Origin of the sequence: Thiomicrorhabdus sp. zzn3 (assembly GCF_029767755.1) — a bacterium.
In the GTDB taxonomy this organism is placed as follows: domain Bacteria; phylum Pseudomonadota; class Gammaproteobacteria; order Thiomicrospirales; family Thiomicrospiraceae; genus Thiomicrorhabdus.
In genome coordinates, this window is the sequence record NZ_JARUQS010000001.1 from 1,556,470 (window position 1) to 1,614,140 (window position 57,671).

At 50.9% G+C, this 57,671-nt stretch carries 43 protein-coding genes and 1 other RNA gene (2 of these 44 only partly in view); 14 read left to right on the forward strand and 30 right to left on the reverse strand.

Annotated elements, in window-relative coordinates; all coding sequences use genetic code 11:
* From QCB44_RS07250 to rnpB, 18 genes are all read right to left on the reverse strand, one after another.
* A protein-coding gene (locus QCB44_RS07250) for a methyl-accepting chemotaxis protein (protein WP_279409013.1) crosses the window boundary here: on the reverse strand, window positions 1–747 show its start. It extends 1,728 nt beyond the left edge of the window; the window shows 747 of its 2,475 coding nt (coding positions 1–747); the start codon lies at window positions 745–747; the stop codon falls past the left edge of the window.
* A 99-nt stretch (window positions 748–846) separates the two neighbouring features.
* Window positions 847–1,335 (reverse strand): type 3 dihydrofolate reductase, encoded by a 489-nt coding sequence (folA, locus tag QCB44_RS07255; protein ID WP_279409015.1) that lies wholly within the window; start codon window positions 1,333–1,335, stop codon window positions 847–849.
* On the reverse strand, window positions 1,332–2,165 hold the full coding sequence (locus tag QCB44_RS07260; protein ID WP_279409017.1) for a thymidylate synthase: 834 nt from the start codon (window positions 2,163–2,165) through the stop codon (window positions 1,332–1,334). Before QCB44_RS07260 ends, folA begins: the two co-directional genes overlap by 4 nt.
* Window positions 2,166–2,195: 30 nt before the next feature.
* On the reverse strand, window positions 2,196–3,011 hold the full coding sequence (gene lgt / locus QCB44_RS07265; protein ID WP_279409018.1) for a prolipoprotein diacylglyceryl transferase: 816 nt from the start codon (window positions 3,009–3,011) through the stop codon (window positions 2,196–2,198).
* 134 nt (window positions 3,012–3,145) lie between these two features.
* Complete coding sequence (locus tag QCB44_RS07270; RefSeq protein WP_279409020.1) at window positions 3,146–5,176, reverse strand: methyl-accepting chemotaxis protein; 2,031 nt, start codon at window positions 5,174–5,176, stop codon at window positions 3,146–3,148.
* A gap of 221 nt (window positions 5,177–5,397) precedes the next feature.
* Window positions 5,398–6,207, reverse strand: a complete 810-nt coding sequence (locus tag QCB44_RS07275) for an SDR family NAD(P)-dependent oxidoreductase (RefSeq protein ID WP_279409021.1) — start codon at window positions 6,205–6,207, stop codon at window positions 5,398–5,400.
* A gap of 32 nt (window positions 6,208–6,239) precedes the next feature.
* Window positions 6,240–7,373 (reverse strand): undecaprenyldiphospho-muramoylpentapeptide beta-N-acetylglucosaminyltransferase, encoded by a 1,134-nt coding sequence (murG, locus tag QCB44_RS07280; protein WP_279409023.1) that lies wholly within the window; start codon window positions 7,371–7,373, stop codon window positions 6,240–6,242.
* Between the two features lie 14 nt (window positions 7,374–7,387).
* Window positions 7,388–8,581: a putative lipid II flippase FtsW gene (gene ftsW / locus QCB44_RS07285; protein ID WP_279409026.1), complete on the reverse strand. Its 1,194-nt coding sequence runs from the start codon at window positions 8,579–8,581 to the stop codon at window positions 7,388–7,390.
* Window positions 8,575–9,936, reverse strand: coding sequence for a UDP-N-acetylmuramoyl-L-alanine--D-glutamate ligase (gene murD, locus QCB44_RS07290; protein ID WP_279409028.1), 1,362 nt, complete (start codon window positions 9,934–9,936; stop codon window positions 8,575–8,577). The genes ftsW and murD overlap by 7 nt, the downstream gene beginning before the upstream one ends.
* Window positions 9,937–9,994: 58 nt before the next feature.
* Window positions 9,995–11,077 (reverse strand): phospho-N-acetylmuramoyl-pentapeptide-transferase, encoded by a 1,083-nt coding sequence (gene mraY, locus QCB44_RS07295; RefSeq protein WP_279409029.1) that lies wholly within the window; start codon window positions 11,075–11,077, stop codon window positions 9,995–9,997.
* Window positions 11,078–11,133: 56 nt separating this feature from the next.
* Window positions 11,134–12,693 carry a UDP-N-acetylmuramoyl-tripeptide--D-alanyl-D-alanine ligase gene (gene murF / locus QCB44_RS07300; protein WP_279409031.1) on the reverse strand — a complete coding sequence of 520 codons (1,560 nt, stop codon included), beginning with the start codon at window positions 12,691–12,693 and terminating at the stop codon, window positions 11,134–11,136.
* Window positions 12,690–14,294, reverse strand: coding sequence for a UDP-N-acetylmuramoyl-L-alanyl-D-glutamate--2,6-diaminopimelate ligase (locus tag QCB44_RS07305; RefSeq protein ID WP_279409032.1), 1,605 nt, complete (start codon window positions 14,292–14,294; stop codon window positions 12,690–12,692). Before QCB44_RS07305 ends, murF begins: the two co-directional genes overlap by 4 nt.
* On the reverse strand, window positions 14,294–16,234 hold the full coding sequence (locus QCB44_RS07310; protein WP_279409033.1) for a penicillin-binding protein 2: 1,941 nt from the start codon (window positions 16,232–16,234) through the stop codon (window positions 14,294–14,296). Before QCB44_RS07310 ends, QCB44_RS07305 begins: the two co-directional genes overlap by 1 nt.
* Window positions 16,234–16,578, reverse strand: coding sequence for a cell division protein FtsL (ftsL, locus tag QCB44_RS07315; RefSeq protein WP_279409035.1), 345 nt, complete (start codon window positions 16,576–16,578; stop codon window positions 16,234–16,236). The genes QCB44_RS07310 and ftsL overlap by 1 nt, the downstream gene beginning before the upstream one ends.
* Before the next feature lie 63 nt (window positions 16,579–16,641).
* Window positions 16,642–17,877 carry a cell division protein FtsZ gene (gene ftsZ, locus QCB44_RS07320; protein ID WP_279409037.1) on the reverse strand — a complete coding sequence of 412 codons (1,236 nt, stop codon included), beginning with the start codon at window positions 17,875–17,877 and terminating at the stop codon, window positions 16,642–16,644.
* A 79-nt stretch (window positions 17,878–17,956) separates the two neighbouring features.
* On the reverse strand, window positions 17,957–18,892 hold the full coding sequence (gene rsmH / locus QCB44_RS07325) for a 16S rRNA (cytosine(1402)-N(4))-methyltransferase RsmH (RefSeq protein WP_279409039.1): 936 nt from the start codon (window positions 18,890–18,892) through the stop codon (window positions 17,957–17,959).
* A gap of 19 nt (window positions 18,893–18,911) precedes the next feature.
* Complete coding sequence (mraZ, locus tag QCB44_RS07330) at window positions 18,912–19,370, reverse strand: division/cell wall cluster transcriptional repressor MraZ (RefSeq protein WP_279409041.1); 459 nt, start codon at window positions 19,368–19,370, stop codon at window positions 18,912–18,914.
* Window positions 19,371–19,850: 480 nt separating this feature from the next.
* Window positions 19,851–20,239: RNase P RNA component class A (rnpB, locus tag QCB44_RS07335), an RNA gene on the reverse strand.
* A 208-nt stretch (window positions 20,240–20,447) separates the two neighbouring features.
* Here rnpB and QCB44_RS07340 point away from each other — a divergent pair.
* Complete coding sequence (locus tag QCB44_RS07340; RefSeq protein WP_279409043.1) at window positions 20,448–20,660, forward strand: putative motility protein; 213 nt, start codon at window positions 20,448–20,450, stop codon at window positions 20,658–20,660.
* A gap of 18 nt (window positions 20,661–20,678) precedes the next feature.
* Here the strand turns inward: QCB44_RS07340 and QCB44_RS07345 are convergent, their stop codons facing one another.
* The gene (locus QCB44_RS07345; RefSeq protein WP_279409046.1) at window positions 20,679–21,935 is read right to left on the reverse strand and encodes a D-alanyl-D-alanine carboxypeptidase; all 1,257 of its coding nucleotides are present in this window, start codon (window positions 21,933–21,935) and stop codon (window positions 20,679–20,681) included.
* 192 nt (window positions 21,936–22,127) lie between these two features.
* On the opposite strand from QCB44_RS07345, the gene QCB44_RS07350 reads away from it, so the two are divergent.
* Entirely contained in the window at window positions 22,128–22,985 is an 858-nt protein-coding gene (locus tag QCB44_RS07350) for a class I SAM-dependent methyltransferase (protein ID WP_279409047.1), read from the forward strand.
* Window positions 22,986–23,044: 59 nt separating this feature from the next.
* Here the strand turns inward: QCB44_RS07350 and recQ are convergent, their stop codons facing one another.
* A complete protein-coding gene (gene recQ / locus QCB44_RS07355) occupies window positions 23,045–24,892 on the reverse strand; it encodes a DNA helicase RecQ (protein ID WP_279409050.1) in 1,848 nt (615 codons plus the stop codon).
* Window positions 24,893–25,059: 167 nt separating this feature from the next.
* Between recQ and QCB44_RS07360 the strand changes: the two genes are divergently transcribed.
* A complete protein-coding gene (locus tag QCB44_RS07360) occupies window positions 25,060–25,506 on the forward strand; it encodes a hypothetical protein (RefSeq protein ID WP_279409051.1) in 447 nt (148 codons plus the stop codon).
* 22 nt (window positions 25,507–25,528) lie between these two features.
* On the opposite strand, the gene QCB44_RS07365 is transcribed toward QCB44_RS07360, so the two are convergent.
* Window positions 25,529–26,437: a LysR family transcriptional regulator gene (locus QCB44_RS07365; RefSeq protein WP_279409053.1), complete on the reverse strand. Its 909-nt coding sequence runs from the start codon at window positions 26,435–26,437 to the stop codon at window positions 25,529–25,531.
* A gap of 138 nt (window positions 26,438–26,575) precedes the next feature.
* On the opposite strand from QCB44_RS07365, the gene QCB44_RS07370 reads away from it, so the two are divergent.
* On the forward strand, window positions 26,576–27,427 hold the full coding sequence (locus QCB44_RS07370; protein ID WP_279409054.1) for a pirin family protein: 852 nt from the start codon (window positions 26,576–26,578) through the stop codon (window positions 27,425–27,427).
* Between the two features lie 124 nt (window positions 27,428–27,551).
* On the opposite strand, the gene rsmI is transcribed toward QCB44_RS07370, so the two are convergent.
* Window positions 27,552–28,415, reverse strand: a complete 864-nt coding sequence (rsmI, locus tag QCB44_RS07375; protein WP_279409057.1) for a 16S rRNA (cytidine(1402)-2'-O)-methyltransferase — start codon at window positions 28,413–28,415, stop codon at window positions 27,552–27,554.
* A gap of 151 nt (window positions 28,416–28,566) precedes the next feature.
* Here rsmI and QCB44_RS07380 point away from each other — a divergent pair, with 151 nt between their 5' ends.
* Genes QCB44_RS07380 through QCB44_RS07390 form a run of 3 tightly spaced genes read left to right on the forward strand, consistent with a single transcriptional unit; the run spans window position 28,567 to window position 31,141 of the window.
* A complete protein-coding gene (locus tag QCB44_RS07380) occupies window positions 28,567–30,300 on the forward strand; it encodes a penicillin-binding protein activator (RefSeq protein ID WP_279409059.1) in 1,734 nt (577 codons plus the stop codon).
* Window positions 30,297–30,689: a YraN family protein gene (locus QCB44_RS07385; protein ID WP_279409061.1), complete on the forward strand. Its 393-nt coding sequence runs from the start codon at window positions 30,297–30,299 to the stop codon at window positions 30,687–30,689. The genes QCB44_RS07380 and QCB44_RS07385 overlap by 4 nt, the downstream gene beginning before the upstream one ends.
* An 11-nt stretch (window positions 30,690–30,700) precedes the next feature.
* Window positions 30,701–31,141 (forward strand): DedA family protein, encoded by a 441-nt coding sequence (locus tag QCB44_RS07390; protein ID WP_279409062.1) that lies wholly within the window; start codon window positions 30,701–30,703, stop codon window positions 31,139–31,141.
* Window positions 31,142–31,308: 167 nt separating this feature from the next.
* On the opposite strand, the gene ppsA is transcribed toward QCB44_RS07390, so the two are convergent.
* A complete protein-coding gene (ppsA, locus tag QCB44_RS07395) occupies window positions 31,309–33,801 on the reverse strand; it encodes a phosphoenolpyruvate synthase (protein ID WP_279409064.1) in 2,493 nt (830 codons plus the stop codon).
* Window positions 33,802–33,953: 152 nt separating this feature from the next.
* Complete coding sequence (locus tag QCB44_RS07400; RefSeq protein ID WP_279409067.1) at window positions 33,954–34,637, reverse strand: class I SAM-dependent methyltransferase; 684 nt, start codon at window positions 34,635–34,637, stop codon at window positions 33,954–33,956.
* Between the two features lie 219 nt (window positions 34,638–34,856).
* Between QCB44_RS07400 and QCB44_RS07405 the strand changes: the two genes are divergently transcribed.
* Window positions 34,857–35,720, forward strand: a complete 864-nt coding sequence (locus tag QCB44_RS07405; RefSeq protein WP_279409069.1) for a PhnD/SsuA/transferrin family substrate-binding protein — start codon at window positions 34,857–34,859, stop codon at window positions 35,718–35,720.
* On the forward strand, window positions 35,717–38,866 hold the full coding sequence (locus QCB44_RS07410) for an EAL domain-containing protein (protein WP_279409070.1): 3,150 nt from the start codon (window positions 35,717–35,719) through the stop codon (window positions 38,864–38,866). The genes QCB44_RS07405 and QCB44_RS07410 overlap by 4 nt, the downstream gene beginning before the upstream one ends.
* Window positions 38,867–38,919: 53 nt before the next feature.
* Here QCB44_RS07410 and QCB44_RS07415 read toward each other — a convergent pair whose 3' ends face one another.
* The 3 genes from QCB44_RS07415 to QCB44_RS07425 all read right to left on the reverse strand — a co-directional run bounded on the left by QCB44_RS07415 (window position 38,920) and on the right by QCB44_RS07425 (window position 46,310).
* Window positions 38,920–42,495, reverse strand: a complete 3,576-nt coding sequence (locus QCB44_RS07415) for a UvrD-helicase domain-containing protein (RefSeq protein WP_279409071.1) — start codon at window positions 42,493–42,495, stop codon at window positions 38,920–38,922.
* A complete protein-coding gene (locus QCB44_RS07420; protein WP_279409072.1) occupies window positions 42,492–45,275 on the reverse strand; it encodes a PD-(D/E)XK nuclease family protein in 2,784 nt (927 codons plus the stop codon). The genes QCB44_RS07415 and QCB44_RS07420 overlap by 4 nt, the downstream gene beginning before the upstream one ends.
* 186 nt (window positions 45,276–45,461) lie before the next feature.
* A complete protein-coding gene (locus tag QCB44_RS07425) occupies window positions 45,462–46,310 on the reverse strand; it encodes a SprT family zinc-dependent metalloprotease (RefSeq protein ID WP_279409073.1) in 849 nt (282 codons plus the stop codon).
* Between the two features lie 138 nt (window positions 46,311–46,448).
* On the opposite strand from QCB44_RS07425, the gene QCB44_RS07430 reads away from it, so the two are divergent.
* From QCB44_RS07430 to QCB44_RS07450, 5 genes are all read left to right on the forward strand, one after another.
* Window positions 46,449–47,429, forward strand: a complete 981-nt coding sequence (locus QCB44_RS07430) for an RluA family pseudouridine synthase (protein ID WP_279409075.1) — start codon at window positions 46,449–46,451, stop codon at window positions 47,427–47,429.
* Between the two features lie 10 nt (window positions 47,430–47,439).
* Entirely contained in the window at window positions 47,440–47,889 is a 450-nt protein-coding gene (locus QCB44_RS07435) for an HIRAN domain-containing protein (protein WP_279409077.1), read from the forward strand.
* Window positions 47,890–47,993: 104 nt separating this feature from the next.
* The gene (locus QCB44_RS07440) at window positions 47,994–48,896 is read left to right on the forward strand and encodes a 3'-5' exonuclease (RefSeq protein ID WP_279409079.1); all 903 of its coding nucleotides are present in this window, start codon (window positions 47,994–47,996) and stop codon (window positions 48,894–48,896) included.
* 94 nt (window positions 48,897–48,990) lie between these two features.
* On the forward strand, window positions 48,991–49,563 hold the full coding sequence (locus QCB44_RS07445; protein ID WP_279409081.1) for a histidine phosphatase family protein: 573 nt from the start codon (window positions 48,991–48,993) through the stop codon (window positions 49,561–49,563).
* Window positions 49,564–49,761: 198 nt separating this feature from the next.
* The gene (locus tag QCB44_RS07450) at window positions 49,762–52,947 is read left to right on the forward strand and encodes an HD domain-containing phosphohydrolase (RefSeq protein WP_279409083.1); all 3,186 of its coding nucleotides are present in this window, start codon (window positions 49,762–49,764) and stop codon (window positions 52,945–52,947) included.
* A 57-nt stretch (window positions 52,948–53,004) separates the two neighbouring features.
* On the opposite strand, the gene QCB44_RS07455 is transcribed toward QCB44_RS07450, so the two are convergent.
* From QCB44_RS07455 to QCB44_RS07465, 3 genes are all read right to left on the reverse strand, one after another.
* On the reverse strand, window positions 53,005–55,200 hold the full coding sequence (locus QCB44_RS07455; RefSeq protein WP_279409084.1) for a methyl-accepting chemotaxis protein: 2,196 nt from the start codon (window positions 55,198–55,200) through the stop codon (window positions 53,005–53,007).
* A gap of 132 nt (window positions 55,201–55,332) precedes the next feature.
* Window positions 55,333–57,087 (reverse strand): gamma-glutamyltransferase, encoded by a 1,755-nt coding sequence (gene ggt, locus QCB44_RS07460; protein ID WP_279409085.1) that lies wholly within the window; start codon window positions 57,085–57,087, stop codon window positions 55,333–55,335.
* 150 nt (window positions 57,088–57,237) lie between these two features.
* Window positions 57,238–57,671, reverse strand: the 3' end of a protein-coding gene (locus QCB44_RS07465; RefSeq protein WP_279409086.1) for a pyruvate kinase. 1,438 nt of this gene lie beyond the right edge of the window; only the last 434 of its 1,872 coding nucleotides appear in the window; its start codon lies off the right edge, out of view; the stop codon is at window positions 57,238–57,240.

Sequence of the window (57,671 nt, forward strand, 5' to 3'; positions counted from 1 at the left end):
ATTAATTTGCTCCGAGACTTGCGCTAATTCATCTTTGCCACGCACTTGAATTCGGTGGCTGAGATCCCCTGTACTGCCAATACTTTCCACCGCGGAGCACATCGCTTTAATGGGCTTCAAGAAGCTACGCGCAACAATCCAGCCGATCAAACTGAAAAGCACGACACTGATGGCTAACCATGACCAGATTAAGAGCTCACCCTGCTTCTGCCCCTTATAGAGAGACTCTACCGCTTGATTGGTCTGCTCTACCTCATAATTACGAAAACGCTCAACGATTTCGAGGAAGTTTTCATACTTAGATTTGAATTCCGTCGTCAAAATCACCACGGCTTCTTCCGCAAACCCTTCTTCGATCGCCATCATAAAACTGGAAAAAGAGGTATTTGCACTCGCCACATTGGTCATTAGCGCCTCTTTAAGCTCAGTTTCCTGTTCATCTAATGACAATTCATCCAAACGTTGAAAAATGGCGCTAATTTCTTCACGCGTTCGATTAAGCTCCTGTTTGATCTCAGCTTGTTTCTCCTCTTCTTCAAACAGAACCATATCACGCTGCAGAATGGCGCGCTCTTCGGAAAGGCTTTTCAAGTTATTCAGTAGTGAGGTTTTAACACCATTGACCTTGATAATTTGGTCCATAGTGCGGTTGGTTTCATTGATGAGATATTGGGTGACAAGATTACTGGCAAGTAAAAAGAAAATGGCACCGGCGATTCCGATAATCATCCGAGCTTTAATGGTCATAGGTATCCTCTGTATTTCTATTTTTTATTTTTATGAAAATTAGCGCCTGAATGGGCATTCTAGTGAAAACAGAGGCTAAGGATAATCAATTTTTTTTAGTCAGGCTTTATCTAAGGTTATGAACTCGAAAGGGTAAGCATGACGATCATCCGAATCGTGCTGTTCTCGTTCTGACACCACCCAGTTAAACTGGGTCCAATCCGGGAAAAACGTATCGCCTTCAAGGTCTGTGTCAATCACTGTCAAATAAAGGCGATCGGCTTTAGAGAGCATCTCGGAATACAGTTGGCCGCCCCCCATAATAATGACTTCTTCGAACGCATCCAACATCGCTAATGCCTGGTCAACAGAAGGGAAAACCTGAACGCCGTCTGGCTGGTAATCGCTGTTTCGGCTAATCACAATATTGGGGCGCCCCGGCAAGGGTTTCGAACCAATCGATTCAAAGGTCTTGCGCCCCATAATGACCGGTTTACCAAGGGTTTTCGCTTTAAAAAACTTTAAATCATCTGGCAGATGCCAAGGCATTTGGTTATCTCGTCCGATCACTCGGTTTTTGGTGGTCGCCGCAATCATCGAGATTCTCATACCGAGACCTCAGCTTTGATATGCGGATGCGCTTCATAATCCACAATTTCAAAATCTTCAAAACGATAATCAAAAATAGAATCTGGCTTACGTTTAATCACCAGTTTCGGCAGCGGATAGGGTTCACGCTGCAACTGGATTTTCGCTTGTTCCATGGTGTTGTTATACAGATGGACATCCCCTCCCGTCCATACAAAGTCACCCACTTCATAGCCGGTCTGTTGCGCCACCATATGCAACAGCAAGGCATAGCTGGCAATATTGAACGGAACCCCCAGGAAGGTATCGGCGCTGCGCTGATAAAGCTGGCAAGAAACCCGGCCATTGGCGACATAAAACTGGAAAAAGGCGTGGCAAGCGGCCAAGGCCATTTTGCCATTATGCACATTCTCTTGCGGGGAAACCGATTCGTCGGGCAAATCAGCGGGATTCCATGCCGATACAATCATACGTCGACTGTCAGGATTGGTTTTTAAGGTTTCAACCACCTCAGCAATCTGATTGATTGTCTCACCTTGCGGAGTTTGCCAAGCGACCCACTGTTTCCCATACAGAGGCCCTAAATCACCCTCTTCTGTCGCCCATTCATCCCAGATTCGCACACCGTTTTCTTTCAGATAGCGAATATTGGTGTCTCCGGACAAAAACCACAACAGCTCATGAATGATCGAGCGCAAATGCAATTTTTTAGTGGTCACCAGAGGAAAGCCGTCTTGCAGATTGAAGCGCATTTGATAACCAAACACCGACCTGGTGCCGGTTCCGGTGCGATCTCCTTTATCGGTTCCCTGTTCGATAATATGCTCAAGAAGTTCTAAATACTGTTTCATACATTCACACTTTATTGGTCTTTATCATGATTAAGCTTTATGCGGTGCGACTGAAGCCGTCGCGGCACGGCGATAAGACCAAATAACCAGGCCTGCTCCAATTAGAATCATCGGCGCAGAAAGCACTTGTCCCATCGTTAACCAACCCCATGCAAGATACCCCAGCTGCACATCCGGCATCCGATAAAATTCAACGATAAAACGGAAAACACCATAACCGATTAAGAACACACCGGCAACCGAACCAGCGGGCCGCGCTTTACGGCTGAAAAGCGCCAAAATAATAAATAAGACCAGCCCCTCCAACAGGGCTTCCAGCAATTGCGTCGGATATTTTGTCACCACCTGTTGTAACTCCGGATCATACACCGCCATCCCCAGCGGAGAATCGGTGACTTTCCCCCACAATTCGCTATTAATGAAATTACCAATGCGCCCGGTCAACAGGCCTATTGGAATAAGCGGCGCAACGAAGTCACTGACTTGCAACAACGAAAGACCAATTTTTCGACCGTACAGCCACATGGCGATCGTCACGCCAATTAAGCCGCCGTGAAATGACATGCCGCCATGCCAGACTTGAAAAATCGCCATCGGATCTTGTAGATAAACGGCCAAATCATAAAACAGGACATAACCAAGTCTTCCGCCAAGAATGACCCCTAACGCGATATAGAATAGCAAATCACCAACGCGCTCGGAATTCCAAGGCGGGCGACTACGGGCACGATAAACCCCATATGCCCAGCCTAATAAAAAGGCAAAGAGATACATCAACCCATACCAGTGAATTTTAAAAAAACCCAAATCTAGGGCAACAGGGTCAATTTGAGGGTAGTGCCACATAAGAACCTCGGTTTAAGAAAGTCAGAGAATCATAACAAAAAAAAGGCCTGCAAAGGCAGGCCTGTTGAAAACTTCATGATACTTTTCTTCACATGGCGACTACCGGCTCTAGGCGCAAGTCTTGAAAATCATGGTTAAATTTTGAATTGTTTCAGCAGACTTTCGAGCTTATCAGCCAAGTCTTGCATTCTATGCCCCGCCGATTCAGTATTCTCAGCGCCTTTAGCCGCTTTTTCTGTGACCTCGTAAATCTGCTTGATATTACGGTTTATTTCTTGAGCCAGTTCACTTTGTGAATGCGCCGCATTGAACATCTGTTCACTCATTTTGTTAATGTCGTCCATCAACACCATGACAGGACTCAAGGCGCGCTCTGAGGTATAAACTGCATCGCAACTGGCTTTGGTTGCTTCTTGGCTCTGCTCAACCATATCCACGGTTGAAAGCGTCGCTTGACGAATTTTGTCGATGATGCGCTCAATCTGCAAGGTCGATTCTTGAGTGCGTTGAGCCAAGCCTCGGACCTCATCCGCCACCACAGCAAAACCGCGTCCATGCTCACCGGCGCGCGCCGCTTCGATGGCCGCATTTAAAGAAAGCAGATTGGTCTGTTCGGCAATCTCGCGAATGACATTGACCACCGTCCCTATTTGCTCGCTGTCATCACGCAGCTGAGACACCGCCTCAGTCATGGCCTGCATACCATCCGAGAGTTTTTGAATCTCTTTGGCTGTACCGGTGACCAAGTCCCCGCCCTCTTTCACTCTGGATGACGCCTGCTGTGTGGCTCTCGAAGTATTATGCGAATGATCTTCTACACTCTTCGCTTTCGTAGTCATATCCACCATGGCATCCGAAAGTTGACGGGAAGAAGCGAGTTGCTGTTGAGTTCCCGACTTGGTTTCATGAGTAATTTCCAACAAGCCTTTTGAGGAGACCTCCAACTGTTCAACCGTTTGCGACACCTCTTTCAGCATAATTTGAATGGTTTCAATAAACTGGTTGAAGTAGCGTGACAGATCCGCCAACTCATCTTTTCCCTTAACCGGCAGTCGCAACGTTAAATCGCCATCCTCTTCGGCAATCGCTTTCATCGCGCCGCTGGCTTGTTGGATCGGTTCAACCACAGCACGCGTCACACTGCGTGATACCAGCATCCCCATAATCTGACCGACAATGGAAACCGACAGCACAAAGATAATATTGTAGATGCTCGATTCCATCACCGACTCACTGACTTGCACCATCTCATTGTTTGCGGCTTTGGAAATGGAGATCAACTCTCTGTCCAGTTTTTTGAATAAAGGCTCGATCTCATTTTTCATCAGCCACGTATCCATACGCCACTTTTCACTTTGATGGATACTCTTTAACTGCATGAAATGTTCGCGATAGGATTGATAGATATTCCAAACTTTGCTTAAACCTTCCTCTTCTTCCAAGGTCAGTTCCACTTTGTCCTGCTGCATCATTTGCTGAATGAGCTGTTCAACCTGATCAAGATAGGCTTCGGTGGTCTCAGCCATGTTGTCCGTACGGAAAGCCACATAACCGCGCACATTGGAAATCACATTCAACCAGTTTTTCTGCAAATTCAACAGACTGGTCACCATGCCTTTTCGCTCAGACTCCAAAGAAGAAATTTCGGAGTCGATCATCAGATTAATTTCATGCTGCATATTACTCGCAGGACCGGCCAGATGGTCGTCTACATATTGGAAAGCCGGGAAATTCTTACTGCGGTGCTCTTGCAGATCGACCAATTGCTCAACCAGGTTCGGCAACAACTCCAAATTACCCTGAACCGAACGGTATTGAATTAACAGTTCTGATTGCGCTTCCCCATTTCCAGACATCAATTCAATGCTTTTTTTCACACGCTCACCGACATTGGCGTAACCTTGCTGATAGGCTTCCAACAGAGCCGCATCATGCGTAGAAAGGTAAACGCTTAGGGCGTTCATACTCTTTTCGAGTTCCAACGCCAGCTCGGACGCTTCAATCGCTACCGGTTGTTTTTCATTCACCACCTCAGAAACACTCTGGCGAACCAGATAAAGATTCACCACGGCTTGCAGAGTGATAATCGCGAGAACCGTCCAGATAACGCCAAATCCAAAGCGCATTTTCTGTTTGATGGTCAATTTTTCTAGAAAGGCTTGCATAGTTACTTCACTTGACATTTATTTGACAATAGACATTTACCTAACCCGGATAAAGCAAAGTAAATGCCAACCTGTCATACGACTTGCACTCAAAAACACAATCTAAGGAAAATCAAAGGCGCGCTCCCCTTTAGACAACAGGGTTAACGGACAAAAAAGTGGGGCTTGAAATCGCTGGCCACATTGATTAAACATAAAAAGCGGCAAAAAAAACCGCTTTTTTACTCACGTCCAGGATAATTGCCGCGTGCAATTAACCCTCCATCCATCGTTAAGATTGATCCGGTCATCCAGTTACAGGCATCAGACAGCAGAAACGCCGTCGCCTCCCCCATCTCTTCGGTGGTGCCATAGCGTCCTAAGGGCATTTGATCGTGCCATTTTTGCTGCATTTTCGCTTCGGACAAAATGGTTTGTGTCCGTTCAACCGGGACGACTCCGGGCGCTAATCCGTTGACTCTGATACCATGACGTCCCCACTCCACCGCTTGAACTTTTGTCATCGCATCCAAGCCGGCTTTAGAGGCCGCATAAGCGGAAAACCACTCACAAGTTGCCTGCCCGTGAATGCTGGTATTATTGACGATCGCACCGCTCTGCCCAGCGGAGATACAGGCCTGGGCAAAGGCCGTGCTCAACTGATATGGGGCCTGCAAATTCACTTTCAAGGTGTCAGAAAACTGTTCACCGAAAGGATCGTTAAGAGCGGTGGTTTTGGTGACAATACCGGCATTATTGACTAAAGCGTCCAAGCCTTCATAAATCGACCAGGCCTGTTTAAAAAAGGATTCCAGTCGATCGAGTTGTCGGAAGTCACACCGCAGCATTTGTGCTTGGCCATCATAGTCGCGCAAACTCTGCATCGTCCGCTCAATCCCTTCGGCATTGCGATTATAGTGCAACACCAAACGCGCGCCCTCTCGAGCCAAGACACGAGCCATGCCGGCACCGATCCCGCTGGAAGCACCGGTAATTAAAACTCGCTTGCCTTTAAGCCCTTTATAACCATTTTCACCGATAAGTGTCTGCATAAGGTCCTCTTACTATGGCTTAAATGACGCGCTTAACGCATCAATTTCAGTAACAGCGCCACAATTTTTTCCGTTGCCTGTTTGGGAGCGCCCGCACGGATCTTCCGAGAAGCTTCGGCACGTCTATGGGAATCACTACACCAGGCGATCAGCGCCTCCGATAAGCGTTCTGGAGTCAATTCTGACTGCTGAATGACTTCGCCCCCCTGCAAAACGACCAGGGCCTGCGCATTGGCAGTCTGATGATCATCTACCGCATGCGGATAAGGCACCATGATTGCCGGGCGTGCCGTAGCCATCAGTTCACTGACCGTCAGAGCTCCTGAGCGGCATAGCAGCATGTCCGCCCAACCATACGCCTGCTGCATATCTTCAATAAAGGGAACCACCCTGATCCGACTCTGTTCCAAACCGGCCTGCTGAGAATAGGCTTGCTGCGCCGTTTCCAAGGTTTTAACGCCGGTTTGGTGCCAAACATCAGGGCGTATTTCCGGCGGCATTAGAGCCAAAGCTTTCGGCAAGGTTTCATTCAAAGCCAGAGCGCCGCGACTCCCCCCCAGAACCAAAAGACGACACGGTTGCGAGGCTTCATTTTCATTAGCCGTGATAACGTCGAGGGTTTCCAACCCGCTGCGTACCGGATTCCCTAATGTCTCCACCTTAGCGTCTGACCAAACCTGCTGTGGAAAAGCGGTAATGACTTTGGTGGCCAAAGGCGCCAACCACTTATTGGTCATCCCCGGAATCGCATTCTGTTCGTGGATCACCAAGGTAATCCCCAGTGATTTCGCGGCCAAACCGCCTGGACCGCAGACAAAACCGCCCATCCCTAAAACCAGATTCGGACGTTGCCCTCGCAGGATTTTAAACGCTTGCCACCAGGCTCGGGTGACATTAAACGGTGCTTTGAACCAGCCTAACAATCCATTGCCGCGTAAGCCCTTAATCGAAATCGCGTTAAACGCCAAGCCCGCTTTCTCAACCCAATCGGCCTCCATGCCGCCAGCGGTACCCAGCCAGCTGACATCGACACCTTGATCCTGCAAGGCATGAGCAATGGCAATCCCCGGAAAGACATGCCCACCGGTCCCACCGGCCATAATCACCACTTTTAAGGGTTTCTGCGACGCTTGTTGTGACATGTTTTGCAGGGATGCTTGCTGCAAATCGACCTCCATCTTTATTCTGCACGGGGTTCTGAACGGGGTTGCTTATCGGCCACCTTGCCACTGCCTTCGGGAATCCCGCTACGTGTTTCAAAATCCACCCGAAATACCAATGTAATCGCAATGATCAATAACAGCATACTGCTGCCACCATAACTCATAAACGGCAGGGTCAAGCCCTTAGTCGGAAAGGCCCCCAAATTGACGCCCATATTAATCATCGCCTGCAAAATAATCCAGATACCGATCCCGTAAGCGACCATGCCCCCAAAGAACTTATCGCTCTCCAGCGCTTTACGCCCAATACGAAACAACCGTTGCAGCAACAACAAATACAACACGACCAACAGCAAAATGCCGATAAATCCGAACTCTTCACCGTATATCGAAAACAGGAAGTCGGTGTGTGCATCCGGCAAATACAGCAGTTTTTGCACGCTGCCGCCCAGCCCCACCCCGGCCCACTCGCCTCGCCCTAAAGCGATCAAAGCCTGAGTCAACTGGTAGCCGCTTCCAAAAGGGTCCTGCCATGGATCCAGGAAACTGCTCACCCGTGCCATACGGTAAGGTGAGATCACCACTAACACCGCTAACAGGGAAGCCATCGGCAAAACCGTCAAGACAAAATAACGCCACGGAGCACCGGCAATCAGCAACATACCGGTAATCACCACCGCAATCACAAAGGTACTGCCGTAGTCCGGTTCCATTAACAGTAGAACCGCCATTACCCCAAAGGGTAACGCCAAACGGATCACAGCCTCAAAACTCTCTTTTACCGCAGAGGCATGACGATTGAGATACCCGGCCATAAACACCACTATGACCAGTTTCATAAATTCAGAAGGTTGGAAATTCATGACGAGCAACGGTAGCCAGCGTTTACTGCCGTTGATTTCGCGACCGAAAATCAGCACTAACACCAGTAAAAACAGGGCCAACAGAAACAGCTTACCGCGGTTTTTTTCCCAAAAGGAGAGCGGAATTTGAAAGACAATATAAGCGGCCACCAGTCCCAGTCCCAAAGAAATGAACTGCCGCAAAACATAATGGGTACTGTCGTCAAAGCGTTTTTCGCTGATGGCAATCGAGCTGGAAGCGACCATCATCAATCCTATCATGACCAGGGTAACTACCAGCCCCAATAACCAGTAATCTACCGGCCACTGCTGACTGCGTTCACGCCAATATGCCCATTGGCTCAGCATGCGGTTCCCTGCTCCTGATCACAAATCCAATCGCCTACATAACGTTCGAACGCCTCCCCGCGTTCCACATAGTTGGCAAACTGGTCAAAACTGGCACACGCCGGTGAAAACAACACGATGTCACCACTCTGCGCCTTCCGCCCGGCGAGCTTAACCGCTTCACAGAGCGTTTCCACCTTCTCCAGAGCCTCGTGCGGCAGTACCGCAGCAATTTTATCCTGATCGCGACCGAACAGAATGACGTCACGGCAGTACTGGTGTACCGCCGGTTGCAGAGGACTGAAATCGGCATCTTTCCCCACACCACCGGCAATCAGAATCACTTTGCCGCCTTGATGCTTGGCCTGCTCCCCCGTGCTTTCGATCGCTGTCAGGGTAGCGCCGACATTCGTCCCTTTAGAATCGTTAATCCACTCGACGTGATTAAAACGCACCACCAGTTGGGTGCGGTGCGGCAGGCCTGTAAACTCAGCCAGTATTTTTTGAAAGCAGGTCTCAGGCACCTTAAACGGTTGGCACAACGCCATCATCGCCAAAGCATTTAACAGGTGGTGCTTGCCCTGCAGTGCCATATCGGATACTTTCACCAACTTGCGTTGCCCCTGAACCAACCAGGCCTGCCCGTTGAGGTTTTCCAGAACATAATCATTCTCAGTATGATTGAAACTCGGATTGATTCCAAAATGGACAACCGGACAGTGATGAATCATTCCGACCTCACTGAAACTCTCCGGCAATACCGCTAACTCGGTATTTTCAAAAACTTTGGTCTTGGCCTGAATATAATCTTCCAGCCCGTCATAACGATCCATATGGTCTTCGGAAATATTTAACACGGCCGAGGAAATGGTTTGCAGCGAATAGGTGGTTTCCAACTGAAAGCTCGACAGTTCCAATACATACACATCGTAATCGTTTTCGTCCATCAACAGATCCAGTGCCGGTTCGCCCAAATTGCCGCCCATGGCGACTTGATAACCTGCTTCCTGCAAAGCCAAGCCCGTCATAGTCGTAACCGAACTCTTGCCGTTGGAGCCGGTAATACCGATCACCGGCACACTGACGGAACGGGCAAACAATTCGATATCGCCAATCACCTGTTTGCCGATTTTTAGCAAATTCGCTACCCAAGGCTCGGACTGGGCAATCCCGGGACTCAATACAACCGTATCAAACTGACTGATCCAGGAAGTAGGCAGGTGCCCGGTAGCAAACTCCACCTGAGGAAATTGTGCAGCTAACGCCGAAACATCCAGCTCTTCACGGGTATCGTATGCAAAGCAAGACTCTCCATGAGCCTTAAAATATCTTAAAACCGATTGACCGGTAATGCCTAAGCCTGCCACTAAATACATTTTGTTCTATGTTCCTGTTCCAACAGCCTACTGTTAATATACTTGTTTTATTTTTTGCCTAGCGAATCTTCAGACTCGCTAAGCCAATCAATACCAAAATAATCGTAATAATCCAGAAGCGCACAATCACCTGGGATTCATGCCACCCCTTCTGCTCAAAATGATGATGTAGCGGTGCCATTAAAAAGATACGTTTGCCACGTAGCTTAAAAGAGCCCACCTGCAGGATCACAGAAAGGGTTTCTGCAACAAAGATTCCGCCCATTACAAACAGCACCAACTCCTGCTTAACGGCAATGGCCATACCGCCCAGTGCCGCACCGATGGCCAGCGAACCCACATCCCCCATAAACACTTGAGCCGGATGGGCATTAAACCACAGAAAACCGAGCCCGGCGCCGACCAGTGCCGAAGCCAGAATGGTCATTTCCCCCACCCCGGGAATGTACGGAATATTCAAATAGTCGGCAAAATAGACGTGACCGGAAAGATAGGCAAACACTCCCAAGGCCGCAGAGATCATCACCGTGGGCATAATCGCCAGACCGTCCAAACCGTCGGTCAAATTCACGGCATTAGAGGTCCCGACAATCACCAGATAACTCAAAAGCAAGGTCCAAGCCCCTAGTTCAATCACCGTATCTTTCATATACGGGATCAGCAACTGGGTTTCTGCCGGCACGCTTGCCAGGGAAAAAAGCGCGTAAGCGGTCGCAAAACCGATGATCGACTGCCATAAATACTTGGTGCGCGCACGCATACCGTTTGGATCTTTGTACACGACCTTCTTATAATCATCGATAAAGCCAATAACACCAAATCCGAGCATGGACAAGGTCACCACCGCTAAATAATGGTTGGTGAGATCGCCCCATAGAATCACCGATAGAGAAATCGAAAACAGAATCAGGGTTCCGCCCATGGTGGGAGTTCCTGATTTCACTAAATGCGTCTGTGGACCGTCCAGGCGAATGCTTTGCCCGACCTTTAAACGCGTCAACCAGCGGATCATGGCCGGACCGACCAGGAACGAGATCACCAATGCGGTGAGGACACTCATAATTGCACGCATGGTGATGTAACTGAAGACACCAAAACCGGAAATATATTGCTGTAGGTATTCGGTTAAATAAATTAACATGCGTTCAATGTTCCCTTTTAGTGTCCACTTAGTGTTGTTTCATTTACTCTAAAAATTCAACAGGCCTGGTTGAACTCACCCTTCGTCAGCCGTTCAACCACCTTTTCCATATGTGCGCTGCGCGATCCTTTGACCAACACGTGGTCGATTTGGGCCAGCGCTAAAGCGCGCTGTACCGCGTCTGCCAAGGCGTCGTGATCATCAAACCATTGTCCCATTTCGCCGAAGACACTCGGCATGGTTTGCGCCGCCTCTCCGTAAACATAAAGGCGATCGACGCCTCTCTCACGGGCATAGGCTGCAATCTCCTCATGCGCGTCAGTCACCGAATCCCCTAATTCCGCCATCGCCCCAAGACAAAGTGCGGTTTTCCCCGGCAGAGCAGATAAGGCCTCAATCGCAGCACGCACCGACTGCGGATTGGCGTTATAGCTGTCATCAATCAGCCACCCCCCATTTGCCAAACGGGTGCGTTGCAGGCGTCCGCCGACGCCACTGAAATTCACCAGACCCGGCATAATCTCCGCCCAGCTCAACCCGGCCGCCAAGGCCGCCGCGGTACACCCAGCGGCATTGACGGCATTATGTCTGCCCAGCATCGGCATTGTAACGGTTTGCCGCTCACCTTTCACCGACAAATCGAATTCAATCTGTTCACCGTTGCTGGAAAAACCTTGCACCTGAATATCAGCAGGATTTTGCTCGCCAAACGTCAGGTAGTTTTCCACGCCCAAATCACTTAAGGAGGCCTGCCACTGTTCAAACCCCACCGAATCGGCGTTTAAAATGGCCCAACCGTTGCCGTGGTATCGATTCAGGCCGATAAACAGCTCACCCTTGGTGTCAATCACCCCCTGCAAGGAACCAAACCCTTCCAAATGCGCACCCGAAGCGTTGGTCAGAAGCGCCACATCCGGCTCCACCAGCTGGGTCAAATAAGCGATCTCACCGCAATGGTTGGCGCCCATTTCAATCACGGCAAACTGATGTTGCGGCCGCAACTCCAGCAATGTTCGCGGCACACCGTAATCGTTATTTAAATTGCCTTGCGTGGCCAACGTAAGGCCGACGTTCGAAAAAATGGATTGCAGCAGGGCCTTGCAGGTCGTTTTACCATTACTGCCGGTAATTCCCACGACGGTGTTAACCGGCATCTGCCGTCGGTGCCAACGGGCAAAGACCCCCAGTGCTAATCGCGTATCTTCAACCAGCACCCCGGGAACAATGGTCTCGACCGGTTGCGACACCAATACCGCCGCCGCACCTTGACGGATCGCCTCTTCGATAAATTCATGTCCGTCAAAACGTTCGCCTACCAAAGCGACATATAACGCGCCGGGTTCAAGCGTTCGAGTATCGGTACTGACGCTGGTAAAGGGCGTTGACGACTCCGAGAGCGGTCCTATGAGATCGCCATCCACCGCTTGGGCCAGCTCCTCCAACAGCCAAAAAAAAGGATCGTGACGTTCATTAATGGGATTTTGAAGCTGCTGTTCCAATTCTGCTATTCCTTGTATGGGCCACAATGAAGATTTCACCAGTTGCTGCTGTAAGCAATCTACTAATTCCTGCGGGGCTAACTCACTGTCCGCTTGAGTCTTGTTCGAACCGCTCATACACGCTCTTTCTGAGCCGCAAACCAATTCAGCACCGTTTGTTGGTCACTGAATGGATATTTCTGATCACCGATTTGCTGATAGGCCTCATGGCCCTTTCCAGCGACAACAACCAAGTCCTTGGGCTTGGCCTGCTGCAACACCCACTCAATCGCCACTTTGCGGTCTTCAATCACCTTTACCTTATGCGGTGCTTTAAAGCCTGCCAGCGTATCGGTAAAAATCTGCTGAGGGTCTTCGTGTCTAGGATTGTCGCTCGTGAGCACCACCCGGTCAGCCATGGCTTCGGCACTTTGAGCCATAAGCGGACGTTTACCGCGATCCCGGTCGCCACCACAGCCAAACACGACCCATAGCGCTCCCCCTCCAGGGGAGGCCTGCTCAGTTGAATGAACTTGCGTCTCTACGGTGTGCGTTTTTACCGACTGCAACACCTTATACAGCGCATCGGCCGTATGGGCAAAGTCCACAATCACGGTTGGCTGAGCATGCACCACCTCCATACGGCCATTGACCGCCTTCAGGTTAGGCAAGCTATGGCAGCAAGCCGCCCAATCAAATCCGCATGCGAGCAAAATGCTACTTGCACACAGGACATTCTCTAAGGAAAATCGGCCCATCAGATAAATTTGGGTATCGCATTCAGCCTGCGCATAATGCAAAGCCAATCGAATGCCTGACGCAACCAAGTCATATTGGGTACACAGAAGCTCACCTGGCCGGCACTCTATGCCGGCTGACGAATGGGTATCTATACCGTACACCAATGCATTTACGGATGTCTTCGCCAACTCACGACCCAGTGCATCGTCACGATTCAGCACCTGAACCCGGCTGCTGTAATCCGTAAACAGCTTTGCTTTTGCTAGACGATAGTGGGTTTCGCTGGGGTGAAAATCCAAATGATCTCGAGTGACTTGAGTCAAAGCGACGCATTCGAAGCGCACCTGCTCGATTCGTCCCAACTCTAAGGCATGCGAGGAGACTTCCATCACCACCCAGTTGGCTCCCATGTCAGCGAATTGATGCAGCAAGCGGTGCACACTGACCACATCGGGCGTCGTATTCGCACTTGGCTCCAAGCCCCCATATTTGTCTGATTGAAGCAGCCCGTTTCCCAAAGTACCTATGAGCGCCGGCCTTTGCCCCAAGGCCAACAGCAGTTGCGCCACATAATGTGCAGTCGAGGTTTTGCCGTTGGTTCCGGTAATACCGATGACCTTAATCCGCTGACTGGGGCTGTCGTAAAACCAATCTGCCAGCGAGGCCAATTGAGTGGATAATTCTGAGGTTACATGCAATTCGGGAGGCGATTCGGCAGAAGCCAACCAGGCCTGTTCGGTTTGAGTTAAAGCACGATCACTGATGACGAGTTTAGCGCCGGCTTGAAGCGCCTGAGGCAAATAATCGAGGCCATGCCCTTGTGCGCCCTGTATCGCCAAAAAGGCACTCTGCTGCGTCAGCTGCCGGGAATCCAAGGCCAGATCGGATATCCCGTCCTCATCGGACACCTCGCCAGAGATCTCCAGTACTTCACCTTCCAAAAAGGCAATGATCTGGCAAATGCTCTTTAGCGCGCTTTTCGCATTTAGTTCGGTCATTAACGCTCTTCCATATTCTGATCATGAGGGACATTCCTCAGACGCAAAGCATGCTGCATGACTTCTTTAAACACCGGCGCGGCCACCGACCCACCGTAATAGACTCCGCGACTGGGTTCGTTAATGGCCACCACCATCACCATATCAGGGTCGGAGACCGGGACCACGCCGGCAAACAGCGAAACATATTCATTCTGCTCATACCCGCCCTGCTTGGTTTTGTGCACCGTTCCCGTTTTGCCGGCCACGCGATAGCCTGGAATCTGCGCTTTAGGCGCCGTCCCGCCCGGTGCGACCACTTTCTCCATCATTCTCAATGTGGCTTCCGTGGCTTGCGCACCCACTACCCGGGTTTTCTCAGGCGGTTGATCCAGTTTAAACAGGCTCAGTGGCATCATTTCGCCTTGGTTGGCAAACAATAGATAAGCGTGTGCCAGATTCAGCAGATTAATATTAAACCCGTAACCGTAGGACGCGGACACCTGATCCAATGGCTGCCATTGGGCGACGGGTTTTAAATAACCACTCGCCTCCCCTGGTAGATAGAGTCCGCTGTCACGGCTGAATCCCACCGCTTTCCAAAGCTCCCATTCCTGCTCTGCCGACATCTTCAATGCAATTTTTGACGCACCAACGTTGCTCGACTTTTGAATCACCTCTTCCGGAGTTAACACGCCATGGTTATGCGTATCGGTAATCCGGTATCCTTGCACGCGGATCGCACCTGGAGACGTATCGATCTTTTCATCTAAGGTAATCGCCCCCACATCCAGTGCCTTGGCGACAATAAACGGTTTCACGGTTGAACCCGGCTCGATCAGATCGGTAATGACCCGATTGCGGATGGCGCGGCCCTTCAGCTGTGTTCGATCATTCGGGTTATATCCCGGCAGACTCACCATCGCCAGAACCTCACCGGTTTTCGCATCGAGCACTACGGCACTTGCGGATTCTGCCTGATGTTCGATCATCACTGATTTGAGTGCGCGGTAAGCAAAAAACTGAATCTGTTTATCAATACTCAGGGTAATATCCGACCCCGGCTTGGCGGGTCTGACATCCTTGACAAAATCAATCACCCGTCCGGCCCGGTCTTTAATCACCTGTTTCTGTCCGGCCTTGCCCTTCAGCCAGTCATTATAAGCCAACTCCAGTCCCTCTTGCCCCTGATCGTCGATATTGGTAAAACCAATCAGATGGCCAGCAATCTCACCCGCAGGATAGTAGCGTTTATACTCATCCTGGATATACACCCCATACAAATCCAACGCTTCTATCTGCTGGGCAACATAAGGCTCCAAGGATCGCTGCAAATAAACAAAACGGCGTTCTGACGCACGCTCGATTTTACGTTTAACCTTATCCCGGGAGGTATTCAACAACTTTGCCAGTTTCGCATAAGCCTGCTGAACCCCATTGAGCTGCTCCATATCCACCCAGATGGATGGCGACTGTGAGTTGACCGTTATGGTTTGCGCACTGCGTCCGTCTTCTCGCTTGGGGTGGAAGCTTAAATCAACTTTTTTAAGGTAAATACCCGGCAATTCAAGCTCTTCAATCGCCTTAACGACCTGCGGATCAGGCTCCTGGCGGATAAAACTTAAACGTTTATGCTGCTGGGCGTGCGCCAAGGTCATTAACTCAGTTTCACTGATACCTAGCACCCGAAGAAATTGCGCATAGTTTTGCTGGTAACCGTAAAACACCTTGGCATCAACCCAGACAGAGGCCATGGGGGTGCTCAAAGCAAGCAGATCGCCGTTGCGGTCATAAATCACCCCCCTAGGAGCCGGAATATCCAGAGTACGTACTTGGCGCTTGCTCCCCTCCTCCTGCAAAAAAGAGGATTGCAACACCTGAACATAAAAGGCCCTGGACAATACCGCCACAAACCCGACAATAATGAGTGCAAATACGACTCTATCCCGGCGAAATTTCATTAAGGTTCCGCTTGCTCCAATGGTTTTGGAATATACAGAGTTTGTAAATTACCGTTATCCTGACTCATATTCAGTGTCATTTTCAGCTTGCTATGGGCAATATGCTCAATCCTTGCCGGTGCACTCAGATGGGTTTTTTCGAGCATCAAGCGTCCCCACTCCTCTTTGGCTTTAATCGTCTCTTGCAAAGCCAAATAGTAGCGTGTTTCGGTATGACGAATCTGGTGCTGAACCTGAATAATGGCCAATAGAGTCAACATCAACATGACCACTAAGACCAAAAGAAAAAACCCACGCCACTTAAAGGAGAATAAGTGGGTGGGTCTAGGGAATCTTCTTAACATCAGTGACTACACTGTCATTGACCGCCTGTTAAACTCGGACAAGTTTAAACAGGCCTGGTCAGTTTAGTCGGCCTGACGACGCAAAAAAGCCGGGATATCCAAGTAGTTTGAATTCGGCAAACCACCTGTGACTCCGCCGTTTGCAACCATCTTAGGACGTTCAACCTCAGGCTCTTTTGGCGCCTCTACAGCCGCTTCCATTTTAACCGTGTGTTTCAAGGGCTGAGATTCCGCTACCGGCGTTTTCTGCTCAGCTTGAACTGTCGTTTCAGCACTCTCTTTGTTCGCTTGAACCGCGGTCAAGTTCGGCTTGACCATTTCCGGTTTTTTCGCCACTTCGCCTGCTTCTTCCAACCCGGTCGCCACAACAGTCACACGGATCTCATCCTGCATGGTTTCGTCAATGGACGTCCCGATGATCACTTTCGCATCACTGGCCGCAACCTGATCGATGACATCACCAACCTCATTGAATTCACCCAGAGTAAAGTCCAAACCACTGGTAATATTGACCAACAATCCACGGGCACCTGAAACCGAAATATCTTCCAACAGCGGGTTTGCAATCGCTTTTTCTGCTGCTTTGACTGCACGGTCTTCACCGGTTGCGTGGCCGACCCCCATCATGGCCATGCCGCGCTCAGTCATCACGGTACGCAAATCTTCAAAGTCAACGTTGATCATACCTGGACGCGTGACCAGCTCGGAAATCCCCTGAACAGCACCGTGCAGCACTTCATTGGCATAATCGAAGGCTTTGGCCAATACAAAATCACGCCCCAATACTTTTAATAGTTTGTCATTAGGGACAGTAATCAGAGAATCAACATGCTCAGCCAACGCCTCAATGCCTGAGTCCGCAATTTTTTGACGACGTTCAAAGCTGAATGGACGGCTGACCACGCCCACTGTCAAAATCCCCATTTCACGCGCGGCTTGCGCCACAATCGGAGCGGAACCGGTACCGGTACCACCGCCCATCCCTGCGGTAATGAAAACCATGTCAGCATCTCGAAGCTGCTCTTTCACCTGATCGATATCTTCGCGTGCGGCTTCTGCACCACGTTCTGGATCTGCACCGGCTCCCAACCCTCCGGCACCCAGTTGAATTCGGGTGGAAACGGAAGAGTTTGCCAAAGCTTGCGCATCCGTGTTAGCACACATAAACTCAACGCCTTCGACATTTGAGCGCACCATATAATCGACAGCGTTACCGCCGCCGCCTCCGAGGCCGATGACTTTAATCACAGGCATGCCAGGTGTCCGGACTGGCGTAGTTTCTTTACCAACAAATTTCATGACGACGATTCCCCTTAATCAGCATGATAAGTACAACTCGTTTCTTGCACCGAATAAACGACACAAACCTTTTAAATTCTTATTTCAATCGCTCGGCAATCCGCAAGACCGCGCTGCGCGAGCGACTGTTTAACCGACACTCCTCCTCCGTTGGAAAGATCGGCTTACCAATTTTTTTCAAAACCGGTTCAATTACCTCCAACTGTATCGGTGAATCCGGAAACAGGTCGCGAATCGTCGACTGATCCCGGATAAATTGTTTGACGATGCGATCCTCCAACGAGTGAAAGCTGATCACCGCCAAACGTCCTTCCGGCGCCAGAATTTCCACGGCGGCCTGAAGCACATTCTTCAATACATCCAGCTCGCGATTCACCGCAATTCGAATCGCCTGAAACGTTCGCGTAGCCGGGTGTTTATTTTTTTCGGTTTTGGGAGCGACCTTTTTGACCACCTCTGCCAGGTCCAAAGTAGTGTGTAGCTGATCTTTTTCACTGGCCTCTTTAATGACTCGGGCAATACGTCCGGCGAATCGCTCTTCACCATACTGTTTCAACACCTTGGCGAGGGTTTTCTCATCCACCTGTTTCAACCACTCTTTGGCGCTTACCCCCTCTTCGGGGTTCATGCGCATATCCAATGGTCCCGAGCGCATAAAACTGAATCCGCGTTCCGCCTCATCCAATTGCGGAGAGGAGACGCCCAAATCGAGCAACAGGCCGTCAACCTTTCCAAGCAGGCCGCGCGCTTCGCAGTATTCCTGAACTTTTTCGAAGCTGCCGTGCTGAATTTCAAATCTCGGATCGTCAAAATGCGTTTTAGCGTACTCCACTGCCTGCGGATCTTGATCAATTCCGATCAAACGTCCTTGAGGGCCAAGCTTTTGCAAAATAACGCGACTGTGTCCGCCTCGTCCGAAAGTGCCATCTATATAAATGCCATCCGGCTTAATGTTGAGCGCCTCAATCGATTCATTGAGCAACACCGAATAGTGAATCGACTGACTCTCTTCCATAAGCTATCCGTTTTCCAGATTACAAACTCAAATTCGCCAGTGACTCGGACACTTCGCCTGACAGTGCGCTATCCAACATCTCTGGTCGACTGGCATCCCAGGCCTCCTGCGACCAGAGTTCAAACTTATTCCCCTGCCCGAGTAAAATTGCCGACTTCTCTAACTGGGCATGCTCTCGCAGCAGGCTTGGCAGCAAAACTCGACCCTGCGCATCCATCTCCATCTCAGAAGCGTGCCCCAACAGCAAACGCTGATAAAGTCGTGCCTGAGGATCGACATTGGGGAGTGACATCAATTTACGCTCAATCACTTCCCACTCATCCAGGGTATAAATCAACAAACAGGGGCTATGCAGATCAATGGTGGCAACCAGTTGATTGTCGCTGGCTTCTGAAATCGACTCACGATAACGCTTAGGGACCGCCAAACGCCCCTTAGCGTCAATATTGATTGAGTTGATTCCACGAAAGAACAGCATTTTAAAAACCCACTTTTCACCACCTTTCCCCACTTAACGCCACTATATTGATCTTGCTCACCACTGTCAACCCCTTGCAAGCGTAGCTTTTAAGAAATTTCCATTACAGGACAACAACTTAGCGACACACCCAGATAACCAAATACGCATATTAGCAACTGGTAATAACACCTATATTTCAACTGGTTACAACACTAAAACAAAGTTATTTTTTAACTAAATGCCACAAGAACTTGTATAAAAAACAAAAGAAAAGCACAAAACCAGAAGAAAGAATGCAGTACCACATATAGTGTAATTAAAAAAATAAAGCACAATATAGATGCAAAAAAATGCGGAGAAACACTTATCAAACGAAAATGTGGGGCAAAATCCCTAAAATTTTAAAAAAATGAATTTTTGAGCAACATTTTGGCAAAAAAGAAAAAAACACTCAGGGAAATTTAAAATAAAAACGAAGAGAAAAAGTCGGGAGAAAAAAGCAAAAGCGGATCTATAAGCCGGGTTCTGTACTTCCTGAAGTTCAGAAAGTGACAATCATTCATCTGGGAAAAGCATCACTGCCCTCCTCAAGCGATCTACCCGAAAACCTGCGCGAGCCACGCAGCGCACTGGCGAACCAGCGACCTGTTTTCCTATTTGATCTTGCACCGGATGGGGTTTACCATGCCGTTTTTGTTACCAAAAACGCGGTGCGCTCTTACCACACCATTTCAACCTTACCTGTACGCGCGAACGCGCCATCGGCGGTATATTTTCTGCTGCACTTTCCGTCGGCTCACGCCGCCCAGCCGTTAGCTGGCATCCCGCTCTGCGGTGCCCGGACTTTCCTCCGAAGGCAAGCCTTCCGCGATTGTCCGATCCGCTTTTGCGTGGGCGTACAATACTGCAAAGACCGAAAAAAGTCCATTATTGTTATATACTTCTACAGCCGGTTTAGAAAAATGGGGAGACCCCTGACATCACCTTTTCACTCACAAAAGCCAAAAAGTGACTAAAGCATTCAAAAAGCCGGCCGATATCAGGATATAGTAGAAATACCTTCACTTCTCGCTAAATAATCATTAAGGTATACCAATGGAAATCTCAGCAAATGCCGCCGTATCAGCTGCGGTCATGCAACAACAGGCCAATACCCAAGAACAAGTTCAGGTGGGAATGTTAAAAAAAGCGATTGATACGCAAACCAACAATGCTTTAAGCTTAATCACCGCCCTACCTCAACCGGTTGCGACAGCGAACAGCACCCCCGTTGGCAGTTTAGGTCAGAACATCAGTACTTACGCCTAACTTAACAATCATCAAGCGCTAGCGCAAAGCCTGACTCAATTCTGCAGCGATGCGGTTGCGGAAATGATAATAAGGAATCGGCTCGTTCATCATCACGGCAAACGGCAGCCATTCCTGCTCCCTTTCAATGTAACCCGCCAGGGTACTCACACCGATCAGTGAACCGGACTTGGCGTAGACATACATTTCCACTTCTGGCAGCAGATGCCTCCAAGGGCGAAACGCCTCGAGCACCTCAACCAGATATTGCGGACTCAAACGGTTATTCCGGGAAAGGCCGGCGCCATCTTCCAAATAGGCGTCCCGCCAACCGAAACGGCCACTCAATTCTTTCGCAAAAAACTGCACCACTTTGTCTTCATCGGCAGGCGGGCCGTAACGCTCCGCAGCAAGCATCAGAACCAACTGATTGGCAATGAAATTAGTCGAGTACTTCATCATCGGCTCAACCACCTGAGCCAGGGTATGGCTATTGTAATGACGATAAATCAGGCCATCAGCATTCCTATGCCTTTGCCAACGCACCCCCTCACCTATATCAACCCCTTGCCCTCGCAGAAACGCCGCCAACAGCTCGGCAAAATAGCGTTGTGCCGTTTTTGGGTCCGCACCGGTATTCACCCTCTGCGGCTGATCCATTAACGACCGTCCTAATTGCTCGGCCAGTGGCGTCAACGGGGTTTGCGGTTCCGCCGACACCACCCGGCCACTCTTTTTTTGCAAAAACACCGTATTAAAATTGGCGGCAATCGCGGATGGAATGGCATCATAAGGGTTGTCGCTATGCTGTGTGCCCGGCAACACCAAACCCTCTGAAAAATAACTCGCATCCAGCGCGATGGCATCCAACCGTTGAATCCTCAACTCGGAGAGTTTTTGTTTGAGCTGTTTAGCGACTTCAAGCAACTCTTCCGAAGTCAAAAACGGATCGCCGTAGCCTTTTACCACCAACTGATTTCGTTCGCTCGTCTGCTCTAGAAAAAAGTCGGTATGAAATCGATGCTCCGCGCCCCAATGACGCAAGGCCAGATAGGCGGTCACGAGCTTGGTGGTGGATGCCGGCACCAGAAGGCGCTGCGCAGACCGGGCCTGTAAAGTTCTCCCCTGCTCATCCAGCAGAAGCCACCCCGCCTCTTTCATTTGCGTCAATTGCGGTAGGTTTTGTAGCGCCTTCTCGATATTGGCCACCGGATTCGCCGCGGCCGCATAAGCCCACAATCCCCACACACCCAACAGGCCTGTACAAACAAGTTTGAATAAAGTTTTTACATTCATATTTTTAGTTTATTGTCGAAACAGACATTTAGACCGCGCCTTTAACAGAGTTGCGCATAAAATTATCAAAAACCACCATAGCTCTTTTCTAAGCCTTCACCAACAAATAAACACCCGTGTATAGAATGGTTATAATAGCCATCTTAATCACTTGCCTGCCAGGGGTTAAGCTTACCTTATTAGCTTCATCCGATGGAACTGAAAATAGCCATGTCACTAAGCGTCTGCAGCCAAATTTATCCTGATAAAGCCAAAGTCTTAAGCGAGCGACTGCAACTCCCCCTGATCGCCACCATGCCAGCACAAAAAGCCTTGGACAATACCCTGCTACTGAGCTGGTATCGTGAGAAAAACCAAACCGATGACACGCCCGCCAAGCTTGGACTTTTCAGCGCTTTTAGCGGTCCGGTCAGCATTGATTTCACCGGCGGCAAAAAGCAGCACCGCCGCCAGTTCGGTGGAGGCAAGGGACAACCTTTGGCGCGCGCTATTGGCTTAGGCAGCTACGACGCCCCGAGCGTGCTTGACGCCACCGCCGGTATGGGCGGAGACGCTTTTGTATTTGCGACTCTGGGGTGCCAAGTCACCATGGTGGAACGTTCGCCAATTGTCGCCGCTCTGTTGGAAGACGCTCTCAACCGAGCCCGACAACCGGTTGAAAACGCTGATAACCCGCCCGAAGATCAAGAGCTTAAAGGCATTATTCAACGCCTCTCCCTGGTGAATGCCGATGCCGCGGATTATCTGCTCAGCCAGAAACCCGAGGTCGACGTCATTTATCTTGACCCGATGTATCCGGAAAAGAAAAAGAGCGCTTCCGCCAAAAAAGAGATGAAGGTCTTGCAGCACCTGCTTGGCCCGGATCTGGACAGCGAACGCTTGCTGGATGCGGCGCTTCACACCGCGCGCTTGCGTGTTGTGGTCAAACGTCCGGCCAAAGCCCCCACCATCGCCGGCATTCAACCGACTGCGCAAATCAACAGCCCTAACACCCGCTACGACCTCTATTCGATTAAAGCACTGAAAGCCTCCGGAAAACTGGCCGACTAAATGCATCGGGTTTGCATTAAAACCTAACAGGCCTGTTAAGTTTTAGTATGCACAAACAACTAAGACGCTAATTGGGTGAAAAACCGCAAGAACTCGTAACCGTAGCGCGCCAGCTTGGTTTCACCGACGCCGTTGATTTTCAACAATTCGGCATCGTTTGCCGGGCGTTTAACCGCCATTTCCAGCAGAGCCGCATCGCCCAGTACGACATAAGCCGGCACCCCTTCGCTTTCGGCAATGTCGCGTCGTAGCGCACGCAGCCCTTCAAAGACTTCAAACTCTTCGGAAGTAAGCGCCTCTTTGCGTAAGCGGTTGGCAGCGCGTGCACCCGGCCTGTTGAGTTTTTCCAACGTGGTTTTCGGCCGCGCCAAAGTCAAATCGGCCTGGCCCTTGAGGGCCGAACCGGAGCGCTCCGTCAGGCGCAATACCGAAAAATTTTGAATATCCTGATACAAAAACCCTTGATGAATCAGCTGGCGCAAAAAGCTCAACCATTCCGACGCACTGTACGCCTGGCCAATGCCGTAGGTGCTAAGCTGCTGGTGCCCCTGTGTACGGATACGTTCATTATCCTGACCGCGCAGCACCGCAATAACATGCTGCAAGCCAAAACGCTGCTGCAACCGGTAGACGCAGGACAATGCCATTTGCGCCACCACCTTTGCCTCCTCTTCGGGCAACCACTGCGGCGGGTTCAGGCAGATATCGCAGTTTCCGCACGCCGTATTCGACGGTTCGGAAAAATAGTTCAACAGCACGGTACGCCGACAGGTCAATGATTCAGCAAAATCGACCATACTGCTGAGCTTAAACTGCTCAATGCGCCGCTGCGTTTCATCGCTGATCTGTTCTACAAAATGGCGTGCCGTGGCCACATCCTGCATTGAATAGAGCAACAGCACCTCGCTCGACAACCCATCGCGCCCGGCGCGGCCGGTTTCCTGATAATAGCCTTCAATGTTTTTCGGCAGGTCGTAATGCACCACAAAACGCACATTGGGCTTGTCGATTCCCATACCGAACGCCACGGTGGCGACGACGATGTCAATTTCATCGCGCAAAAACTGCTGATGCACCTTCTCGCGAATTTCCGCCGGCAGTCCGGCATGATACGCTTTGGCCGCATAGCCCGCTTCCTGCAGTTTCAGCGCGACCTCTTCCACCCGCTTGCGGCTCAAGGCATAAACGATCCCGCACTCCCCGCCTTGCCGCGCTTGCAGAAACTGCAACAGCTGCTGCATCGGCCGCTGCTTCTCCAGCACCCGGTAAAAGATATTCGGGCGGTCAAAACTGCTGATATGGATGCGGGGATCCCGCAACTGCAAACGCTGCACGATATCCTCGCGGGTCGCGTGATCAGCGGTCGCGGTCAGCGCGATAAACGGCACCTGCGGAAAGGTGTTTCGCAATTGGCCGATCTGACGGTATTCCGGGCGAAAGTCGTGCCCCCACTGTGACACACAATGCGCTTCATCAATCGCAAACAAGGAAATAGGCAAGGTTTGCAAACGCTGCAGAAAACCGCTGTTGAGCAACCGCTCCGGCGATACATAGAGCAACTTTAACTGCCCTTGATGCAACTGCTGCCAAATCGCCCGCGCTGAATCCGCATCCAATGCCGAATGATAACAGGCCGCAGCGACGCCGTTCGCCTGCAAAGCCGTCACCTGATCCTGCATCAACGCAATCAACGGCGACACCACGATGGCCGTCCCTGTACGCATCAACGCCGGGATCTGGTAACACAGCGACTTGCCTCCCCCGGTCGGCATCAGCACAAAGCAATCGTTTGCGTTCGCCACATCTTCAATAATCGCCGACTGCAACGGCCTGAAGGATTCATACCCGAAGACATTTTGCAAAATCTGTTGTGCGTAACTGACAGAACTCAAAGGGGGTAAAGACATAAAAATAAAATTGGCTAAGCGGGATTGCCCAAAGGAAAGTGAGCAACTTAGACTAATTGTGAGCAAATAACAAGTCTTGACAGGTCCGTTCAATTTCAGACTAAATAACTCAACCTCTAATCCGCTGACAAAGTAAAAAACACACCCAAAAGGACGGGAGAGTCATTATGAAAGACCGTATAACTCGTTGGATGGCGCCATTATTAAACACAACAGGCCTGCTGTTACTATTAATGCTGACGGCAAACAGCCATGCTCAAGACTTTAAACCTTCCTCGCCAGTCACCGCCCTCATGCCGATTGTGATGGACAACCTGGAATTGCTTCAACTGACACCTGAACAACTGGATCAAGTACGGGCGATTGCGCGCAGCAACTTTGCTGAAGTGGAATTTATTAATGCCAAATATCACGATATCAAAAGTGAGTTAAAAGAAAACACTCTGGATGGTGCAGGAGATAAAAACCACAGTTTACAGTTAATTCAGGAATTGAGCGAACTGGATAAAAAACGTATGGCGCTAACCATCGAATGTGTCTTTGGCCTCAAACAGATTCTGACGGAAGAGCAATATCAAGAAGTCATCTCACTGCTAAGCTTTCAAAATTCGTAACCGAACTGCCAGCGCCCGCATATTAATCCAACGGCTCATCCCAATAAGCCCGATTGCCAAACCGCTCTACCAAAAAATCGATAAATGCACGCGCTTTGGGGGCAAGAAAACGATTTTGTGGATAAACCGCGTAAGCATTCATTTCCGGCAATGTGTAGTCACTGAGAACGGGGACCAGCTCTCCATTTTTTATCGCTTCCCAGGCAATAAACGTGGGCGAAAAAACGATCCCATGACCGGCCATGGCCATACGTTTCAAGAAATCACCATTATTCGCCTGAATCTGTGAATCAAAATGGACCTGATGCGCATTTCCTTGAGGATCCACCAACGGCAACACCCCATTACTGGCGGTATAACGCAAAATTTTATGCGATCTCAGGGTTTCGTGATCGTGCGGTTCTCCATATTCAGCCAGATACTCGGGGCTGGCACACAAGACAAAGCGGATCGGCACAATGCGCCGCGCCTGAATCGCAGACTCCTTTAAGTCGCCGATACGAAACGCCAAGTCAAACCCCTCTTCAACCAAATCAACCTGACGGTCAGAAAAGTCGACATTCAATTTAAGCTGCGGATGACGCTTAGCAAATTCATCCAACACCGGAGTGAGGTGGGATAACCCAAAAGAGAGCGGAACAGCGATCCGTAAAGACCCGCTTAAAGCCTGTTCACCCTGTAGAATCGCCTGGTTCATCGCCTCGTACTGTTCGACCAGTTTCAATGCTTGCTCGTAGTAGATGCGACCGGCATCGGTTAAACTCAGGCTACGAGTCGTGCGTTGGATCAGTTTACAAGCCAAGCGTTCTTCCAGATCAGAAAGGCGGCGACTCACCGCCGATTTCGCCAGACTCATCTGCTCTGCCGCGCGACCAATTCCGCCGGCTTCGACAATACGAATAAAAATTTGAATCTCTTCCAGGCGTCCCATGAACCAACCCTACCATCCGTCACTCATTGTATTTGTTCTCATTTCAAGAACATTTAGTTGGCATTTTGGCGGTTTTTCATCGAACAAGCAACGTCTAATATAGACAGTATAAAAATGATCACAAACAGGAATACCGCTATGAGCACACCACGCACCCTGCAACAGGTTTATACCGGCCTCCCCGCTTCAGACGGTGCCGGAGTCAAGTTAACCCGCATCATCGGTCAACCGCAGTTAAAAAACCTGGATCCCTTTTTAATGCTTGATGCCTTTGGCACCGACCAGCCACAGGATTACATCGGAGGCTTTCCCCCGCATCCTCACCGCGGCTTTGAAACCGTGACCTATCTTCTGGCCGGACGCATGCGCCACAGCGACAACCAAGGTAACCAAGGCGTGATCGAACCGGGAGGCGTGCAATGGATGACGGCTGGACGCGGGATTATCCACTCGGAAATGCCGGAACAGGAAGAAGGTCTGTTAATGGGATTTCAACTATGGGTCAACTTGCCTGCACATGCGAAAATGACCACTCCGAGCTATCAGGAATATGCCCCAGAGCAAGTCCCGGAAGAAGTCTGGCCCAACGGCACCCGCATTAAAGTCATTGCCGGCAAAACCGAACGCGGTACGCAGGGCGTTATTCAGAATAACTTTATCAACCCCACCTATCTCGATGTCCAGCTTCCGCCCGGGGAGCGGTTGGTGCAAACTTTTCCAATGCAGCAAACGGCGTTTATCTATCTGCATGAGGGCCAGCTTAAAGTGGGGAAACCTGCCTCAGAACGGACTTTGCAAGCTGGCCAACTGGGCGTCCTCAGTCATGGGGAACACGTCACCATTGAAAACCGTGCCAAACAGATCAGCCGTTTTTTGCTGGTTGCCGGCAGCCCACTGAATGAACCGATTGTTCAGCGCGGTCCGTTTGTCATGAACACCCAAGCCGAAATCATGCAGGCGTTTGATGATTATCAAAATGGCCGTTTCTGATCACGCCTGTTAAGTGTTCACTCGCCACTCACCGATTGAGTGGCATAGAAAACCACTGAGGCTTTTAGCGGTTCTTTGATTTGTGAGTTCCACGGCTGTTTGTTGAACAGCTTTAAAGATGACTTTAGGTTTCCTTAAGTTGCAGCACACGGTTATAGACCGCTTTTTTCTTCTGTCCGCTGTAATCGGCGACAATTTCAGAGATCTGTTTTACCGGTAAGTTCTGTTTAAGCAGCGCCAAAATCAGTTCATCCTGTTCGCCAATTTCATGCTCTGCTTCGACCACATCGCCCATCACCATCAAAACGAACTCTCCGCGCACTTTATCCACGTGCGTATCAAAATAGGTAATGACCTCGCTCACCGTACCGGAGACAAACTGCTCATAGGTTTTAGTCATTTCACGGGCAGCGACCATGTACCGCTCGCCGCCGAATACGTCATGCAACGCTCGCAGCGACTCCATTAAGCGATGCGGGGATTCGTAAAACACCAAAGTGCGCGGATCGGTTTTTAATCCTTCCAGCACCTGTAGACGTTTTTGGTTTTTAGCCGGCAAAAAACCCTCGTAGCTAAATCGGTCGGTCGGCAACCCTGCGGCGCTCAAGGCGGTAATGACCGCCGAAGGCCCCGGAATCGGCACCACCTTAATCCCATTCTGACGCAGCAGCTTGACCAGATGAAAACCGGGATCATTAATCAACGGTGTACCGGCGTCGGACACCAAAGCGCCGTGCTCACCCTGCTGAAGTTTTTCCAACAGCTGACTGCTGCGCGCTTGCTCGTTATGATCATGCAGGCTCAGCAAAGGCCGTTGTATCGCCATCGCTTGCAGCAGCTTCTGCGTATGCCGGGTATCCTCTGCGGCAATCCAGTCCACCGCACTCAGCGTTTCCAGTGCACGTTGGGTAATGTCTTTCAAGTTGCCGATCGGCGTGGCCACAATATAGAGGGTGCCGCCCTCGGCCAAGGTTGTGTTATGCTCCATGAATCACCTTATTGCGAACCTCTGCGAGTCAGAACTCAAAACACAGGGTTCGATTGAATGCTGTGGCTGACTATTTAGACCTACTTTACGGGGTCCGATTCGTTATAATCAGCGTTACGATTAATTGTGAACATTCTATAGAAAAATGCACATGCGCACCCCTTTAATTGCCACCTTCATTACCTCATTGAGCCTGAGTGCGTTTACACTGGGTTTAACCGGGTGTACCACACCCCAAAAGGCAGCAAAAGCCCCGTCCGACATCGTTCTCAGCGAAACCCCGCTCAAGCCTGCTGAGGCCATGAGCCGCGAGGAACTGCGTGCGCAGCGTTTAAACGCACAAACTCAACAGGCCTGGTCAGATTATCTGCAACTGACCGAAGTCCTGTGGCACCAAGCCAATGACCGGGAGCAGGCTGAAATTGAACGCCAAACATGGCAAACTCTGGCGGCTGAATTTAAAGACATCCGCCGTCTTCAACGCCTGCGCCAAGCAGGCGATTTGCCCGCTCAACAATGGGCGGACCTGCTCGAGGCGATGCAACAACCTGGACTGTACGCTTACAGCGCGTTACAGACATTAAAAGAGTGGCGACCCAACGCGATTTACCAGCACCATTTGCTGGCCGAACTCAGCGAAACCTTCAAGCAGCCGAGCGTGAAACAGCTTGCGGTCCTGTTGCCATTGAGCGGCAAATATCAAGAGGTCGGCGAACAGATTCGTAACGGTTTGCTCAAAGCCTATATGATTTCCAACCGCCAAACGGGGGTACGTTTTTACGATACCAGTGATCCTCAGCAGGTCGTGGAACGCTATCAACAAGCCGTGCATGAGGGCGCCGATTTTGTCGTCGGCCCACTCACCAAAGAGAGCGTCGAACGTCTGGCACAATACTTAAAACAGCAAGATGGTTTAGAAAACACGCAGACCACACAAGACGGTTCGACGGATCTAAAACCTTTCGACACCGCAAATTCCTCAACCGATTTGCCAGTAATCACCTCAAGCCCGTCAGACCAGGGTAGCCATACGGCTCCGGTAAAAGTATTGGCGCTCAATGAAACCGAACAGGCCGGACTCAATAGCCCGCTGTTTCTCAGCTTTAACTACCGTTCGCAGACAGAAAGCCAGCAAATCACCCAACAGCTGGAAGCCAACCGCTATCAGCGCATCGGCATTCTAAGCAGTGAAATGTCCCGCGACATGAATAATGCGCAATCGCTGCTCAGCCAGTGGCTCAGCAATCCGCAGAACCAGGCGGTGTTCAAAAGCTACCCCGTGGAAAAACTTAATCTGCGCAAAGCGTTGGGCGACCTGATTAATGAAGAGGCGAGCCAGGCACGCTATAACAATCTGCGCTGGCTTTTGGGCGAGAAACTGGAGTTTTTCCCGCGTACCCGTCAAGACCTCCAAGCCATCGTCTTAATCGGTAACGCCAAGCAAGTCGCGGTCTTCCACCCGCAGTTCGAATTTTTCCAGCTGCAACTGCCAGTGTATGCCACTTCGAACCTCACCCCGGCCAACCTACAAAAGATCGAAAACAACCCCGATCTGGCGAATGTGATCTTTCCGACCATTCCGGCGATCTTTACTCCGCATGCTCTGCAAAGTCCTCTGGAAGCCTTTGGCTGGGACAGCTTTATCCTTGCTATGCAGCACCATAAACTGGCCGATAACCTGTGTCTGAACCAGGGACAAAGCGGCATTCTCTATCGCAATCCTGACTACACCATCGATAAAAAACTGGTTTGGGCGCACTACTCACCGATCGGTCAACTGACTCGATGGGTTCCTCCACCGGAACCGCAAGAGGCGGATGCTGAAGCGGTCAGTGATGAGAAAGCGGCTCCCCCCACCATAGAGAGGCAGCCGGTTAAACCATGAAAGCGTTCAAATCGATCAAACAACGCCTTGCCAGCAAACTGATTGGTCGAGAAAAAGAGCGCCAAGTAGCCGATTGGTTACAGAGCCAGCAGGTTGAAATCATTGAAAGCAACTATCTATGCCGTGGCGGTGAGATTGACCTGATCGGCTACCAGGCCTGTTCAAACTCCTTGATCTTTTTTGAAGTCAAATACCGCCAATCCACCGACTTTGGCCATCCTCTAGAGCTGGTGACCTCAGCGCAATGGCAGCGCATTTACCGCTGTGCCGAACAGTTTTTGCTGCGCCACCCCAACTATCAGGACTGCCAAATGCAATTTGACCTGATTGCTTTGACGGAAGACCAAACCGTTCCACTGCGCATTGAAAACGCCTACGGCCAGTTTTAACGATTGCCCCTATGGAAACCTATTTAGACGCTTACCTTTCGCTGTTTTTACTCTCTTTTCTCGCCGCTACGCTGATTCCGGCGGGCTCCGAAGTCCTGCTCAGCAGTCTGCTGCTGGAAGGTTATGATCCGTTTAGCTTATGGTTGTGGGCGACCTTGGGTAATACGTTAGGCGCGGTAGTCAACTACCTGTTGGGGCGTTATCTGCTGCACTTCCAGAGCCGACGCTGGTTTCCCTTCAAGGCGGACAGTCTGCATAAAAGTCAGGCATGGTTTGGGCGTTACGGTGTATGGAGTCTGCTGTTTTCCTGGGCCCCCTTATTGGGCGATGCCTTGACCTTTATTGCCGGGGTCATGCGCGTGCGTTTCTGGTTGTTTTTGCTGCTGACCGCCTTGGGGAAAGGAGCGCGTTATGCCATCTTGGTAGGCCTGGTGGATCTGTTAGCGGCTTAGGCTTTTTGCTTGGCGATCCCTTTTTCCATAAGATTGGCTGATTCATTGTGGAAAAGCAACAGGCCTGTTCAAATGAGACCTGTCCACCTTAAAAGCAAACATAATCGGTTTATTTTCAATGCGATAGAAACAAAACCCCATTCAAGAGCTCGTAAATTTAAGATCTTTTAGCCACTTATCCCAAAGTTATCCACAGGATTTACTAACAGCTTATCCACCGTTTCCCGGCCGTTAATCTTGCTTTCGGTTTGCAAAATTTTGGGCAGGGTTTTCAGCATTGAATCCGGGTTGAGGCTCATCGCATCAATGCCGATCTCCACCAAAAATTCGGCAAATTCAGGATAGTCGGACGGCGCCTGTCCGCACAGGCTGATGTGTTTGCCGTTGCGATGCGCCCCTTCCACCGCCATACGCACCATCTGCAAGACCCCCGAATCACGCTCGTCATAGTCAAACGCGACTTTTTCCGAATCGCGGTCCACACCAAGCACCAACTGGGTCAAATCGTTAGTGCCGATAGAGAAGCCGTCAAAATACCCGGAAAATGCATCGATCTGCAGCACGTTATTGGGAATTTCCACCATCATATATACTTGCAAGCCGTTGCTGCCTCGTACCAGACCGTTTTCCGCCAGGGTTTCAATCACCGCGCGCGCTTCCTCGACCCGCCGGCAGAACGGAACCATAATAATGACGTTATCCAGCCCCATGACCTCTCGAACCCGCTTAATCGTCTGACACTCCAAGGCAAACGCCGCTTTGTAATCCGGATCGTTATAACGGGAAGCGCCGCGAAATCCGAGCATCGGATTCTCTTCTTTCAATTCAAAAAACTTACCGCCAATCAACTCGGCGTATTCGTTGGACTTAAAATCCGATAAACGCATCACCACCGGTTTGGGGTAAAACCCGGCGGCAATGGTGCCAATGCCTTCGGCGAGCTTCTGTACAAAATAATCCGCGCCGCTGGCAAACCCGGCGGTAAGCGTTTCGATTTGATTGCGGGTTTTCTCACAAGCGACTTTATCGGGATAGAGCAAGGCCTGAGGATGCACCTGAATACTGTTGTTGATAATAAATTCCATGCGCGCCAAGCCAATCCCATCATTAGGGATACTATTGACCTGAAACGCCAGCTCCGGATTCCCTAAATTCATTAACATTTCGGTTTTAGGACGCTGCATATCAGCCAGATCAACACGGTGAATCTCAAACGGCACTTCCCCTGGATAAACATGCCCTTCATCCCCTTCTGCGCAAGAAACCGTCAATAGCTGGCCGGTCTCTATGCGCTCGGTGCCCTGCTGAGTACCGACCACCGCAGGAATGCCGAGTTCTCGGGAGATGATCGCCGCATGACAGGTACGCCCGCCGCGGTTGGTGACCAGCGCGGCCGCTTTTTTCATCACCGGCTCCCAGTCCGGCGTAGTGATATCGGAGACCAGGATCTCGCCCTCTTGAAACTCATGCAGATAGTGCACAGAATGAATCACCCTGGCTCGACCAACTGCAATTTTGGCGCCAACCGAACGCCCGCTGACCAGTGGCAGAGGGTGTGATGGGCTAATTTCATAGCGTTCCAACACCGTGCCTTTGCGTTGCGATGCCACGGTTTCCGGGCGTGCCTGCACCACAAACAACTCGCTGGTGATACCGTCTTTGGCCCACTCCATATCCATCGGCCTTTTGCTTCCAGCTTTGTCGCTGTAATAACGCTCGATTTTGATTGCGTAATCGGCCAGCTTCAGAGCTTCGGCATCGCTGATACAAAATTGCTTACGCTCGAGTTGCGAGGTCGGTACATTTTTGACCGGTTGGCGGCGGTTACTGTCAGAGGCGTAGATCATCTTGATCTTTTTTGCCCCCAAGTGGCGTTTTAAGACACTGCGGTGCCCCTTTTCAAAGGTCGGCTTATGGACATAAAATTCATCCGGATCCACCGCCCCCTGCACCACATTCTCACCTAACCCCCATGCGCCGGTAATCAGCACCACATCCTCAAACCCGGTTTCGGTATCAATTGAGAACATCACCCCGGAAGCGGCCAGATCGGAACGCACCATCAGCTGTACGCCGATGGACAGAGCGACATCAAAATGGCCGAACCCCTGATCAATCCGGTAGTGGATAGCGCGGTCGGTAAACAAGCTGGCAAAACAGTGTTTGCAGGCATCGATATAGGCGGACAGTCCGGAAATATTCAGATAAGTGTCCTGCTGTCCGGCAAAACTCGCGGTGGGTAGATCTTCTGCTGTCGCCGAACTGCGCACCGCCAGAGAGATCGAATCATGGTATTGACCGGTAAGCGCTTCGTAAGCCTGAACCATCTCTTCATACAAAGCATCGGGCAGTTTAGCGGAATAGATCAGTTCACGGGCTTGGGCGCCACGGCGCTGCAAATCTTGCGTGCTGTCCGCATCCAGGTGGTCGAGCAATTCATGCAACTTATCCCACAGGTTGTTTTCATCCAGAATCGCACGATAAGCGTCTGCTGTAATGGCAAATCCGTTGGGAATCGGCACGCCTTGGGGTACCAGACTTTGATACATTTCACCTAAAGAGGCATTTTTCCCGCCTACCAATGGAATGTCTTCAATATGCAATTCTTCAAAAAAACGGACATAACGACAAGACGAATCACATGAGACATGCTCACTCATACCAAACTCCTTTGCTTATTCGCAGCGCGGATTCGAAGTGACTGATGAAAATTCAGCTTACGCTTTTTAAGTCTAATTATCTAGCCAAAAACGAATTCTGAAACAAAAATGTCACTCAAACCCAAACGGGCCGGCCAAGCGAATTGTCAGCCCTATTTTTCCGCCACGATACGCACCTGGCGACCGTCACGTAACGGAGTCTTTTCAATCACCTTAAAATCAAGCGCTTCCAACATGTACACCAAATCATCGGCATGATAGCGGTTGTGCTCCAAGAAATGTTGAAAGACGTCTTCAATGACATCTCGCTGCAAATTTTCCGTCCACAACGCTTTATCGGGATATTTATGATTCAGGTAATCGGCCAAGGGTTGGCGAACCAGGTCGATAATGCAGAAACGCCCACCCGGTTTTAACCAACGATAAACGGCCTTAAACATATTCACCGGCTGGGGCAGTTCATGCACCAACATATTCGCCATTACCGTCGCGACAGAACCGGCTTCAATATTAGCTTGCGGTTCATTCAGGTCTTCCTTGACCAGATGCGCATTGTCAGGCAAAGGCAACTGCGCGGCCAACATATAGGGTGCCGCTTCAAAACCGACAACGGGATTATGCGGATAACGCAGAGCTAAGTCGTTGATGAATTGACCTGTTCCGGCTCCGAGATCAATCAACCCCTCTTTCCTGCCGACAACACTTCCCATCTGCGCATTCCAGAATTCCCAAAAATCGTTATCATGTCGTCGCTCGTAGGTGGAAGTGATCATTTCACGTGCCTGTTCACCATCCCCTCCGTGGTGTTTAAGAATTTGTTGCTCGGTCTTTTCCATGCCCTTCTCCTCGGTAAAATATTCCTTCCAATCCCTTTACATTGGATTTTATACGTATAAAGTATTAGAAAGCATCTCAACAACCGACATAAAACCCTAAAAACAGTAGGATTAAACGCCTATACAAGAGGGTTTATGGTACTATTTGAGAGAACTCAAAGAAACGCAATTTCTTTTAAAAAGATCAAATACAGTTAAGCGGTTTGCCAGGGAAAAATTTTGAAAGGGACTTCGGTTTTTGCCATTCTATTTATCTTGTTCAGCCCTGTGCTCAACGGCTTGTCTTGGGCCCACGCCTCCGAAGTCGAGCCGCTGTATTTTGCGCCGCTTCCGGTCAGCAATCCGAAGTTGAGTTTTGCCAAATCTCTGCCCCTCGTTAAGCTGATTGAAAACACGCTAAACCGCCCCGTCATCCCTAAGCTCTATAACGACTACCATGACATTATTAACGGTTACGTTCAGGGGGAAATTGACTTCGTTGAACTTGGCCCCATGGTCTTTCTTCAGCTCAGCAAACAAACGGACCACACGTTTCCTTTGGCGTCCATTAATCATGAAGAAGGCCAGCGTTTTTACCACTGTGTATTGGCCGCTCCCATTGACGGCATCAAAGATATCGATCAATTAAAACACAATAAAACCATTAAAGTGGCCCTAACCCAACCGCTATCAACCTGCGGCAACCTGATGACCGAGCACCTCCTGAGGCAACATGGCCTTGAACTGTCAGAACTCTCCTACGACTATCTGGGATCCCATGAAAAGGTGGCGATGGCACTGATGCGCAACGAATACCAAATCGGCGGACTGGCTAATTTTGTGGCCAAGCGCTATCACTCATTTGGGTTAAACACCTTATCGGTGTCAGACTCCTTACCCTCTTTTACCATAGTCGGCAACCCGCAAAAGGTGTCACCAGACGAGTTACGCAAATTACAACAGGTTCTGCTGAATTATCGTCCACAAACCGGCTGGGGGATTGGCGCCCATGGTTTTAGTCCCTTTTCGCAAAGTGCTTTTGACACCCTCAAACGCATCGAGGCACAAAGTCATACTCTGCCTCTGAGTGGAGACACTCCATGATGTCAAGACAGAACCAATCCAAACGCACCAGCCTATACAAAGACGGCCTAATATCGTTGGCCATCACCTTTATTATCTGGTTTACTCTTTTTTCCGGAATGCATAACGAACACACAAAAGAGATTCAACGAAACCTTAAACAGGTGACTGAACAGCAGGATCTGGTGTGGCGCTCCGTGCAAAAAATCTTTAAGCAGGGCGTTGATGTGCATTTTTTTTCAACCATCTATCAACCAGATGTCATTGTTTTATTGCAACAGGCCCAGAACCCGGAACTGCGCCAGCAGGCCAGAATTGAACTTTATCGCCTGCTTTATCCCTATTATCAGAAACGCCTGAGACAAAACGACGGTCATTTTCATCTCCACTTCCATACCCCGGATAACCACAGTTTTCTGCGCTTCCACCAACCAGAAAAGTTTGGCGACGACTTAAGCAAGGCGAGGCCTTCCGTTGTCAAAACCAACCAGACGTTAAAACCGGTGCATGCATTTGAAACCGGAAAAATCATCTCCGGAATGCGCCACATCTATCCCATTGTCTATGAAGGCAAACATTTAGGCAGTGTTGAATTCGGACAAAAATTTGAATCCCTGCGCCAGGAAATAAACCAGTTTAATCCGGCTCTGGAGTACACCATTATCTATCAGCGCACGCCTTTGGAGCGTAAAACTTTCAAAGAAATGGCTTATTTGTATGGACCAAGTCTGTTTTCCGACCAGTGGCTGGAAGAAGATCCTTACCGCGTCCTGCCACAAAGCCCTCTGCCCCATTCGCCAGAAATGCAGGCCGTTGCCAATCAAGCGAGGCAGGACGACACATTGAATGCCTCTCTAGAACAAGGGGGCTCTTTTGCCCGTGTCTACTCCAGCAATGGACAATACTATTCGCTCTGCTTCACCCCAATCCACGGCATCCAAAACCAGAATATGGCCTACCTGGTCTCGTTAAGCAAAGACGATCAAATCGCAGCAGTCAACCGCCGCTTTGAAACCTTTGCCGTTGTTTTGACTCTTTTCATGCTTCTCGGCTGGCTGATCATCTGGCGTTTAATGCACTCTCATCGCCGGCAACGTGAACAGCACAGCTATTTACAGAGCATTACCCACACGATCAACGAAGGGTTAATCGTTCTTGATGCTCAATGCCGCATCACCATGTTGAATGCGGCCGCTGAAAAACTGCTTGGTTACCCTGAAGAGGCATTGCTGGGGAAAGTGCTGTTTGAACACTTCGTCAATCAAGACGAAAATCAACAACCACCGGAAACTTTGATTAAAAATGCCACATTTCAGGGCTTGTCATATCAGGGTGAGCTGGACATTTATAATAAAGATCAGCAACCATTTACCGCTTCCGTTTCCAGTCAACCGCTCTATATAGACGGCAAACTTAAAGGCGCGGTCATCAGCTTCTACGACATCACAGCAGAAAAGCAGCAACAAGAAGCGCTGCGCATTGCCGCTACCGCCTTTGAGACTCAAGAAGGAATCATGATCACCGATCCGAACGGCACCATCCTTCGAGTTAATAAAGCGTTCACGGTTCTCACCGGATACGCATCTGAAGATGTCGTAGGACAGACACCCAGCCTGTTGAACTCCGGCAGACAAGATCAGGCTTTCTACCAAAAAATGTGGAATAGTCTGGTCAAAGACCATTTTTGGCAAGGTGAAATTTGGAACAAACGCAAAGACGGCCAAGTGTATCTGGAGTGGCTCACCATTACCGCCGTAGTTGACGATCGAGGCAACATCACCCAGTTTGTCGCCAACTTCTCCGACGTCACCGAACGCCATCAAGCTCGTGAAGAGATTCAGAAACTGGCGTTCTACGACCCTCTTACTAAGCTCCCGAATCGACGCCTGCTGATCGACCGTCTGGAGCACGCGATTCTGTACACTCAAAGAACGCATCAGTGTGGTGCACTCTTCTTTATCGATCTCGACAATTTTAAAACCCTGAACGATACCAAAGGACACCTGGTAGGAGACTTGCTGCTCAAAGAAGTGGCCAAACGTCTGATACTCGCGGTGCGCGACGTGGATACCGTGTCACGTATTGGCGGCGATGAATTCGTTATTCTGTTGGAAAACTTAGGCGATAACCCTAGCATCGCCGCGCAACATGCCGAACATTTGGCACTGAAAATTTTAGAGCTGTTCAACCAACCCTTTATGTTGGAAAACGAGCAGTTCCATACCAGCCCGAGCATCGGGGTCGAGGTGATTCACTGTCAACACACCAACTCCGATGAACTGTTGACGCATGCGGACTTGGCGATGTATCAGGCGAAAAAACACGGCCGAAATACAATTCGTTTCTTTGATCCGCAAATGCAGATCAACGTCGAACGTATCGCCAGCCTCCAAAACGATCTCCGCGAAGCGCTGGAACACGAGCAGTTTGAACTTTATTATCAACCTCAGGTCAATCAGCATGCCGAAGTGGTCTATGCGGAAGCGCTCATCCGTTGGAATCACCCTGAACGCGGCTTTGTATCGCCGGCGGAATTCATTCCGATTTCCGAAGAGTCCGGCCAGATCATTTACATTGGCGATTGGGTTCTGAAAAAAGCCTGTGAAACGCTGGTTCGTTGGCAACAAGACCCATTGCTGCACCACATCAAGCTCGCGGTGAATGTCAGTGCCAAACAGTTTGCACACCGCGATTTCGTGTCTAATGTCAAAAACGCCCTTCAGACCAGCGGGGCACGCCCCGACTTCCTAAAACTGGAACTCACTGAATCGGTGGTGGTCAAGGAAGTGGAAAAAACCATTGAAACCATGAATGCCTTGCGCGATATCGGCGTACGTTTCTCGATGGATGATTTCGGTACCGGCCACTCCTCGCTCTCTTACCTGAAACGACTGCCACTGTCACAACTGAAAATCGATCAGTCGTTCATCCGAGACCTGACCGTGGATTCGGACGATGCCACCATCGTTAAAACCATTATCGCCATGTCCAATACCCTGAAATTGGAGGTCATCGCCGAAGGCGTGGAAACGATTGAGCAGCGCGAATTCCTCAAAGAAAACCAGTGTTACATCTATCAGGGCTATCTCTTCAGTCGCCCACTGCCGATAGACGGCTTTGAAAATCTGGTAAAAACCGCACAAGACATTAACCTGATTGACTTTTAAGCCGCACCTACAAACTGAACAGGCCTGTTCAGTTTGAGCGCCCGTCAGAATGGCTAATTGAGCTCCACCCAGCGATCCATATCGGTAAAATACAGTACCCATTTCTGGGCACGGCTCCGGCCCGCGGCACGGTCTATTTCGGCAAGCAGCTTTCCATAGCGCTCCAGTTGTGGACGATAGACCTCAACCTGTTTCTCGACAAACGCATCCACCTTCTCTGCGGCATCGCTGGCCAAGTGACTGGTTTTGTAATCGACAATCCAGCGCACCTCTCCCTCATCCACAAAGGTGCGGTCCACAATGTGGTTGGCCACCCCATCGTCTTCCAGCGACGTCAATGGATATTCGCACTGAGCTTCACGGTGTTTCTGATCCAAAGCCCATACCAGCTTCGCGTTGCCGCGTGCGTGCGTCAGGGAACGCAGTACCCGTTCAATCGCCTGTTCCAATAAGGTGCCTTCCACCCCCTGATTACGCAGCCAGTAACGATAAAAAGGCAACTGTTCACGCACCTCTGGCCAACTTTCCAGACTCGCCCACTGCTCCAACACCAGGTGCACCAGATTCCCCACCGACGTATTCAATAACGCCTGTTCTGGCGAACTCTCATAGAACGCAGCGTCCGGTGCACTGGCGCTCAATGCAACCGGCTTGGAAGCCGTCGGTGTCTCGTCCGGTTTTTGCACGGCCGCGCTATGCCGCTCGGAGGCAAACGTCAACTGATCCAATAAATAAGCGCGTTGCAATGGCAAACGCCGGATTTTGGGCGCAAACTCAAACGCCTCGATCGCTTCATCCACTTCGTCATAGTCGGCCGCCAACTTCACAAAGTCGTTTTGCACGCAGGGCCAAAGCGCTTCCAGCAGGCTGCCTGAATTGGGCAGAGGACGCGGACTTTCCTCCCTGTCGGAAATGCGGTAACGCACCTCGCCAAACAGATGCAGCTGACGCTTGGCCCGGGTGGCGGCCACATAGAGCAGGCGACCCAACTCATAATCCTGCTTTTCCTGCTCAAAGCGTCTCAGCAGGCCTGTCAGCAAAGAGTCTCCCTGCCCCTTCTGGTCGAGCGGCGCCATCACCAGCCATTCGCGCATAGTTTGTGCGTCAGTTTTCACTTCTGTTTGCGGCCCAAGAAACGACATCCATGACAGCAGCTGCTTGTCGTCGGAACGCGGCTTGCGCCCCAAGCCCGGCAAAATGACCGTATCGAATTCCAGCCCTTTGGATTTGTGCATCGTCATCAATTCAATACGCTGGCTTTCCTGGGCAGCATCGGGGCTGGCGTAAAGATTGGCAATCATCTCTTCCAGACGTTGAGCGTCCACCACTTCACCATCCAAGCCGGCAAGGGTTTCCCAGAACACGGTGACATTATCCAAAGCCGTCTGGTTTTCTACGCTATGCGCACCGTCAAGTTGCAACCAGCATTCACGTACCAGCAGCGAAAACGGCATACTGCCCAGACGCTGCAATGCGGTGTGCAAAACAGGCAAGGCAAATGCCAGCCGTTGACGAGCCCTTTCGCTCAGGCTCTCCGGCCACTGTTTCGGCTGAATCTGTTGCCAGGCGGGGGTCGAAAAATGTTCGCCCAGCAGCGCATGCAGGTCCGGCAGATTCAAGCCGACCAGCGGCGAACGCAATAACGCAATCCACGCCGGACGGTCCGCCAAATGCAGTAAAGCGCGGCTTAAGGCCAAGACATCCTGAATCTCCTGACGCTCCGCCAAGCCTTCCAGCTCCACCGCACGGAATCCGATCTCCTGCTGTTTCAGCAAGCTCGCGATCGTCATCAGACTGGAACGCGTGCGCCCCAGTACGGCGATTTTGGCCGCCGAGTCCAACTCGCGCAAACGCTGTTTGATCAACTGCACCACGTCCACCGCTTCACTTTCCGCAGTTTGGTTGAGTTGCCAATGGGTAAACACCGCCGGTGTGTCATCTTCGGAGGACGCCAAAGAGTCGCTGTAACACACCGCCCCGCTGGCGATCCGGTTCTGTTTTGGAAAGACCTGTTTGAATTGGCGATTGACCCAATCGATCACTGCCCGGCTGGAACGGAAGTTCACCTGCAGGTTCAACGGCGTCAGCTGTACATCACCGATGCGTCCCTGCCAGGCATCCAAAAAGTTGCCTACTTCCGCTTCGCGGAAACGATAGATGGACTGCATCGGATCCCCGACGATAAACAGGGTACGGGCATCTCCAGGCTGCCAACCGGCTACCAGTTTGCGAATCAAGGCATACTGTTCACGACTGGTGTCCTGAAACTCGTCCACCAACAGATGTTCGATGCGATAATCTAGATGTTGCGCCAGTTCGGTCGGTTCTTCTTCACGGCCGAGCGCCTGCGAGGCCGCTTGGGCAATTTCGATAAAATCCGCTTCTCCGCCATGACGAAACGCCACCTTGAGGTAAGCCGCCGCCATTTTCAACAGATGAATCAATGATTGCAGACTCTGCCACTGCTCGTCACTGTAATGTGGTTCGGGCAGGCCTTTGAGCACCGCCAGACTCAGACGAACTTGCTCGGCATCAGGTGCATCGCGCAGTCCGGCCAAGGCATTGACAAAGCGCTCCTTGTTCTCTTTGGCTGCTCCTTTTCCGGCAGGAAAACCGTTATTTTTGGTGACCGATTTACGAATCTGATCCTGGCCGGTTAACAGCCAGTCCGCCAGACTGCGCCAGGCGGCGAGCGAGTCAATACCATTGCCCAGTTCACCAGCGCACAGGGGTTGCAGGTTCTCGGCGCCATTGGCGCGCGCATAATCGGCCAACTCGGCGGCTTCAGTCAATAAAGCGCGCACCGCACTCAAATGCGCCAATTGGCTTTGCATCTCCTGCTCGACTACCAATTGCAACGCCCATTCCAGCTCGTCGCGCGCGGCCTCGTCCTGAACGGATAACAAATTCTGCATCCACTGATCGCGCTTGCCGAGCATACTTACAATCAACGCCTCGGCGCGTTGATAGCGGCCGTTGACCAGACGCAGCAGGTCGGCCATTGCCGCCTGACAACTGTCGTCTTTGAGCGCCATGCGCGCCGCCTGCTGGTAATAGCGTGTCGCTTGGTCGGTGACGCGCGGCTGCGCCCCCATTTTAGAGAGCAGCGGCATCTGTCCAACCAAAAAGCCGTTAATACCGTCGATGGTTTTAATGCGCAGTCGGTTAGGGTTTTGCAAAAGTGACCAGGCCTGTTCGGAATCGCGCTGCAACGCCTTCTGCGCCAGCTTCCAAGTATTACGCTCAAACAGCGAGGCGTCCGCGGATGGTGCGGACTGCAAGCCGGTTTTCAAAGCCCCCAAAATCCGTTCGCGCATCTCCGCTGCCGCTTTTTTGGTAAAGGTCATGGCAACAATTTTTTCCGGTTGGTTCACCTGTGATAACAAGGCGAGAAACCGTTGCGTCAATAGCGCGGTTTTACCCGAACCGGCCGGTGCCTGCACAATGTAGGAAGAAAATGGATTGACCGCTTCAAAACGCTGCGCACCATCCGCCAACTGCACATCCACTTCCAAGCCAAACAACGTCTGCAAATCGGGCACGCCGGTTGAATATTCACATTCGTTCACCGGGTCATCCACAGCGCCAAACAGACCGGCTTGCATACCTAGCCTACCTTGCGTACTCATCCGCCATTCTCCTCCGATGTGATCCCGATTTCCGCCATCTGCGCCTCCACTTCCGGCAGACGCAGCGCCAACTTCCCGGCGGCATAAGCCACATCCGCTGGTTTATCAAAGCGCATATCCGCCTCCCCCCTCTGGATGCTCTGGGCCAGTTGCAACACCTCATCGCGCAGGGCCTGCAAAAAATCGTTCCATGCCACCTGATGAAATGGCCCCTCTTTTTCCGCCAGCTTGGCAAACACGGTGATGGAACGTGTCGAACAAAGCACCTCCTCCTCTTCGACTAACGCATTGAGCTTAACGCCGTCGTCGGTGTGCAGCAAACCGTAGCCAATGCCCGCCACCGGCTCGGACACGGCATGCAGATACACCGCTAACTGCGGCGCCTTCAGCGGCGTTTTCAGCAAATTATTGATACTGGCCCGCCCGGTTTTGTAATCCAAAATAACCGTTTGCCCCGCCACCGAATCAATGCGGTCAATAATCAGCTTGAATTCAATCCCGGCCAGCGTCACCAGCTGTTCCTGCTCGGTCTTTGCCACGGAGAAACTTGGACGATTTTTCTCGACCTCGAGCCACTGCCACAACAGCTGAAAAATGCGGGCCTGTTCAAGTTGCAGATAGTGTTCGTTAAACTGGCTTTGCAACGCTTCAAAACCCGCTTCAATCTGGCTGTTTAAAGCCTGCTTGAGTTCGGTCTCGTCCATGGCCAACAAACGGCTCTGTGTCTTGGTTTCCTCCCAGAAATGCTGCAGAATCTCGTGAATTAGCGTTCCCTGATTGGTACTCGGCAAGCCCTCTTCCACAGTTTGCAGCTCCTGACGGGCGCCGAGCCGGTAATCGATAAAGGCCATCAGCGGGCACTGGCTTTGTGCCTGCAAAATCCCGGTTCCTCCCGGTGCGCGCGTACCGGCGGGAATTTCAGGCCCTCGATTATCCAGCTCCCAAAGACTCTCGCTGTGCTGGAGGTAGTGCCACTGCGCCAAACTTTGATACGCATGAGCATGGTAAGACTGCGCCCCATCCAGCGGCGCAGATTCCAGCAACGGGCTTGGCAAGAGTTCGGCCTCGCCTTGATGACGCGCAAAACTCCACACCTGAAGCGGTGCCGTCCAATGCAGACGCTGCATCACCTGACGCGCGTATTCCAGTTCGCGCTGGGCGTCACAACGCGGCAGACGCTGCTGCCGCTGCAATTCCAGTGGCAAAAACGGATTGGGGTCCGGCATTCGCGGCCAAGCCTCGTCGGTCAGCCCCAGTACCCATAGCGCATCAAACTGTTGGCCACCCGCCTCAAGAAATCCCATGATTTGGATTGGCTGCACGCCGCGGCTTTGTGACTGATGAACGGTTTCACCAATGTAACGCTGTAAGGCATTCAGCCATTGTGAAATCTGCTGTTTTTTATGCGGTGCGCTAAGATGGGCAAAATCGGCCAAGCGCTGCTGAAAGGTTTGCTGCTGCTGGTACTCATCACTGTTCAATTCACGCGCACTGCACCAGCCCAGCGCCTGCAGACAGGATTGCGCCAAATCAACAAATTCGGGCAGTGTGAGCGACTCTGATGCCCTAGCGCCAAGCGACCTCTGCCACTTCTGCAGACGCTCCAACAAACTTTGCGGCAACAGCCTACAGGCCTGTTCGGATGCTATCAATGAAGGCCACTGAAAACTGGCCCACTGCAGACGCCGTAGTCCGGCGTCTGCCCGTTGGCGTCGCCATAAGGACGCAACGCTATAAGGCGAAATCAACCACTGACTCCAATCCGCATAGCTGAGCGTCCGTCTGGGCTGCAGGAAGATCTGCAACGTCAGCAGCGCATTTTGCACCAAGGCTTGCTGCGCCAAGGAGTCCCCGAGCGAGAAGTTATACAGCCGATTCATTGCGCTCTGCTGCAGGTTAAGCGGCTGTTGCCGTGCAATCGCTAACTGCTCGTCCAGCGCAAGAGTGAGAGCTGTTTTACACTCGCTGACATTCGGCGCCACCACGCCGATTTTGATCGCGTGTACCGGCTTTTTCTCCTGCAATTGCAGCCACTGCTGGACACACCAGTAAGCCACCTGCTGAGCCTCGTCCAACGGGTCTTTTGCATCATAACGATAGAGTTGCGGCGCAGCCTCCCCCGGTTTGTTTGCCTCTGACTGCTCTCGCGCTTGAAGTTCATTAACCAGAATCACTTCGGTGCCGCGCGCTTCGACCGCACGCTGCCAACGCTGCATGGCGGGGGTCATTTCATCAAACCCATGCAGTTGAAAACGTTGCGGCAACTCACCCTTACCCATCTCCAGCCAGGCTAACCTCTGTTGCTGGCGACCCACACTGTCTTGCCAGCCTTGCACCTGTAAACGTTGCTGATAGCGCTGCATCGCTGAGAAAAACAGTTGCGTTTCGTCGCTGGGATAAAAGGCAGACTGCGCCTGTTCCCGCTGCTCATCACTCAGCCACTCCATCCATAACGCCCAGGCCTGGTCAAGCTGCTTGGCGGTGGCGGGCAGATTCAGCAGCGATAAAGGCTCGCCGTTTTCGTCAAGGCGCTGTGCGCTCTCCTCTTCCAATACCTGCTCCCACAACCATTGCGCCTCAAACGCAGACAGCAATTTGGCTTGCAGCGCTTCCAGCGGCAGTTCGCCACGCAACAGCAATGCTTCTTCCCACTGTTGCCACCACTGTGGCAGCGTCATAATTGACGGGGTTTCAATGACCTGACACGCTTGATCGGCCAACGCCTGCTGCTTCAAGGTCTGGGTTAGTCGGCTATTGGAAGTAAGGTGAATAACGGACATAAGCTCTCACATTAATCGCCCTGGTTGAAATGACGAACAAGGACGTAAAAATCAAAAACGGACAATGACGCAAAGGGGCAAATGCTCTCTCCGAACCACGGACTACCTTAGCAAAATTCCATAGTCTGCGGGCGTCAAATTGAAGGTTTAAACGCATCCTCTGGTTGAGTGAAAATCCGCTCATCGCTACGACGTCTGCAAAAACCCGATCAGTTCGGGACCTTGTTGGCGCAGCCAGCGTTTGGCCTGTTGGGTTTGAGGATAATGATGGGCCACCAACGCCCAGAAATGGGCGGAATGGTTGGCGTGAACCCGGTGACACAGTTCGTGCACAATCACATAATCGATCACCCAGGCAGGCGCTTGCAGCAAGCGCCAGTTAAATTGAATACGACCGTCCGGGTAACAACTCCCCCAGCGTGACTTATAGCCTTTGACGGTGATCGAGGCGTAATCGACGCCGATGCGTTGCGCCCACACCAACACCTCGCTCTCAAAATAATGCCGCGCCTGCTCACTAAACCACTCCTGCAACACTCGCTGCCGAACGGGCTGCATGCTCTGCGCTTCAAGCGTCCCCTCCGGAGACAACATCGTTTCATCCAGGGTAAATCTGAGCAGGCCTGATGATTCGCTATCGGCCGAGTCCGTCCGGTTATCATCGCTCCCTTCTCCTTGCAGCAGCCGATCCTGGTTTACGAGCTCCGCCATAAACCGGTCGCCCGTTTGCCAAAGCAAGCGATAGGTTTGCCCCTGAAAACGCACCGCTTCTCCACTCAGGGCATAGAATGGTGACACCGGCGTCAACGAGAGAGTTTCCAATTTGCGGCCAATCCACGAGGCATGTTGATCCAATACTTTTTGCAGGGCGCGTTCGGAGAGGTGACGCGGTACATGCAGTTCCACGCCCTGCGCTTTGGGCTTGAGACCGATCGACTTTTTGCGTGACGTACGCACCACCGGCAACCACTGTTCACCGACCTGGTAATGGCGGATTCCTTCAGCCGAAGCGCTCTTCTCTATTCTGCGTGGCACCTGGCGTCTCCAACGAAACATTTTTTTCATCCCTTATTGCGTGATTCCCATTTTAAAGCAGATGGCGATTTGTTTCTAAGCGTGAGTCGCTTAAAATGGATCTATTGTTTCCTATTCTTTTATTTATGCCCACTCACCATGACCAACACCTGTACCGAACCCCATCCGGACCGTCCAACGGAACCGGCTGAAAAACAGCATTTCCGCTACCAAGTTGACGCAACGCAAACCGCTTTGCAGGCTTTGCAACAGGCCTGTTCACTTTCGGTGAGAGAACTGAAAGCGGCGTTCGATAAAGGCGCGGTGTGGCTGACGGCCGCTTCGGCAAAAGCCAAGCCGGTGCGACTGCGGCGCGTGAAAAGGCCGCTCAAGCCCGGCGAGGTGATCGAACTCTATTATTTTCCGAAGCTGCTGCACAGCGAACCGCCGGCACCGAGATTGCTGCTGGACCGCCAGCAATACAGCGTCTGGTTTAAACCGCGGGGCATGCTCTCCCAGGGTTCCAAATGGGGAGACCATACGGCACTCTATCGCTGGGTGGAACGTCACCACCGCTTTAACGGTGAAAACCAAAACCGGCAGACCTGGCTAGTGCACCGTTTGGATCGCGCCACCGCCGGAGTGCAGCTTCTCGCCCACAACAAGAAAACGGCGCAAACACTCACCCAACTGTTTGCGGAACACCGCATTGAAAAACACTATCAGGCCTGGGTGCACGGGCACTTTCCGCAGCGACGGCAAACCTTTACGGACGCCATCGACGACAAACCGGCCGTGACCCACGCGCAGGGCCTCCACTACGACGCGAAACACCAACTCACGCTGGTGGAGATTGAGATCGAAACCGGACGCAAACATCAGATTCGTAAACATCTCTCCGGCGTAGGATTCGCCGTCGTCGGCGACCGCCTGTATGGCGATGTGGCACGTGACCTGAAATTGGCCGTGTCTCTCCCAGAAAACCGCCGTCCCGATCTGCAACTGACCGCCTATCAGCTCAAGTTTGTCGATCCGCTGAACGGCGAACCCATTGACGTGGTGTTAGCGGACGCGCAACGTGCCTTGCTTAAGGTGCGTGCAGACTCGCAAAGTCGCGTCGCATTCTCTCAAAACACTTAGCGACAGAAACATGGCTATGCTCCGCGCTTACCGTTTTCCGATTAAAGGCAGTTACTATTACGATGCCGCCGATGCCTTTCAACAAGACCTGTTGCCGGTGGAAACCGAACTGACCCTGAAGCTGGAAGCGGACAATCCGCACGATGCCAATGCGATTCAGATTTGGCTGCCCGTTCACCCAGATAACGGTGCAGAGAACCACTCGGATAACAGCGACAACCCATCCGAACTGCTCATCGGCTATGTGCCGCGACAGCTCGCTAAACGCTGGCACCCGAAGCTTCGCACACTCTCCAAGCCGACCGTCCGCCTGGTCACCGCCAAAGCCAAAGGCAAACTGCTGAGACTGGAGTGCGAAATGGCTTTACCGCTTGGCTGGACGGACCATCTCTGCAGTCTGTTGTGGAGCCAGTTGACGCTATGGAAACAACGCTTGAAACAGCTAGGCTTATTCAGCTAAATCGGCATGAAACATTGGTTTCCGTACGTTTAAATGGAGTTTGTTACAATAAGTATAAAATACGATTACGATACGCGAATACTTAACCACCAGGACCCCATACGATGTCTCAAACCATGCCCCAAGCCCCAAATTCATCCACACTGGAACAGTGCATCGAACGCCTGAATCAATCGGGCGACTATCAGGTACTGCGCAAATTCTATCCCAAAAGCGAATTCAACCCGCATTGCGGCCAGGTTTTGCACAAGGTCTGCATTATCGACACCGAAACCACCGGTCTGGATACCGATGTCTGCGAGATCATTGAACTGGGTTATCAGATTGTGGAATTTGATTCGGAAGGCAACTTCTATCGGGTTCTGGAAGCACGCAACTACTTGAACGAACCCGAAGGGGAAATCTCCGCAGAAGTCACCAAGGTCACCGGCTTGACTCTGGATGACGTCAAAGGGCAAGCCATTCCGTGGGATCAGGTCGAGCACGAACTGGCCAGTGTTCAGCTCTGCGTGGCGCACAATGCGGCCTTTGACCGCCCGGTGCTGGAGCGTTATTCGGATGTGTTTATCGACAAGATCTGGGGCTGTTCGGTGGCGCAGGTTGACTGGCTTAATTTAGCGGATGTCGGGTCGCGCAGCCAGGAATTCCTGTGCTGGAAAATCGGCGAGTTTTACTATGGCGCCCACCGTGCGCTGGACGATGTTCAGGCATTGACCGAGCTCCTCTCCCTGCCGGTCTCCGATGAAAAGCGCCCTGCGTTTCATTATCTGCTCAAGGCGGTGCGCGTGAGCAAATCGCTCATCAAGGCCACCGGCGCCCCCTTTGAAATCAAGGATGATTTGCGCGCCCGCGGCTATCGTTGGAATGTGGGAGAACGCGTCTGGCAAAAAGTATTGGACGACTCCAAACTGCAAGAAGAGCTGAGCTGGCTGCTTGAAAACAACACCCCTAACCCGAATGTGATCAAGCTCAAAGCGACCGACAGCTTCTCGGTGCGTGCGCGTTAGTTCAACATTACATTTTAAAAACTCAACAGGCCTGGTCAAATCCATTCCTGGCCGTTTAACAATGCCGTTTTCTATCCACTTTCAGGAGCTTGCTATGAAAATAACATGGGGTTTATCTGTCTTGATGTTCTTTGCGGTTCACTCGGTTTTTGCTGATGAAAACAAAGAAGAAGCGTTCTGGCAGGCTCTACAGGAAGGCGGTAAAGTGGTGTTGATTCGTCACGCCGAGATCGACCGCGAATTCGGCGACGCTTTCATTCTCGACGACAGCTGTTTTAGCGAACGCAACCTCAATGCCACCGGCAAGCAACAGGCGAAACGCATTGGCGAAGCCTTCCGCCAACACCGCATCAAAATCAACCAAGTACTCAGCAGTCCGCACTGCCGCACCCGGGATACGGCTCAAGAAGCGTTTGGAACTTACCACGTCGAACCGAAACTGCGTCTTATCAAAGCACTGAGCACGCAACAGGCAGAAGCCAATATGCACGCTATTCGTTCGCTGATTGCCAATTACCAAAGCCAAGGAAACCTGATTCTGGTCACCCATCGTCCCAATATCGGTGAACTGATTTACCAACGCGTGGAACCGGCCGAAATGGTCCTAATTGAACCGCTGGGTGACGGGCAATTTGATCTGATTGCCCGGCTGCGCCTGCAAGACTAGCGGACATTTCCTTAGAAGCCTCTCCTCTTTCTCGCGTAATAAAAGCGTCATACAGGCCTATTCAAAACCGATTCATAATTAAAAACACCTTGTATTACATACTGTTATTTTATTTGACGGTATTCAACCTCTCACATAGTATGGTAAATATTCATACGTAAACATTTGACAGGTTTACCCATAAGCAGGAGAGCGTTTATGAAAGGCTTTGACTGGCTACCACTTAATCATCAACGACTGTCCATTCGTGTGACCGTAGTCAGTGTTTTTGTCTTTGCCACCCTTTTAGTGGCCTCTATTGCCATTGGCTTGCAATACCATTTTTCCAAAAAGATGGCGACCGAAGCGGCGGTTTCCCAATACCAGCTCAGCGCTTCGAGTACTAAAGACTATCTGGCCAGCCTAGACCAAAAGGCGATTCAGACGACTCGCATTCTCAGCAAATACCCACACCTCACCGCCAACAACTGGGTTCACTCCGACACGCGCCGTTTATTCGCGGAAATCATGCAAAACAATCCGGTGTTTTATGCCATCTATATTGGTTTTGCCAACGGTGACTTTTATGAACTGGTGAACCTGGAAACCAGCCCTGCGGTTCGCCAACAACTTAATGCCTCGGAACAAGACCGCTGGGTCGTGATTCAGGTTAAAGAGCAAAAAGGCCAACGTCAAAGGCAATTCGACTACTATAACGATCGCTTTGAACTGCGCACTTCCAAATCAGAGGCCAGTCAGTATTTCGCCAACCAACGCCACTGGTTTAAAAACGCCACGGAAGACAAGATTCATAAAACCGCGCCTTACCTGTTTCAGCACCTTCAGGCCCCTGGACAGACTTATTCAACCGTTCTTCCGACAACCGGAGCGGTACTGGCGGTTGATATCGCCCTCTCATCCCTTTCGGAATATCTCGGTTCACAACCGTTAAACCCAATCAGTCGCAACAGTCAGACCTTTATCTATCAGCAAGATGGCTACCTGATCGCCTCCAGCGAAGTCCGCAGCGAGACTCAAAGTCTGTCCGAGCTCAAACCTATCACGCTGAGCGATTATGAAAAAGCCATTATTAAACAGACCGGGCGCTTGAGAGTCTCCAATGAGATGAACTGGCCGCCAGTGGACTATGCGGTTTCAGGCGAACCTCGAGGGTATGCCATTGATCTGATTCGCGCTATAGCTCAAATCACCGGGCTGCAGATCGAGTTTGTCAACGGCTACAGTTGGCCGGAATTACTTGAACTGTTTAACAATAACGAATTAGACCTACTGCACCCGGTTCTGTATAACCCGAACAGTCAACTGGGAGCCTTTAGTGAACCGCTTCTCAGTCTGCCATACGCCGTGGCGACACGGCCGGAACACGCCCCCATTCAATCGCCCTCTCAACTCGACGGTCTGAGCGTTGCCATTCCACAAGGGTGGTCGATTATTCCGGTTTTAAAGAAACTGATTCCAAGTGTGAACATCGTCGAAGTGAAAAGCACCAAAGACGCCTTGGAGTCGGTCGTGCAAGGTCGGGTTGATGCCGCCCTAGACAATGAGATTATTCTCAGACAAACCGCTTCCCAGTTTTTTATCCACGGGCTGCAGTTCCATGAATTGAAACAACCAAATGATCCTTTTGCTCTGCCGCAGACGTTCCACCTGGTTACGTCCAAACAACATGCAAAGCTACTGCCCATTCTAAATAGAGCGCTAAAATCTCTGCCGGAGGACTACCGGCAGAAATTGCATCAGAAATGGCTGGGGGATTACCTTGCTAACGATAAAACCTCGGTCAAATCCACGCAAACCTCCGCTGTACCCATTCCAGAAATGATTGAATGGAGCCGCGACCCAGAACGCTTTAACCGCCTTAACGCATTTACCGTGGATGGCCAAAAACAGTATCTCTTCATCACCCCCCTCAAGGACGACGACGCTAACGGTGAGTTCTTTGCGGCCATGATCCCTGAGCATGTGCTGTTGGCACCAAGTCTGCAAAAAGTAATCTGGTCAATCCTGCTGACGGCTATGGCTCTGCTACTGGTTATGCCTGTGTCCTGGTTATTTGCTTCCCCGATCGTCGACCCGATTAAGCGCCTCATGCACCAGGCCAAACACATCCAAAACCGCCAATACGATGACATCACCCCTTTAGACACCAATATAAAAGAAATTCATAATCTTTCTGCGGCGATTATTGAAATGGCGCATGCCATCCGTCAACATGAGGTGGATCAAAAAGAGCTTATGGACTCTTTCGTGCGCCTGATCGCCCAGGCCATTGATGAAAAATCACCCTATACGGCCGCCCACTGCGCGCGCGTCCCGGAACTGGCGATTTTAATCGCAGAAGCCGCTCATAAATCGACAGCGCCGCCATTCGAGCAGTTTCATTTTACTTCCGAAGATGAGTGGCGAGAATTCCGCTTAGCGGCTTGGTTGCATGACTGCGGAAAAATCACCACACCGGAACACATTGTCGATAAGGCCACCAAATTAGAGACCATTTATAACCGCATCCATGAAATTCGCACCCGCTTTGAAGTGTTGTGGCGAGATGCCGAGATCGATTACCTGAAGCAAAAAATGCAAACGCCTGAGAAAGAAGAGGAACTCTACAAACAACTGACCGACAAACAACAGAAACTTAGAGAAGACTTTGCCTTCATCGCCGAGTCCAATATTGGTCAAGAAGCGATGAACCCAGAACATATTGAGCGCCTTCATAAACTGGCTCAAACCACTTGGCTGCGTCACTTTGACAATACCCTGGGATTATCACGTGCAGAATGCCTTCGCATGCCCCCTATTGCCGAACTACCGGTTGAAGAGCCGTTATTGAGTGACCGTCTGGAACACCGAATCCCCCGGCAACGTGCACTCCAGTTCGAGCCGGAATTCGGCATCAAGATGAGCGTGCCTGACGACCTCTACCATTTAGGCGAACTGCATAACTTGAGCATCACCTACGGCACGCTCAGCCCCGAAGATCGCTTCAAGATCAATGAACACGTCATCAGTACGATCAGAATGCTGGAAAGCCTTAAATTCCCGGCAGAACTCTCGAAAATCCCTAGATATGCGTCAACCCACCACGAAACCTTAAACGGCGAGGGTTACCCGCGTAAATTGACGGCCAATGAACTGACAACTCCGGAACGCATTCTCGCCGTCGCCGATATCTTTGAGGCGTTAACCGCTTCAGACCGCCCATACAAAGAGGCGAAAAAGCTCAGTACCGCAGTCGAGATACTTTACTCAAAAGTGGAACAACAGGAACTTGATCGGAATGTGTTTGAACTGTTTTTAACCAGCGGTGTCTATTTGGAATACGCTAAGCGCTATTTGAATCCCGATCAGATCGACGAGGTGGATATCAACCACTATTTAACATAGATAAACAGGATCATTTGCCACAACCGCGACAAAAAATCCTGTGATGAATAAAAGCAATCAGCCATTCTTTTTGCTGGCCAAAGCAAGCGGTTTTCTCCCCGAGGGCTCAATAGCTTCACCCGTATTAAAGAAGGCCATATCCTCCTTAAGAATCTCCGCCTGCTCGCTCATACTTTGCGAAGCCACAGACGTTTCTTCCACTAAGGACGCATTTTGCTGCGTCACTTGGTCAATCTGGCCAATGGCTTTATGAATTTGTTGGATTCCTTCAAATTGTTCGCTGGAGGCCTGTGCAATCTGATTGACCATTTGCGTAAAAGTATTGATCGATTCATTAATTGAATCCAATACCTGGCTTGAATCGCCTGCCAGGCGCGTTCCCAAATCTATCCGATTAACACTCTCTTCGATCAGCGTGCGAATATCTTTTGCCGCTTCCGCCGATTTCTGGGCCAAAGCGCGTACCTCTCCGGCAACCACGGCAAACCCTCTGCCATGCTCACCGGCACGGGCAGCCTCTACAGCGGCATTCAAGGCCAGCAAATTAGTCTGGAAGGCGATACTGTCAATCAAGGTGACAATGTCGGCGATTTTATGGCTCGACTCCTGAATCTGATTCATGGCTTCAATGGTTTTACGCATCACATCCGCACCTTCATTCGCCTTGGATTCGACTTCGTTGGCCATTTGTGAAGCCTGCTGTGCATGTTCTGAATTTGACTGCACAACCGAGCTCATCTCATTCATGGTACCGGCGGTTTCTTGGAGCGCTGAAGCCTGCTCTTGGATACGCGTACTCAGATCACTGGCACCTTGGGAAACATCCTGAGCGGCATGACTCACAATGTCGGATGCCTTTGCCGCTTTGCCGACGATTTCTTTAAGCTTGGTACTGGAGGCGTTTATCGCATCTTTCAGATCTTTTAATTGACCATCAAAGTCTTCTACGCATTCTTTCGTCAGGTCGCCTTGAGACTGGGCGGTAATAATCACAGTAATCCCGTTCAGGGCTTCCTGAATCGTATCAATCGCTCCATTAATGTCATTTTTAATACTTAAGAAAGCCCCTTCTGCCTCTGCTTCTACGCGCTTGTCGAAATTGCCATGCCTCATCGCATCCACAACACCGGCAATTTCACTGACGATATTGGCCTCAATGGTATGATCCAGCCACTCCACTACATACCCTAGACGCTGACCGTTCATTTCAATCGGCGTGACGGTTAAACGAATAATCAGCTCGCCAATTTCCAAATTCGCTGTATAGGCCTCTTTGAGCGCTTCGAGCATAGTACGCTGGTGCACTGAATTTTGATGAAAGATATCCATATTGGCCCCCACAATGCCGTCAACCGCAAAGTTGGGTAATACCGCCTGCAGCTTGGACTCGTTTCGGGTAAACATGTCGCGCAAGCTGCGGTTGATGCTGACAATATTGAACTGGGCATCGGCAATCATAATATTGGTCGTCGCCGCTTCCAGTGCAGTTGCCATCACTTGCGCGCGACGTAAAGCATCAAAGTTCCGAGCGGCTTGTTCGCCAACACGAGAGCGGATCATATTCAACGCCGCCCCCCACTTAGAATCGTCTTCAATACGGCGTTCAAAACGGCCGCTGGCGATCTCTTCAATCCCTTTTTGCAACTCCGGTTTGATGTGGTGACGCTGTAATGCTTGATAGAGCAGGAAGCCAACCCCAGTAATCCCGATCGCCCCCATAGCCATCTGCACCCAAAGCGGCAACTCTAAATTAAATTGCAGTAACGCCATGGGAACCAGCGCCGCCAGTGTAGCAATAGCGGCAGTCAACGGTCGGCCATTATGACGACGGGTCCAAGGAAACTGGGCACGTCCGGCTTTAACATCAGCATACAGTTTTTGCGCTTCAGCGATCTGTTGGCGGGTGGCTGGATAACGTACTGAAAGATAGCCGGTAATCTTGCCCTGTTCTATAATCGGACTGGCATTGGCAGCGACCCAGTAATACCGCCCATCTTTGCGCTGGTTCTTAACGATCCCGTACCACGGGCGTCCGGCCTGAATCGTTTGCCAAAAATCTTTAAACGCCTGTTTTGGCATATCAGGATGACGCAGAATATTATGCGGCTTGCCAAGCAACTCCTCACGGCCATATCCAGAAGCGATTTGAAACCCTTCATTAAATTCAACAATATTGCCATGCAAGTCCGATGTAGAAAGAATCACCACATCTTCTGACAGTTTATATTCTTGCTGATCAGGCTTATCCGCCATTCTATTCTCCGCCCATCTAACTTCCGACTGTTTGATGGGGAATTTTATACTAACTAATACATATTGGTAAAATTTATAACAAATCTATAAACAATTAAATAATTTAATGACCACAATAAAACCAGGGGAATGCTAACGAATCTGAAAAACGCGAGCCTCGCCTCGCCCGCGATAATCGGCCGCGGCTTCCAATACATGCCGCTGTTTAACAATCAATTGAATATCCCCCATATAGTTATTGCGCTTGAGCGTATAGCCCATCACGCTAAGTTCCTCTTTGACCTCCTCAGGCAAATCGGGGTGATACGCGATCTGATCTTTCGGCAGAAGCTGATGATGCACCCTCGCCGCATCAACCGCCTGCTGGGCACTCATTCCTTCATCCACCACATTCACAAGGGCCTGAAACACGGAAGTGATGATCGTCGAACCGCCCGGCGTTCCCACCACCATTTCCACTTGACCGTTTTTCAGCACAATGGTGGGTGACATGGAGGAAAGCATACGCTTATGTGGAGCAATCTCGTTCGCCTTGCCGCCGACGACACCAAAAATATTCGCCACACCGGGTTTGGTACTGAAATCGTCCATTTCGTCGTTCATTAAAAATCCGGCTTGAGGAATGACCACGCCACTGCCAAATGGCATATTCAGAGTATAGGTATTGGACACCGCATTACCGTCGGCATCGATGATCGAAAAATGCGTGGTTTCCGGGGACTCGATTTTGCCCGGCTTGATCGTTTCGGACTCCGAAATCGCATCCAACATCACCCCTTGGACCCGTTGTGCCAAATAATCCTCCGCAATAAGCCGGCTCACGGGCACTTCGACAAAATCTGGATCACCTAAATAATGGGCGCGATCGGCATAGACCCGTTTTTCCAATTCCGCATAAACGTGCGTCTTCACCGCCTGTAAGGGCACGCCCTCTTTTTTCGCCTGCTGTAATGCTTGATCTAATTTAGGCCGCAATAACTGTTTCATCTTTAACAGTTGCGCAATCGCAATGCCGCCCGAACTTGGCGGTGGTGCTGAAACCACCTCGCGCCCCTGCCACTGCACGTGGATCGGCTCTCGCCATTTGGCTTCGTAGCCGGCCAAATCCTCCAAGGTAATCAAACCATCATGTTTTTGCATCTCTGCGACCAGCAGCTTCGCCGTTTTTCCGTGGTAAAAATCCAAAGGACCTTGTTCGGCAATTCGCATCAAAGTTTCCGCCAAGCGCGGTTGCTTAAAACGCTGCCCCGCTTTTAACTTCCCAAAGAAGTCGCTGAAGTTGAGCGGCTCGGGTGATTTTCCGGCAATCCACTGTTCAAACCACTGCACATTACGCGCTAGATGCTCCGAAACCGTAAACCCATGTTGCGCATAACCGATCGCCGGCTGAAGCAGCTGCTTCCAAGGAAAAGAGCCGAAGCGCTGATGGGCCTGCCATAACCCCATCACCGTTCCCGGCACACCGGAGGCCTGGTAACCGACGAGAGAGCGATAAGGAATGACTTGCTTATCCTGATCCAGATACAGATCACGGTGAGCCGCTTTGGGTGCGGTCTCGCGATAATCGAGGAAATAGGCCTGTTTATTTTCCGGATGGTTCTGCGAAGCCGTATATAGGGTCATAAAACCACCCCCGCCCAAATTTCCCGCTTCCGGATAGGTCACGGCCAATACGAAAGCGGCGGCCACCGACGCATCAATTGCATTACCGCCCTGAAGCAACACTTGCTCAGCCACTTCGGCGCTGTAAACATCGGGCATCGCTACCGCGGCTTGACGGTTTGTTAAGGTTTGTGAAGACTGGACTGTGGTAGAAAAAAAGCTGGCTAAAAAAATGAACAACCAGAACGGCATTCGTATGCGACTTAATAAACGTACTGACGGCATATCCCACCCTTAAATGAGCCTTGGTATCCCTCCCGCAAACTGAGCAGGCCTGCTGCGTTTTTCTGCCCGGCAAGCTCGATGGCGAAAGTTCCACTCTTTAGTAAAAACCGCGACTATTTTCTCAAATAGCATCAAATGATTGGAAATAAGTTACAACCCGTCCCATTTTAACGGCTTCAACACACTGACTTTCTTGCTGGTGTGTTGCTGCATACGATTTAAGATATTGCTCAAGACCCTGAGCGCATCGGCAATATAAGGCCCCTTGTTCAACATGACACATTCGGCACGCACGCTCATCGCCGCATCGGTGAGTTCCGGCCGGGAGGTGACACCTTTTTTCGCCAAGGTTTCCAGCACTTGCGTCGCCCAAATGACGGGAGTATGCGCCGCTTCGCACAGCCACAAGATTTCGTCTTGCAACTCTGCCATGCGCACCGCCCCCAGCTCAACGGCCAAATCACCGCGGGCGATCATCACCCCTAAATCGTGCCGGCCAAGAGTGTGCAATAAAATCTGCGGCAGCTGATGTACCCCTTTGGCGGTTTCAATTTTGGCCAAAATCGGCAGATCCGTCCGTCCAC

What these genes read in the sequence shown, in the direction of transcription:
- QCB44_RS07275 (WP_279409021.1), bottom strand. Translation starts at nt 6,207, where the DNA reads ATGCAGACACTTATCGGTGAAAATGGTTATAAAGGGCTTAAAGGCAAG.
- QCB44_RS07340 (WP_279409043.1), top strand. Translation starts at nt 20,448, where the DNA reads ATGGAAATCTCAGCAAATGCCGCCGTATCAGCTGCGGTCATGCAACAA.
- QCB44_RS07360 (WP_279409051.1), top strand. Translation starts at nt 25,060, where the DNA reads ATGAAAGACCGTATAACTCGTTGGATGGCGCCATTATTAAACACAACA.
- QCB44_RS07260 (WP_279409017.1), bottom strand. Translation starts at nt 2,165, where the DNA reads ATGAAACAGTATTTAGAACTTCTTGAGCATATTATCGAACAGGGAACC.
- QCB44_RS07380 (WP_279409059.1), top strand. Translation starts at nt 28,567, where the DNA reads ATGCGCACCCCTTTAATTGCCACCTTCATTACCTCATTGAGCCTGAGT.
- QCB44_RS07390 (WP_279409062.1), top strand. Translation starts at nt 30,701, where the DNA reads ATGGAAACCTATTTAGACGCTTACCTTTCGCTGTTTTTACTCTCTTTT.
- QCB44_RS07455 (WP_279409084.1), bottom strand. Translation starts at nt 55,200, where the DNA reads ATGGCGGATAAGCCTGATCAGCAAGAATATAAACTGTCAGAAGATGTG.
- QCB44_RS07450 (WP_279409083.1), top strand. Translation starts at nt 49,762, where the DNA reads ATGAAAGGCTTTGACTGGCTACCACTTAATCATCAACGACTGTCCATT.
- rsmI (WP_279409057.1), bottom strand. Translation starts at nt 28,415, where the DNA reads ATGGAGCATAACACAACCTTGGCCGAGGGCGGCACCCTCTATATTGTG.
- ggt (WP_279409085.1), bottom strand. Translation starts at nt 57,087, where the DNA reads ATGCCGTCAGTACGTTTATTAAGTCGCATACGAATGCCGTTCTGGTTG.
- recQ (WP_279409050.1), bottom strand. Translation starts at nt 24,892, where the DNA reads ATGTCTTTACCCCCTTTGAGTTCTGTCAGTTACGCACAACAGATTTTG.
- QCB44_RS07400 (WP_279409067.1), bottom strand. Translation starts at nt 34,637, where the DNA reads ATGGAAAAGACCGAGCAACAAATTCTTAAACACCACGGAGGGGATGGT.
- mraY (WP_279409029.1), bottom strand. Translation starts at nt 11,077, where the DNA reads ATGTTAATTTATTTAACCGAATACCTACAGCAATATATTTCCGGTTTT.
- QCB44_RS07310 (WP_279409033.1), bottom strand. Translation starts at nt 16,234, where the DNA reads ATGAAATTTCGCCGGGATAGAGTCGTATTTGCACTCATTATTGTCGGG.
- ftsW (WP_279409026.1), bottom strand. Translation starts at nt 8,581, where the DNA reads ATGCTGAGCCAATGGGCATATTGGCGTGAACGCAGTCAGCAGTGGCCG.
- QCB44_RS07435 (WP_279409077.1), top strand. Translation starts at nt 47,440, where the DNA reads ATGGCTATGCTCCGCGCTTACCGTTTTCCGATTAAAGGCAGTTACTAT.
- ftsL (WP_279409035.1), bottom strand. Translation starts at nt 16,578, where the DNA reads ATGTTAAGAAGATTCCCTAGACCCACCCACTTATTCTCCTTTAAGTGG.
- QCB44_RS07370 (WP_279409054.1), top strand. Translation starts at nt 26,576, where the DNA reads ATGAGCACACCACGCACCCTGCAACAGGTTTATACCGGCCTCCCCGCT.
- QCB44_RS07305 (WP_279409032.1), bottom strand. Translation starts at nt 14,294, where the DNA reads ATGACCGAACTAAATGCGAAAAGCGCGCTAAAGAGCATTTGCCAGATC.
- mraZ (WP_279409041.1), bottom strand. Translation starts at nt 19,370, where the DNA reads ATGCTGTTCTTTCGTGGAATCAACTCAATCAATATTGACGCTAAGGGG.
- murD (WP_279409028.1), bottom strand. Translation starts at nt 9,936, where the DNA reads ATGTATTTAGTGGCAGGCTTAGGCATTACCGGTCAATCGGTTTTAAGA.
- QCB44_RS07445 (WP_279409081.1), top strand. Translation starts at nt 48,991, where the DNA reads ATGAAAATAACATGGGGTTTATCTGTCTTGATGTTCTTTGCGGTTCAC.
- ftsZ (WP_279409037.1), bottom strand. Translation starts at nt 17,877, where the DNA reads ATGAAATTTGTTGGTAAAGAAACTACGCCAGTCCGGACACCTGGCATG.
- ppsA (WP_279409064.1), bottom strand. Translation starts at nt 33,801, where the DNA reads ATGAGTGAGCATGTCTCATGTGATTCGTCTTGTCGTTATGTCCGTTTT.
- QCB44_RS07420 (WP_279409072.1), bottom strand. Translation starts at nt 45,275, where the DNA reads ATGTCCGTTATTCACCTTACTTCCAATAGCCGACTAACCCAGACCTTG.
- lgt (WP_279409018.1), bottom strand. Translation starts at nt 3,011, where the DNA reads ATGTGGCACTACCCTCAAATTGACCCTGTTGCCCTAGATTTGGGTTTT.
- murF (WP_279409031.1), bottom strand. Translation starts at nt 12,693, where the DNA reads ATGAGCGGTTCGAACAAGACTCAAGCGGACAGTGAGTTAGCCCCGCAG.
- QCB44_RS07345 (WP_279409046.1), bottom strand. Translation starts at nt 21,935, where the DNA reads ATGAATGTAAAAACTTTATTCAAACTTGTTTGTACAGGCCTGTTGGGT.
- QCB44_RS07350 (WP_279409047.1), top strand. Translation starts at nt 22,128, where the DNA reads ATGGAACTGAAAATAGCCATGTCACTAAGCGTCTGCAGCCAAATTTAT.
- QCB44_RS07430 (WP_279409075.1), top strand. Translation starts at nt 46,449, where the DNA reads ATGACCAACACCTGTACCGAACCCCATCCGGACCGTCCAACGGAACCG.
- QCB44_RS07410 (WP_279409070.1), top strand. Translation starts at nt 35,717, where the DNA reads ATGATGTCAAGACAGAACCAATCCAAACGCACCAGCCTATACAAAGAC.
- QCB44_RS07440 (WP_279409079.1), top strand. Translation starts at nt 47,994, where the DNA reads ATGTCTCAAACCATGCCCCAAGCCCCAAATTCATCCACACTGGAACAG.
- rsmH (WP_279409039.1), bottom strand. Translation starts at nt 18,892, where the DNA reads ATGGAAGAGAGTCAGTCGATTCACTATTCGGTGTTGCTCAATGAATCG.
- QCB44_RS07415 (WP_279409071.1), bottom strand. Translation starts at nt 42,495, where the DNA reads ATGAGTACGCAAGGTAGGCTAGGTATGCAAGCCGGTCTGTTTGGCGCT.
- QCB44_RS07385 (WP_279409061.1), top strand. Translation starts at nt 30,297, where the DNA reads ATGAAAGCGTTCAAATCGATCAAACAACGCCTTGCCAGCAAACTGATT.
- folA (WP_279409015.1), bottom strand. Translation starts at nt 1,335, where the DNA reads ATGAGAATCTCGATGATTGCGGCGACCACCAAAAACCGAGTGATCGGA.
- QCB44_RS07365 (WP_279409053.1), bottom strand. Translation starts at nt 26,437, where the DNA reads ATGGGACGCCTGGAAGAGATTCAAATTTTTATTCGTATTGTCGAAGCC.
- QCB44_RS07270 (WP_279409020.1), bottom strand. Translation starts at nt 5,176, where the DNA reads ATGCAAGCCTTTCTAGAAAAATTGACCATCAAACAGAAAATGCGCTTT.